This window comes from Microbacterium sp. Cr-K20 (genome assembly GCF_000708325.1).
GTDB lineage: Bacteria > Actinomycetota > Actinomycetes > Actinomycetales > Microbacteriaceae > Microbacterium.
Genome location: NZ_JARE01000020.1, coordinates 1 through 55,749 on the forward strand (window position 1 = coordinate 1; position 55,749 = coordinate 55,749).

Genomic DNA, 55,749 nt, shown 5'->3' on the forward strand with positions numbered 1-55,749 from the left:
GCCCGCACCGTCGGGTCAGCCGGAGGAGTGACGGTGGCGCGGGACGGGCGTCTCGGCGTCGGCATCATCGGCGCGGGACGTGTCGGTCCGGTGATCGGTGCGGCGCTCGGCGGAGCGGGGCACGCGGTGATCGGGATCACGAGCGGCTCCGATGACGAGCGCGCCTCTGCCGTGCTGCCGGATGTGCCCGTGCTCGACGCGCTGGAGGTCGTGCGTCGAGCCGAGCTCGTGGTCATCGCGGTTCCCTCCGAGCAGCTGCCGTCACTGGTCGCCGGCATCGCCGAGGTCGGGGGCTGGCAGATCGGGCAGCTCGTGCTGCACACGGATCCCGCGTACGGCATCGACGTGCTGCGGCCGGCCGCCGAGCGCGGCGCGATCCCGCTCGCCGTGCACCCCGCCATCACGTTCACCGGGACCTCGATCGACCTGCGCCAGCTGCAGGCGGGGTTCGCCGCGGTGACGGCTCCTGCCGCGGTGCTGCCGATCGCCCAGGCGCTCGCCGTGGAGATCGGCTGCGAGCCGGTCGTGATCGCCGAAGCGGATCGCCCGGCCTATGCGGACGCGATCGCGACGGCCACCGAGTTCTCGCGGTCGATCATCGGCCAGTCGACGGCCCGGTTGCGCGAGCTCGGCGTGGAGAACCCGGGCGGCTACCTGTCGGCGTTGGTGCAGTCGACGGTCGAGCGTGCGCTGCGCGAAGCATCCGACGCCCCGCCACTGATCTGACCGTGCCGGCGGCTCATCGTCCGCCCGAGAACCCTCCGCCTCCGCCACCACCGGAGAACCCGCCGCCGAACGATCCGCCGGCACTCGACGAGGCGCCGGTTGATGGTGCGGAGTACGTCGCCGCAGATTGCGACGACGCCATGAACGACGCCAGCTGCATGCGAAGGGCGAACGAGGTCGGGTCGCCGATCCAGGACGCTCCTCGCTGCTCGTGCGCGTAGGCACGTTCGAGCACGTCGCCCCACTCGTCCTCCATGCCGAAGAGGATCGCGTAGGGGAGGAGCCGTTCGTACACGTGGATGACATCGGCCGTGCCGTCTTGACGGCGCTCGGCGCCGCTGTAGGACTGCAACATCTGCAGACGGTCGGCGTCTGCGACCCGGATGAACTCCTTCACCCCTTGCAGGTACTCGGAGGTGCGCGCTCCTTCTGCCGTGAGGACCGTGTGCTTCGAGAACGCGTACACGCTCGACAGGAACACGAGGAACGCGACGAACGACATGACGACGAGGGCGGGGATCGCCGAGAGGCGGCCGCTGGTGGCTGCCCAGATTCCCAGGCCCAGTCCGATCAGCGCGACACCGATCGCGCACCACTGCACGATCACGGCGCCACGACTTCGCACCCTCTCGGTGAAGCCACGGGATGCCGCTGCGGTCGTCCCACTCTGCTGCAGCGCGGTCATGCGGGCGGCGAATGCCTCATCGGCGGCGGGCAGATCGACCACCCCGTCGGCGTCGGCGTCGAGGAACAGCGCGTGCAGTGCCTCCGCATCCAGCTCGTCCGGTGCCGCCACCCCCGGGAGGCGGCGCAAGCGTGGCTCTTCGGCCTCCACGCCTTCTTCGATGCGCAGGCTTCCGCGCACGGCGAGGTGCACGATCTCGGCGGGGATCACGTCCTTCGCGCCGGTGATGACCGTCGCCGCGATGAGCGGGGGCAGGGAGTCCGGCACGTCGTACTGCGCCACGACGATGCCGGTGGCCACTCGGCGTCGGCGGCGGAACGCCCAGACGGCGAACCAGCTGCCGACCGTCAGGCCTGCAGCTCCCGCGGCCGCGACGAACGGAGCGACGTCGCCGACCGGGTCGGGTGTGCGCGCGAGGGGCTGTGTCACTGTGCCCGGCTCGAAACCGATGGCCACGGTGACCCCGTCGCCGGCTGGTCGCTCTCCGGATTCGACATGGAACGTCGCTGCATCACGGTCGGTGGTCGGCCCCTGCAGATCGCACTCGTCGGTCGATCCCGGTGGCCCCGTGTAGCAGCGCGTGGATCCCGTGAGCGCGGCCGCCAGCTCGGGATCGAGCACGATGTCGGTGCGGAACCGCTCGATGGGCTGCGTGCTGTCGAGCGGCAGGAGGTTCCAGTAGAACTCGTCCACTGCCGGCGTCGAAGACCCTGCGGCCGGCTTCGTCGCAAGAACCGTGTCGCGCATCTCGTACTCGATCACGTATGTGGTGAGGCCGTGCACGTAGGTGTCGTCGTCGCCGGTGAGCACGTACAGCAGCCCGTCCTCCTCGTCGGTCTCGTACGGCAACTCCTGACCGTCGTCATCGGTCACGGAAAGCACCCGCGTCTCGGTGCTCGCCCCCTCGTACGAGGTCGCGAGCCCGCGGACGATGCCGAGATTCTGGTCCGTCTCGGGGAAGCGGGCGACCAAGGTCTCGGTCACGTGCATCCGCGCGCGGCCCTCCTCGTCGAGCCCCACCTCGTACACGGCATCCCACGATGCATACGAGAAGTCGCCCACGTCGCCTGGCTCCGCGGCGCGTACCTGCGGTGCGAGTCCAGGTCCGTCGGCGGCAGCGGCTGCGGCGGGAGCGGCGGGAGCGGCGATCGCAGCGACCGCGAGCGAGAGGACGGCGAACGCGCGGAGGATCCGTGGAAGGGCCATTCTTCGAGGCTACCCAGCATGCGCCCTGAGCCGGCACGCCGCCTCGGTAAACTGGGAGGGACTTCCAAGGAGCCCCCACATGACTGACGCGTCTGCCGCGCCCGAATCGGCCTCGACCGACCCTTCTCTCGAAGAGGACGTTCATGAGCAGAAGGCCGTGCGCCTCGCCAAGCGTGAGCGCCTGATCGAGAAGCGCACGGATGCCGGTGGGGGAGCGTTCCCGGTCGGCGTGCCGGTCACGCACACGATTCCCGCGCTGCGCGCCGAGTACGGCGAGCTCGAGGCGGGCGCCGAGACGGGTGTCGTCGTCGGTGTCGCAGGTCGCGTCGTGTTCAGCCGCAACACGGGCAAGCTCTGCTTCGCCACCCTGCAGGCCGGTGACGGCTCGCGCATCCAGGCGATGATCTCGCTCGCGAACGTCGGCGAGGAGTCGCTCGCGGACTGGAAGGAATACGTCGACCTGGGTGACCACGTCTTCGTGCATGGCGAAGTCATCTCCAGCCGCCGTGGAGAGCTGTCGGTCATGGCCGATGGCTGGGCGATCGCTTCCAAGGCGATCCTCCCGCTCCCCAATGCGTACTCCGAGCTCAGCGAGGAAGGGCGTGTGCGCAGCCGCTACCTCGACCTCATCGTCCGCGAGCAGGCACGGACGACCGTGCGTGCCCGTGCCGCGGTGAATGCGAGCCTGCGCGCGACGTTCACGAGCCACGACTACCTCGAGGTCGAGACCCCCATGCTGCAGGTGCAGCACGGCGGCGCCTCCGCACGTCCCTTCATCACGCACTCGAACGCGTTCGACACCGAGCTGTACCTGCGCATCGCGCCCGAGCTCTACCTGAAGCGTGCGGTCGTCGGCGGTATCGAGCGTGTGTACGAGATCAACCGGAACTTCCGCAACGAGGGAGCCGACTCCACGCACAGCCCCGAGTTCGCGATGCTCGAGGCCTACCAGGCGTACGGCGACTACAGCCAGATGGCCGCGCTCACGCAGGAGCTCGTGCAGAAGGCGGCGATCGCGGTTGCCGGTTCGACGACCGTGACCTGGGCCGACGGCACCGAGTACGACCTCGGCGGGGACTGGGACCGCATCTCGATGTACGAGTCGCTCTCGGCGGCATCCGGTCGCACGGTCACACCGCAGGACTCGGTCGAGGACCTCATCGCCTTCGCCGAGGCGAACGACGTCGATCTTCCTCCGCAGGCCACCCACGGCAAGCTCGTCGAAGAGCTGTGGGAGCACTTCGTGAAGGGCGACCTGGTCCGCCCGACCTTCGTGATGGACTTCCCGGTCGACACGTCGCCTCTCGTGCGCGAGCACCGCTCGATCGCCGGCGTCGTGGAGAAATGGGACCTGTACATCCGGGGGTTCGAGCTGGCGACCGGATACTCCGAGCTCGTCGACCCGGTGATCCAGCGCGAACGGTTCGAGGCGCAGGCCAAGCTCGCCGCGCGCGGCGACGTGGAGGCGATGCCGGTCGACGAAGAGTTCCTGCGGGCACTCGAGCACGGCATGCCGCCGTCCGGCGGTATGGGCATGGGGATCGATCGTCTGCTGATGGCGATTACCGGCCTCGGCATCCGCGAGACGATTCTCTTCCCGCTCGTCAAGTAGTCCCCGAAGCTGGCGGTCATGCCGCCGAGCGTCGACGGAACGCCCATTCCGGAAGCATCGCGCCGGCGATCATGGTCTCCAGCAGGGCGGCCAGCGAGTATCGCGGGTCGATCTCGCGGACCAGTTCCAGATAGCGGGCGGCGTGGGTGGCTCGCCCCAGCGCCCACGACAGCCAGGCCGCCGCGGTGAGAGGTGCAGGTCGGGCCTCTCGGGGTGCCCGCGCTGCTGCCTCGCGAACGACGGACAGCGCGAGGCGGAGCCGATCGAGGTCCGGGGCGGGCCCCTGCCCCAGGAACAACCGTCCGAGCTCGTCGGGGACCATCTCGCCGGACTTCGCGAACGCGGTCTGCGCGTCGAGCGCGCGGACGCCTCCCGCGAGGTCGCTCGCCCACTGCGCGATCGCGACATCTCGGAGCAGCGGACGTTCCAGGCACCACAGCAGCGTCGCGGTCGCGTACGACGGAAGAGCATCGGGGGCCGCGAGCACCGATTCGAAGAACGCCGGCACGTCTTCGAGCAGCACGAGCGCGGCGATCAGCTGCGGATTCTCCCGTCCGGTCAGCCGGCCCTTTCCGTTGCCCTCTCCATCGAGCAGTGCCGCGAGTTCGAGTGCCGCTCTCCCCACTCGTTCTTTCTCGGCAAGATCCACCTCGGGCAGTCGAGCCCCCGCAGCCTGGTCCTCCGAGACGCCAGGCGCGGTCGGTCCCTCGGTGGGACTGCAGATCTCTGCCAGCGAGTGGAGGTCGGGGTCGCTCTCCACATAGCTCGACCACCCGGAGGGGGTCACGCAGAGCGCATCGACGACGCGGAGTCCCGCGTCCTCCGCGCAGCCGAGAAGTTCGTCGACGGCCACGGCATGGGGGAGGACGAGGCCGTCGCGGGTGGCGTGCGAAGGCTCGTCCGTGTACACGACCACGGCGACGGCATCGGTCCCTTGGACGCGGGCGACGAGGCCGACCGCGGCGTCGGCGTACAACGCGAGGTCGGTCCCGTCAGAGGGCAGATCGAGTCGCATGGCCCCGTCGGTGCGTGTGCCGCGGAAGGGCAGCAGCACGATGCTTCGACGAGGGGTGAAGCCCGCGAGAGCGGGGACGATGCCGAGGAAGGCGGCGGAATCGGTGGCGCGCAGCAGTGTTGTCATGCCGAGAGTGTTTCGGAGCAGCGATCTCACGGGGGCGGAAAAGCCGAGTTGTGGACGCGGAACCTGAATGCGCGGCGGTGTGCACGAGGAGTGGCTCGCGTACCATGGGGTGATGGACAACTTCTGGCTCGCCGCGGCATGGTCGCTTCTGCCGACCATCGGAGTGAGCATCGTGTTCGTCTTCGTGCTCCGCGGCATCCTCCGCTTCGACCGCACGGAGCGCAAGGTCCACGCGCAGATCGAGGCGGAGGAGCGCGCGGCACGGGGCCTTCCGCCGCGCGTCTGAGTCCCACCCATCCGCTACTGTGAAGCCAGCGTGCCGACCTCGGCGCGCACCCGAGGTGATCGTCACCGCGGTGGGGAAGGTGCACGATGACCGCGGAGACCTGGGGCTGGTGGATCGCCGCCTTCCTGCTGGTGCTCGACATCGCGATCCGTGTCACGGCGATCATCGTCATCCCGCGCAATCGGCGTCCGACCGCCGCGATGGCCTGGCTCCTCGCGGTGTTCTTCATCCCGTTCGTCGGAGTGTTCCTCTTCCTGCTGATCGGAAACCCGCGCCTACCGCGCGCACGTCGGCGCAAGCAGGACCAGATCAACGAGTACATCGCCGAGACGAGCGAGCACCTGCACTTCGGAACGCTGCGCCCGAACGCTCCCGCGTGGTTCGGTCCGATCGTCCAGATGAATCAGAAGCTCGGAGCGCTGCCGCTCTCCGGTGACAACGGCGCGCACCTGATCTCCGATTACCAGGAGTCGCTCGACGAGATGGCCGAGGCCATCCGCACCGCACAGGAATACGTGCATGTCGAGTTCTACATCCTCCAGTCGGACACGGCGACGGACAACTTCTTCCGCGCACTCGAAGAGGTGTGCGCCCGTGGCGTCGAGGTGCGGGTGCTTCTCGATCACTGGGCCAACCAGGGCAAGCCCCGGTATCGGCAGACGATCGCCCGACTCAACGCGATGGGGGCGGACTGGCACCTGATGCTGCCGGTGCAGCCGCTCAAGGGCAAGATGCAGCGCCCTGATCTGCGCAATCACCGCAAGCTCCTCGTCGTCGACGGCAACATCGCGTTCCTCGGATCGCAGAACATCACGGATTCGACATACAACCTGCCGAAGAACATCAAGCGCGGGCTGCACTGGGTCGATCTCATGGTCCGCCTCGACGGCCCGGTCGTGCTGAGCGTGAACGCGATCTTCGTCGCCGACTGGTACAGCGAGACCGACACGGTGCTCGAGGGCATCGACATCGCCCACGCGAACATCGGCTCCGGCGACCTCGACTGCCAGGTCGTGCCGTCGGGCCCCGGGTTCGAGGTCGAGAACAACCTGCGCCTCTTCCTCGGGCTGCTGTATGCCGCGAAGAAGAAGATCATGATCGTCAGCCCCTACTTCGTCCCCGACGAGGCGCTGCTGCTCGCCGTGACCGCGGCCGTCGATCGTGGCGTCAACGTCGAGCTCTTCGTCTCGGAAGAGGGCGATCAGGCGATGGTCTACCACGCCCAGCGGAGTTACTACGAGGTGCTGCTCAAGGCCGGTGTCCGCATCTGGATGTACCGCAAGCCGTACATCCTGCACACCAAGACGCTCACCATCGACGACGAGGTCGCCGTCATCGGCTCCAGCAACATGGACATGCGCTCGTTCGGTCTGAACCTCGAGGTCTCGATGCTGGTGCGCGGCGAGGAGTTCGTCACGGAGATGCGCGAGGTCGAGGACAAGTACCGCTCCCTCAGCCGTGAGCTGACACTCGAGGAGTGGATGCAGCAGCCGCTGCGCTCGACCGTGCTCGACAACCTCGCCCGCCTGACCTCCGCCCTGCAGTAGTCGTCGCAGGCCATCCGGGCTTTCCGGGGGATCTGCCCGCGGGCTACCCTGTGAGCATGACCTCTGCGCTTCGTCCCCTCGCTTCTGTCGTCGGCCTCGTCGCCGCAGCACTTCTCGTCGCGGGATGCACCGCCGGCCCCGGTTCCGACGCCCCGTCGAGTTCGCCGGCTCCGGACACGGGAGACGTGGATGACCAGAACGACTTCGAGGGCGCCCTGCTCGACGATGGACGCATGTTCGCCGTGATCACGGTGGGCTCGTCGACATGCGTGCCGCAGGTCGATCAGGTCACGGCCGAGGGGCAGACCGTCACCGTGACGCTCGTCGACCCCGAGGGCGAATCGCCGAAGCCGTGCACGAAGGATCTCGCTCCGCGGGCGAGCCTCGGCGCGCTGCCGGAGGGCGTCGACCCGAAGTCGGACATCACCCTGAACGTGACCTACGGCGACCTCACCGACGACGTCGACATCGACGGTGACCCGGCCGCCACCGGCACACCGGGAAGCACGACCGAGTTCCAGCCGTCCGCCGCTTGGCTCGACGACGACGGCCTCGTGCTGCTCACCTGGGGATCTTCGAGCTGCCTGCCGCAGATCGAGTCTCTCGAGGGCGCGGGAAACACCGGAACCGCGTACTTCGTGACCGACGAGAACCAGGTCTGCACCATGGACATGGCACCCCGAGCGACCTTGCTCGCGTTCGGGGAGGACACGGTTGACGACGACGGCACCTTCACGCTGACGCTGGTCGGCGGGGGACTCGACGGCACGGTCGAGGTCCGCTGACTCCTACGGGTAACCGTGGAGATCTTCTGGGCCACGCTCGTCTTCTTGGCCGGGATCAGCGTGATCATCGTGAACAAGCGACGCAAGCGCTGACGGGCGCCGCTCCGCCTCAGAGCATGTGAACCGGGTGGCCGGGCGGCAGCGCGAGCAGCAGCGCACCGGGGTCGGCCCAGCACGTGATGCGCACGGCGGCGCCGAACTCGTCGCCGTCGAGCTCGATCGGAATCGGAGTCGGAGCGGCGGCTTCGGCCGCGGCCCCGTGGAAGAAGTGCACCGACGCGTTCTTGCCGCGACGTTCGAGCACACGGCGCCCCGCGCGGAAGCGCCGCAGTACGGAGTTGTCCCACCAGATCTTGCGCCACACCGCGAACCAGCCGAGCATTCCGGTGGGCTGGATGACGGCGATGTCGAGGGCGGCATCCGTGATCGACGCGTCCGGGATGAGGGCGATACCGGCCGGAAGCGTGCCGCAGTTGGCGAAGAGCAGACTGTACGCACGGTGCGAATGCAGCCGCCCCTCATCGACCTGGTACACGGCGCGGAAGGGCTTCGCGCGGGGGAGGGAGCGGGCTGCTCCGTCGACGTAGGCGATCCACCCCACGGACTTCTTCAGATCCGAGCGGGTGTTGGCGATCATGTCGGCGTCCAGCCCCATGCCGGCCAGCACCACGAACGCGTGCTCCTCCTCCTCGCCGTTCTCACGGGTCAGTCGCGCCCGGCCGATGTCGATCGGATGGCGGAAGTCGCCGAGCGCCGCACGGATCATCTCCGCCGGATCGGCGAGCGGCAGGCCGAGATTGCGCGCGAGCAGGTTGCCCGTGCCGCTCGGCAGGATCGCCAGGGCGACTCCTGAGTTCGCGATCGCCTCCGAGACCGCGCGCACGGTGCCGTCGCCGCCGGCGACCAGCACGACATCCACGTTGCGTGCGAGCGCATGAGCCGTCGCACCCTGCCCGGCATCCTCGATGGTCGTCGGGTAGAAGGCGGGGTGATCCCATCCGGCCTCGCGGGACATATCACGCAGCGTCGCACGCAGATGCTTGCCGTCGACCTTGATCGGATTGTAGATGAGCGCCGCCTGTCGTTGAACGGGGGCGCTGGTGGTCATGGCGCTACTCTAAACCGGGACGCGCCCGGGTCGGTCACAAACGGACCGCGCCATTCCGGTCGCGAGGACGAGGAGCATCCGGATGCACGATGGTTCCGACGACGCGACCCGCGCGGTGCTCTCCGGACTGATCACGGCGGAACCCGACCGACTCCGTCGCCGCAGCATTTCGTTGGGGGTACCCGCTGCGGATGCCGAAGACGCTGCGCAGACATCCCTGCTGCGCGCCTGGCGCTCGGTCGCGCATCTCGAGACACCGGAACCCGGCCGCGTATGTTCCTGGCTCGACGCCATCGCGCGGAACGTCGCCATCGACCTGGCCCGGCAGCGTGCGCGCCGGCCGGAGGCCGTTCTCGACGACGACACCGCCGGCGAGCAGACGGGCGTGGATGCCGCGGTGGAGATCCGCGTGTTCCTCGACGGCGCGCTCGAGGCTCTGCATTCGCTGCCGGAGGCCATCCGTGAGCCCCTGCTGCTGGCCGTCGTCGACGGTCTCTCCGCGGACGAGGTGGCAGCACGCCTCGGGATCGAGCCCGCAGCCGCGCGGCAACGGATCTCGCGGGCACGCAAGGCGCTGCGGGCCTGCCGCACGACAGGCATGGGTGACGGCTGAGGGAGGCCCGATCGTCGGACCTGCCCCGAGAGGTTCAGGCCGTGCCGAAGGGGTTGTCGACGGCGTACCGCCAGCCGTGCACCTCGTCGTGCACCGCGACATCGGCCGTGGTGCCCGCGAGGGCGATCTCGGAACCGTCGGGACCCGTGCCGGTGATGGTCCAGTCCGCGATCGCGAGTCCGGTACCGGCACTCTCGAAGACGTGACGGACACGCATCGAGATGGGCAGGTTCAGCCCGAGGAACTGCTCGAGCGCGCCGCGCACGGCGGCCGTGCCCGTGACGGCCGTTCCCGGCGCAGGGACGAAGACGACGTCCGACGTGTTCAAGGCCATCAGGCCGTCGAGGTCGCGGGCGTTGAACCGGTCGGCGAACGCCAGGTTCAGCTGGTCGAGGGAGGTCACGGGGATGGTCATGGGGTTCCTTTCCTGGGTCGACCGAATGCCGACCTCTGCAGAGGAAGACGACGCAGCGGCGAGGGTGTGACATCCGGATTCGCCGTCGGTACGGCACCGTAGACTTGGGAGATGATCGACCTCGCACTCCTCCGCGAAAACCCGGAGATCGTCCGCCGTTCACAGGCTGCCCGTGGAAACGACCAGAGCACCGTCGACGTCGCACTCGAGGCCGATCGATCGCGCCGGGCCGCACTCTCCGCCTTCGAGGAACTGCGCGCCGAGCAGAACGCGTTCGGCAAGCAGGTCGCGAAGGCCCCCAAAGAGGAGAAGGCCGCGCTCGTCGCGCAGGCCAAGGACCTCGCCGACCGTGTGAAGCAGGCGCAGCATGCGGCGAACGAGGCTGCGGATGCCGCCGCCGCCGCACTCGCCCGGATCGAGAACGTCGTCATCGACGGCGTCCCCGCCGGCGGCGAGGCCGACTTCGTCGAACTGCGTCGGGTGGGCGAGGTGCCCGCATTCGACTTCGAGCCGCGCGACCACCTCGAGCTCGGTGAGCTCCTCGGCGCGATCGACATGGAGCGCGGAGCGAAGGTCTCCGGCGCGCGCTTCTACTTCCTGCGCGGCATCGGGGCTCGCCTCGAGATCGCCCTCATGAACCTCGCTCTCGACAAGGCTCTGCAGAACGGGTTCGTGCCGCTGATCACGCCCACCCTCGTGCGCCCCGAGATCATGCAGGGCACCGGGTTCCTCGGCGAGCACGCCGACGAGGTCTACCACCTCGACAAGGACGACGACCTGTACCTCGTCGGCACCAGCGAGGTCGCGCTCGCCGGGTACCACAAGGATGAGATCGTCGACCTCGCCGACGGCGCCCTCCGCTATGCGGGCTGGTCGACCTGCTACCGCCGCGAAGCGGGTTCGCACGGCAAGGACACCCGCGGCATCATCCGGGTGCATCAGTTCAACAAGCTCGAGATGTTCGTCTACACGACCGCAGAGGAGTCCGAGGCGGAGCACCTGCGCCTCGTCGCGCTGCAGGAGGAGATGCTCACCTCCCTCGGACTCTCCTACCGTGTGATCGATGTCGCCGCGGGCGATCTCGGCTCGAGCGCAGCACGCAAGTACGACATCGAGGCGTGGGTGCCGACGCAGGGAGCGTTCCGCGAGCTCACGTCGACGTCGAACTGCACGACCTTCCAGGCACGCCGACTCGACGTCCGGCACCGTCCGGTCGTCGATGCGACGGATACTGCCGCTCCAGGTGCGGCGAAGACGCAGCACGTGGCCACCCTCAACGGCACGCTCGCCACCACGCGCTGGATCGTCGCCCTGCTCGAGACGCATCAGCAGGCCGACGGATCGGTGCGTGTGCCCGAGGTGCTGCGCCCCTACCTCGGCGGGCTCGAAGTGATCCTGCCGCTCGGTGACGGGCGGGCTGCTCGATGACGGGGCACTGGCTGGTCGGACTCGACGTCGACGGCACCATCCTGCTGCAGGACGAGACCATGAGCCCCGGTGTGCCCGAGGCGGTCGCGCGCGTGCGCGATGCCGGACACGTGGTGACCATCGCGACCGGACGCAGCTGGATGGCCACGCGCCGCTATGTCGAGGAGCTCGGTCTCACCGCCGACTACGTCGTGTGCTCCAACGGTGCCGTGACGATGCGCCGCGACGGTGACGACTGGGAGCGTTGGAATGTCGAGACCTTCGACCCGACTCCCGTGCTCGGACTGCTGCGCGACCGTCTTCCGGACGCTCGGTACATGGTCGAACTCGCCTCGGGGCAGAGGTTGTTCACCGAGCAGCTCGACGACTGGACGCTCGACGGCGGCCGACAGGTCGACTTCGACGAACTCGGCGCGCTGCCGGTCTCCCGCATCGTGGTCGTCTCTCCCGGGCATGACGAAGACGATTTCCATCGCCTGGTGGCGGATGCCGGCCTCAACGAGGTCTCCTACGCGATCGGGTGGACCGCGTGGTTGGACATCGCCCCGCAGGGCGTGGACAAGGGCACCGCGCTGGAGCAGGTGCGCACCGAGCTCGGTCTCGACGGCGGACGCATCCTGGTGGCCGGCGACGGGCGCAACGACATCGGCATGTTCGGCTGGGCACGCTCCCTCGAGGGACGGGCCGTGGCGATGGGGCAGGCTCCGGACGAGGTGAAGGAAGCCGCGAGCGAGGTCACCGCCGACGTCGAGGACGGCGGGCTGGCGCAGGCGCTCGACACGCTTCCAGCGCCCGCCCAGGTCAGCGCGGGAGAATAGAACTCGGCTAGACTCACGCCTTGTCGACAGATGCGTCTGTCGAGGAGGGTTGTCCGAGCGGCCGATGGAGCTGGTCTTGAAAACCAGTGGGCAGAGATGTCTCGTGGGTTCGAATCCCACACCCTCCGCATAGTGAGCACGGTGACCCCGCACCGGCGCTGAATCCGAAAGGGTCCGAGTGAGCGACAACACCCGACGCCGCCGTACCATCGCGCGACACGGTCAACTCGAGACCCCGAGCCCGCTCGGCCAGCTGCTGAGGTTCATCGCGATCGGCCTGGCCGTGGTGCTCGTCAGCGGTCTCGGCGTCGGCTTCTACATTGCGTACGACTTCTCGAGCACCGTCGCGGCGAACGCCGTCGACCTGGACGGCCAGGAAGTCATCCCGCCGGACATCGGCGAGTACGAGAGCGGCTTCAATCTCGTCCTCACCGGTGTCGACACCTGTGAAGAGAAGTACAAAGATCTTTTCGGTGACCGGTGCACCGGGGGAGACGCCGAGGGCACACTCAACGACGTGAACCTTCTGGTGCACGTGTCGCAGGAGCCCCGCCGGATCACCGTCGTCAGCTTCCCGCGCGATCTGATGCTCCCCATCCCGGAGTGCACGGACGAAGACGGCAACGTGCACTCGGCGATGAGCAAGCAGCCTCTCAACACGGCCTACACGGACGGCGGCCTGAACTGTGTCGTCCAGACGATCTCCCAACTCACCGACCAAGAGGTCCAGTTCGCGGCATCCGTGACCTTCGGCGGCGTGATCGAGATCACCAACGCCATCGGCGGCGTCGACGTGTGCCTGGCGAACCCGATCAAGGACCGCTACACCGGTCTGGACATGGCCGCGGGAACGCACACCGTGGAGGGCCTTCAGGCGCTGCAGTTCCTTCGCACCCGTCACGGTGTCGGTGATGGCAGCGACCTCGGCCGCATCGGCAACCAGCAGCAGTACATGTCGAGCCTCGCCCGCAAGATGATCAGCGGCGAGGTGCTGGGCAACGTGCCCGTCATGCTCAAGCTGGCGAACACGGCGCTGAGCAACCTCGAGGCCAGCACGTCGTTGGCGAACAACCCGATGACGCTCGTCCAGATCGCGCTCGCCGTGAAGTCGGTTCCGTTCGAGGACATCGTCTTCGTGCAGTACCCGACCGGTGCCGACTATGCCGACCCGAACAAGGTCGTGCCCAACGAGGAAGCGGCCGCGGCGCTCTGGGATGCGATCGAGGCGAACGCGCAGCTGCAGATCACCCACCAGAACAACAGCAACGACGGTGTGGTCGTGCAGGAGCCGACGGCGCCGGTCGAAGAAGCGACGCCGGATCCCTCGGCGACGCCGGACAACGTCGTGGCGCTGCCGGACTCGATCAAGGGCAATTCTGCGGCTCAGGAGACCTGCTCCAACGGCAACGTCCGCTGAGTCGCGACTGCATCAGCGCAACCCGTTTGCGCGTTCTTGCAAGAACTTGCGTACACTGACCCCATGTCGAAGCGACTCGCCGAGGTGGCGCGCAAGGTCGGAGTGAGCGAGGCCACGGTCAGCCGTGTGCTCAACGACAAGCCGGGCGTCTCGGATGCCACGCGCCAAGCGGTGCTGACCGCCCTCGACGTGCTCGGCTACGAGCGCCCGACGAAGCTGCGCGGCGAGCGCGCGCGTCTGGTCGGCCTGGTGCTGCCCGAACTGCAGAACCCGATCTTCCCCGCCTTCGCCGAGATCGTCGGCGGCGCACTCACGCAGAACGGGTACACCCCGCTGCTGTGCACCCAGAACGCCGGCGGGGTGACCGAATCGGACTACGTCGACCTGCTCCTCGCGCAGCAGGTGTCCGGGGTGATCTTCCTCGGTGGTAACTACACGCAGGCGGATGCCGCCCACCAGCACTACGAGCGGTTGCGACAGGTGAACCTGCCGACCGTGCTCGTCAACGCCCGCGTCCCCGAGCTGCAGTTCGCGACCGTCTCCACCGACGATGCGGCTGCGGCCGAGCAGGCGGTCCTGCACGTGCACCAGCTGGGGCATCGCCGCATCGGGCTGCTGCTGGGCCCCCAGGATCACGTGCCTTCCCAGCGCAAGCTCGAGTCCGCGCGCCGCCTGCTCGAGAAGCTCGGAGCGCCGCTCTCGGACGACCTCGTCGTGCGCGGCATGTACTCGCTCGAGTCGGGGCAGGCCGGGGCGGCGCGACTCTTCGCCGCCGGCGCCACGGCCATCGTGTGCGCGAGTGATCCGATGGCACTCGGGGCCGTGCGTGCCGCACGGCGCGCGGGACTGTCGGTGCCGGGAGAGGTGAGCATCGTCGGGTTCGACGACTCGGCGCTGATGAGCTGCACGGAACCGCCGCTGACCACGGTGCGGCAGCCGATCGAGTCGATGGGGCGCGCGATCATCGCGCTGCTGCTCGCGCAGATCGCCGGCACCTCCCAGCCGAGCGACGAGTTGCTGTTCGAGCCCGAGCTGGTGCTGCGCGCCTCGACGGGGCCGCTGGTCTGACCGACACCCGGAAGGTGCGGTCTTTTGTGCGCCTGCAAGGCATTGCAAAATTCCAACAATCTGTTTAGTTCTTGCGTGGAACGTTGGAGAAAGCTACATTCGACTCATCGCCACCGACGACGAGGAGTTCCGTGGACACCGACGTTCTGCGCACGGCCGCACCCGCACGCACGCTGACCATGCCCACGGGCGAGGGATGGTGGCGCACTGCGGTGATCTACCAGGTGTACGTGCGCAGCTTCGCGGACGGCAACGGTGATGGGATCGGCGACCTCGCCGGCGTGCGCTCACGGCTGCCCTACCTGAAGAGCCTCGGCGTCGACGCCCTGTGGTTCACGCCGTGGTACCGGAGCCCGCTCGCCGACGGCGGCTACGACGTGCAGGACTACCGGCTCATCGATCCGCGCTTCGGCACGCTCGAGGAGGCGGAGCAGCTGATCGCCGCAGCGCTCGAGTACGGCATCCGCACCATCGTCGACATCGTGCCGAACCACGTCTCCGACCGGCATGAGTGGTTCCAGCAGGCGCTGGCGGCGGAACCGGGGAGCCCGGAGCGCGAGCGTTTCTGGTTCCATCCCGGTCGAGGCGCGGCCGGCGCGGAGATGCCGACGAACTGGGTGTCGAGCTTTCAGGGCGAGACGTGGACGCGCACGCGGAACCCGGACGGCACCCCGGGGGAGTGGTACCTGCACCTGTTCACACCGCAGCAGCCCGATCTCAACTGGAACCACCCCGATGTGCGGCGCGAGCACGAAGACGTCCTGCGCTTCTGGTTCGACCGTGGTGTCGCCGGGGTGCGCATCGACTCGGCGGCCCTCCCGGTCAAGGACCCGGCGCTGCCGGACCTCCCCGCCGGCACGGCACCGGCCTCGGGGCATCCGCACATCGACCGCGACGAACTGCACGACATCTACCGCGACTGGCGTGCCGTCGCCGACGAATACGACGGCGAGCGCGTGCTCGTCGGAGAGGTCTGGCTCGACGACGGGGAGCGCTTCGCCCGTTACCTGCGCCCTGGCGAGATGCACACCGCCTTCAACTTCGGGTTCATGACGCAGCCGTGGAGCGCTCAGGCGATGCGTGACTCCATCACGCGCACCCTCGCCGAGCACGCGCCCGTCGGTGCCCCCGCGACCTGGGTGCTCTCGAATCACGACGTCACGCGGCCGGTCACCCGTTACGGGCAGGCCGATTCGTCGTTCGCGTTCGAGCGCAAGAGGTTCGGCACCCCGACGGACGCGGTTCGAGGCGCGCGTCGGGCCCGCGCGGCATCGCTGCTCGTCGCCGCGCTCCCCGGCAGTCTCTACATCTACCAGGGCGACGAGCTCGGTCTGCCCGAGGTGGAGCTGCCGCTCGACGCGATCGAGGACCCCATGCACTTCCGTTCCGGGGGTGTCGATCCGGGACGCGATGGATGCCGGGTTCCGCTGCCCTGGGCGGGCACGGCGACCCCCTACGGCTTCGGCGGCACCCCGTGGCTTCCGCAGCCGGACGACTGGGCGACACTCACCGTCGAAGCGCAGGATGCCGACCCCTCCTCGACTCTGAACCTGTACCGCGCGGCCATCGCCCTGCGCGCGCAGATCGCCGACTTCACCGGCAGCGACCTGGAGTGGTTGGAGCTCGGAGCAGACATCCTCGCGTTCCGCCGCGGCGACGGCACCGTCAGCATCACGAACCTGGGTGCCGTGCCGGTGCCTCTCCCCGCGCATCACGAGGTGCTTCTCGCCAGCGCCCCGCTCGACGGTGAGCTGCCCCCGGATTCCACCGCCTGGCTCGCGCTCCGAGCCGTCCCCGGGCGCTCGTCGCGAGCGACCGACTAGCCCTGCACCACCCGATCAGCACCACATGGAAGGACACAGACAATGAAGTCACCGATGAAAGCCCTCGTCGCCGGCGTCGCCGTGCTCACGACGGTCGGCGCGCTCGCCGGCTGCACGTCGAGCGGGGGCGACGACAGTGCCGACGGCAAGACCGAGCTGCGGGTCGCGACGTTCCCCCCGGGAGCGGATGCTGCCGCCTATGAGGCGTTCGCCGAACAGGAGAAGCAGTTCGAGAAGGAGCATCCCGACATCGACATCGTGGGTGTCGAGTACGAGTGGGAGGGGCCGACCTTCGCCGTGCAGCTCGCCGGCGGAAGCCTGCCCGACGTCTTCACCGTGCCGTTCACCGACTCCAAGACGCTGCTCGAGAACGGCCAGCTGATGGACGTCACCGACGCCATCGACGAGCTCGGCTACACCGACAAGTTCAACCCGATCATCCTCGACGGCGTCACGGGCGACGACGGCAAGATCTACGGCTTCCCGCGCCAGGCCTATGCGGCAGCCCTGCACTACAACCGCGACCTGTTCACGCAGGCCGGGCTCGACCCCGACAACCCGCCGGAGACGTGGGACGAGATCCGCGAGGCCGCCAAGGCCATCACGGATGCCACGGGCAAGGCCGGCTACGCGCAGATGGCGATCAACAACACCGGCGGCTGGCAGCTCACCTCGCAGACGGTGGCGCGCGGCGGCCGCACGCAGACCGACAACGGTGACGGCACGGCGGAGTCGACGATCGACAATGACGCCACCAAGGCCGCGCTGCAGTTCCTGCACGACGTGAAGTGGGAGGACAACGCCTTCGGTTCCAAGGTCGACCTCGACTGGGGAACCATCAACCAGGAGTTCGCGGCCGGCAACATCGGCATGTACACCTCGGGCTCGGACATCTACACCGCGCTCGTGCGGGACTTCGGCATGGACTCGGCGATCTACGGCATGACGGTCGTGCCGATGGAGGGCGATGACCCCGGCACTCTCGGCGGCGGCGACATCGCCGTGATCAGCCCTACGGTCGACGACACGACGAAGGCCGCAGCGGTGGCCTGGATCGACTGGTACTACATGCAGAAGCTCATGGACGAGGACGCGGCTGTCCTCGACGCGAAGACCCTGAACGAGTCCGGTCAGGCCGTCGGCACCCCGCTGCTGCCGGTGCTGAGCCGCGAGCTGTACGACGAATCGCAGGAGTGGATCGCCGACTACATCAACGTGCCGGTCGACCAGATGGCACCGTTCAGCGACCGCATCTGGGACCAGACGCCGGTCGGTGAGCCGAAGGTGAAGACGCAGGAGGTCTACGCACTCCTCGACACCGCGGTGCAGACCGTCCTGACCGATCAGAACGCCGACATCGACGTGCTGCTCGCCCAGGTGCAGGCCGATGCGCAGGCGAAGCTCGACGAGTAACGCTCCATGACGATGACGCTCTCCGAGCAGCGGGCGGCGGTGGAGGACTCTCCGCCGCCCGCTGTGCGCCGTTCCCGCCGCCGCTCACCGCTCACGTGGTTCCGCGGCGGCGGGCTCGCGAACCTCCTGTTCGTGCTCCCCATGCTGTTCGTGTTCATCTTCTTCTCGTGGTCGCCGATCGTGCAGTCGGTGATCATGAGCCTGCAGAAGACGAACCTGATCGTCTCCGAGTGGGTCGGATTCGACAACTACCTCGCCGTGATCGGCGACCCCGAACTCGGCCGGGCCGTGATCAACACCCTGTGGTTCGCCGTGCTCGCTCTGCTCTTCGGCTTCCCTCTGCCGCTGCTCATGGCCGTGCTGATGAGCGAGGTACGCCGCGGCAAGGGCATCTACTCGGCGCTCGCGTATCTCCCCGTCGTGATCCCGCCCGTGGTGGCGGTGCTGCTGTGGAAGTTCTTCTACAGCGCCGACCCGTCCGGTGTTTTCAACACGGTGCTCGGGTTCGTCGGCATCCCTCCGCAGCCGTGGATCCAGGACGCCGTGCAGGCCATGCCCTCGCTCGTGCTCGAGGCGACATGGGCGGGAGCCGGAGGATCGATCATCATCTACCTGGCCGCGCTCCTGGGCGTGCCGCCCGAGCTGTACGACGCAGCCGAGGTCGACGGCGCCGGCATCTGGAAGAAGATCTGGCACGTCACGCTGCCGCAGCTGCGCGGCATCCTCTTCATCATGCTGATCCTGCAGGTGATCGCGACCGCCCAGGTCTTCCTCGAACCGTTCCTGTTCACCGGCGGTGGCCCCGCCGGAGCGACCAAGACCGTGCTGCTGTACATCTACGACAAGGCCTTCCGCAACAGCCTGGGCGGCGACTACGGAGAGGCGACGGCCGTCTCGGTCCTGCTCGCCATCGTCCTCGCCCTCCTCTCCTGGCTGTACTTCACGCTGACCGACCGTTGGAGCACGACGTGAGCCTCACCACCCGCCTGTCGACCCGTGCCGCGGAGAAGGCGGCGGAGAAGGCCGCCGATCGCGTCGGGGACCGCACGGTCATCTCCGACTCGGAGCGCCGGCGCCCCGGCATCCGCGTGGGGATGTCCCTCACGCACGTGTTCCTCGCCGTCGGCTTGGTCGTCGCCGGCCTCGGTCCGATCCTGTGGCTCGCGAAATCGGCGATCACGCCGACGCAGGACACCCTGCAGCAGCCGTTCGCGCTGTGGCCGAACGGCATGGACTGGGAGAATCTGTCGACCGCGTGGAACGACATCCACATCGACCAGTACTTCTTCAACACGGTGATCATCGCGCTCGGCGCCTGGTTCGTGCAGCTGTTCATCGCGACGACCGCAGGCTATGCGCTCTCGGTGCTGCAGCCGAAGTACGCGCCGATCCTGAACGCGCTGGTGCTCGCGACGCTGTTCATCCCCGGGATCGTGCTGCTCGTGCCGCTGTACCTGACGATCGTGCACCCGCCGCTGCTGGGGGATGTGAGCCTGCTCAACAACTACCTCGCGGTGTGGCTGCCGATGGGGGCGAACGCCTTCAACATCCTCCTGGTCAAGCGGTTCTTCGACAGCCTGCCCCGCGAGGTGTTCGAGGCCGCGCGCACCGACGGCGCCGGTCCCTTCCGGCTGTTCTGGTCGATCGTGCTGCCGATGTCGAAGCCGATCCTCGGCGTGGTCTCGGTGTTCGCGATCATCGCCGCGTGGAAGGACTACCTCTGGCCCATGCTCGTGCTGCCCGACCCGTCGGTGCAGCCGCTGTCGGTGCGGCTGCCCGCCGTGCAGTCGCAGACCGAGCTCGACGTGTTCCTCGCGGCCCTCGCGATCGCGACCCTCATCCCGATCGCGATGTTCCTGATCTTCCAGTCGGTGTTCCTGCGCTCGGCCGGACTCGGGGGTGCAGTGAAGGGCTAGTCGGCTCAGCCGGTGGTCGAGCGCCGCACGATCAGTTCGGGCGGGAACACGGTCTGCCGGGGGATGCTCTCGGGGTCGGAGGCCTCTTCGAGCACGATGCGCAGGGCCGTGCGCCCGATCATCCGGCTGGGCTGTCGGATCGATGAGAGCGGCACCGCGGCGGCGGCGGCGAAGGGGATGTCGTCGAACCCGATCAGCGCGATCTCGTCCGGGACGAGCACCCGTCCCCCTGCGACGAGTGACTGCAGCAAACCGAGCGCCAGCAGGTCGTTCGCGGCGAACAGGGCGTCGGGCCACTCTCGGCGCGGCCGGGTGAGCAGCTTCGCGCCCGCGGTGGCTCCCTCCTCCACCGTCATGGCCGAGGTGGGGACGACCTCGAGGTCGACGTGCACCGAGGCGTTCTCGGCGGCGGCGCGCGCACCGGCGAGCCGATCGGTGACCTGGCGCATGTCGAACGGGCCGCCGACGAAGGCGATGCGTCGTCGCCCCGCCTCGATGAGGTGCTCGACCGCGAGACGTCCGCCCGCGACGCTGTCGACGGAGACCGATGAGAATCCGCTGTCGGCGCTGAACCTGTCGACGAGCACGGTGGCGATCCCGCTGGCCCGGAATCGGCGCAGCTGCGTCATGACATCGCCGTACGGGGCGATCAGGAGGCCACGCACCTGCTGCTCGCGGAAGAGGTCGAGGTACACCTTCTCGCGGGAGGGGTCGTCGTCGGTGTTGCCGTAGAGGATCGCGATGCCATGGCTGGACGCCTCGTCTTCGGCGCCGCGCACCACATCGCTGTAGAACGGGTTCTGCCCGTCGAGGACCACGAAGCCGACCGTCGTGCTGATGCCGGCGCGCAGTTTGCGGGCGGCGTCGTTGCGCACGTACCCGAGTTCCTCGATGGCCCGGCTCACGCGCGCCACCGAATCGCTGGAGACCTCTTCCGGACGGTTGAGGACGTTCGAGACGGTCCCGACCGACACCCCGGCGCGGAGGGCGACATCACGGATGCTGACCGGCACGGCTCTCCTCTCGACGTCGGGCGGATCACGGTTCGGGCATCAGGGGTTGACCTGCGGCCCGCATCACATACACTAGCCTGAAACCCACCTGAATCGATTCAGGTAGATTCATTCCGCACAAACATCCCCCTCAACGGAGAGGAAAGCCCGTGGTCGACGAAGCACCCGCCCGCAGTGCTCCCCCCACCGCGCTCGAGCTGCACCGTGTCGTGAAGTCCTTCGGGCCCGTCATCGCGCTGCGCTCCGGAAGCCTCACGCTGCAGTCGCGGTCCATCCACGCCCTCATCGGCGAGAACGGCGCCGGCAAGTCGACGCTCGTGAAGATCATGGCCGGGCTCTACCGGCGTGACTCGGGCGACTTCCGTCTGCACGGCGAAGACGTCGACTTCACGAGCACCGCCCAGTCGAAGGCCGCGGGCATCGCGGTGATCTACCAGGAGCCGACGCTCTTCCCCGACCTCTCGGTCACGGAGAACATCTTCATGGGTCGGCAGCCCACGGGTGCTCTCGGCCGCATCGACCGCAAGGCCATGCGCACCGAGGTCGATCAGATCTTCCGTCGCCTCGGGGTCGCACTCGATCCCGACCGCATCACCGAGGGCCTCTCGATCGCCGACCAGCAGATCATCGAGATCGCCAAGGCCATCTCGCTCGACGCCAGTGTGCTGATCATGGATGAGCCCACCGCGGCGCTCAGCGGCGTCGAGGTCGATCGGCTTTTCGCGGTCGCACGGAGCCTGCGTGATGAGGGTCGCGCGATCCTGTTCATCTCGCACCGCTTCGACGAGGTGTTCGACCTGTGCGACACGGTCACCGTGATGCGCGACGGTGCCTACATCGACACGACGCCCATCGCCGAGACCACGGTCGACGACCTCGTGCGGCAGATGGTCGGCCGTGACGTCACCGAGCTCTTCCCGAAGCAGGCGGCCGAGATCGGCGACCCGCTCCTCGAGGTGCGCGGACTCACCAGCCCCGGTGTCTTCCACGACATCTCCTTCACCGTCCGCGCGGGCGAGATCGTCGCACTCGCCGGACTCGTCGGCGCCGGCCGCAGCGAGGTCGCGCGCGCCGTGTTCGGTGTGGACGGCTACCGCGAGGGCGAAGTGCGGATGCTCGGCGCCGGTGTGCCGCGCCGCAACCCCACCGCCGCCATGCGCCACGGCCTCGCCCTCGTGCCGGAGGACCGTCGCAAGCAGGGCCTCGTGATCGATGCGAGCGTCGGCGGCAACATCACCCTCGCCATCCGTCGCACCCTCGCCAAGTGGGGCCTGATCACCACCGGCATGGAGAACCGTGCGGCAAAGATCTGGGCGTCTCGCCTCGAGGTCAAGACGCACGCGCTCGACACCGTGGCGGCCACCCTCTCCGGCGGCAACCAGCAGAAGGTCGTGCTGGCCAAGTGGCTGGCTACCGACCCGCGAGTGCTCATCATCGACGAGCCGACCCGAGGGATCGACGTCGGCACGAAGTCCGAGGTGCACCGCCTGCTCTCGCAGCTGGCGGGCGAGGGGATGGGGATCCTGATGATCTCGTCCGAGCTCCCCGAGGTGCTCGGAATGGCCGACCGCGTGCTCGTCATGCGTGAGGGCCGGATCACCGCCGAGCTCGACCGTGAGGACGCCACCAGCGAGAACGTCATGTTCGCCGCCACGCACGCATCGGAGCAGCACGCATGAGCACCACGGCACTGGCGACACCTGCCCCCGCCTTCGCGAAGAAGCCCGGCGGCATCGGCCGTGCACGCGAACTCGGCATCTTCGCCGCCCTCGTCCTGGTGGTCGTCGCGGCCACCGTGAAGAACCCGAACTTCCTGTTCAGCGCCGACGGGTGGCGCGACCTGCTGCTGACCCCGTCGATCCTCGTGCTCGTGGCCGTCGGCCAGGCGATCGTCATCATCACCCGCAACGTCGACCTCTCGGTCGGCTCGGTCATGGGGCTCACCGCCTTCCTGACGGGGCGGCTCTTCATCGATGTCCCCGGTATCCCGATCCCGATCGTGGTGATCGCCGCCGTGATCTTCGGCGCTCTCCTGGGGTTGGTGAACGGCGCACTGGTGGCCTTCGCCAAGGTGCCGGCGATGGTGATCACGCTGGGCACGCTGTATGCCTACCGCGGCATCAACGTGCTCTGGACCGGCAGCGACCAGGTGCACCCCTCCGATCTCCCGAAGGACTTCCTGCGCCTGGGAACCCAGCAGATCCTCACGATCCCGGTGCTCTCCATCGTCGCGATCATCGTGCTGGCGCTCGCTGCCTGGTACATGCGCAACACCCGCGGTGGCCGCGAGTACTACGCGATCGGATCCGACCCGGGAGCCGCCGAGCTCTACGGCCTCAAGACCACCCGCCGGGTGCTCAGCGCGTTCGTGCTCTCCGGCGCTCTGGCAGGCCTCGCCGGTGTGTTCTACGTGACGCGGTACGGATCGGTGAGCTCGCAGGTCGGCTCGGGCTGGGAGCTGGATGCCGTGGGCGCGGCCGTCATCGGCGGCATCGCGATCACCGGCGGCGTCGGCTCCGTGTGGGGGGCGGCCATCGGCGCGATGCTGCTGATGACCATCAACCGGGCCCTGCCCATCCTCGGCATCCCGGACTTCTGGCAGCGCGCCGTGGTCGGTGTGCTCATCATCGGCGCGATCGTGCTCGACCGGCTGCTCGCCGTACGACAGAGACGGCAGCTCATCGAGGCAAGGGACGAATCATGACCACGACCACCACCTCCGGGGTCCGAGTGATCCGGGACTACGACCAGCCGCTGTGGCGGCGCATCCTCATCAACCGCGAGTTCGCGATCATCGGCCTGCTCGTGCTGGTCGTGATCGTGTCCGCCGTGTCGATCCGCGGGTTCGCGCAGCCCATCACCGTCAACTACCTGCTGCTCGACGTCGCCCCGATCCTGCTGATCGCCCTGCCGATGACCCTCGTCATGATCACCGGCGAGATCGACCTCTCGGTCGGTTCGATGGTCGGCCTCGCGAGCGTCGTCACGGGGGTGCTCACCGAGTCGGGTGCGCCGTTCGAGGTCGCCGCCCTGGCCGCCCTCGCGGTCGGTGTCATCGGCGGAGCGTTCAACGGCTTCCTCGTCACGGTCGTCGGGCTGCCGTCACTCGCCGTCACGATCGGAACGCTGGCGCTGTTCCGCGGACTCGCGGTCGGCCTGCTCGGGACCACTGCGGTGACCGATTTCCCGGAGATGTGGACGGCACTGGCGAAGGCGAAGATCGCCGGCACCACCATCCCCTACATCGTGATCCCGTTCCTGATCCTGCTCGCGATCTTCGTCGTGGTGCTGCATTTCACCCCGTTCGGTCGCGGCATCTACGCGATCGGGCTCTCGAAGGACGCCGCCCGTTTCTCGGGCGTGAACGTCGAGCGGACGAAGTTCATCCTCTTCATGCTGTCGGGGGTGGTCGCCGCGTTCGCCGGCATCTTCTACACGCTCCGCTTCGGCAGTGCCCGCGGCGACAACGCCACCGGGCTCGAGCTCCAGGTCATCGCGGCCGTGGTCCTCGGCGGGGTGTCGGTGTTCGGCGGGCGCGGGCACCTGCACGGCGTCGTCGCCGCCGTGCTCCTGATCGGGGTGCTCGGCAGCGGGCTCCGTCTCGCCGGCGTCACCTCTGACGTCATCAACATCATCACCGGTGGCCTGCTGATCTTCTCGGTCGTCGCAGCCAGCATCCTCGCCTGGGCGCAGCGCGTCCGTGCCAAGGCCGGGCCACCGCTCCGCGTCGCAGCCTCTCCCGCACCATGAGGCAGCCTCTCGCCGTCGGCATCCGCCTGCGGTGATCATCACGAAAGGAAGAACAATGACGTTTGCACGCAAGAGGGTCTCGGCGTTCGCCGCCGTGGCCGTCGCCGCAGCGCTCGTGCTGACCGGCTGCGCCGACACCGGCAGCGGGTCGGGCGACGCAGGCTCCGGCGAGGGCGGCGGATCCGACAACCTGTCGATCACGTTCCTGCCCAAGAACCTCGGAAACCCGTACTTCGACACCTCCAGCGAGGGCGGCAAGAAGGCCGTCGAAGAGTTCGGCGGCACGTTCGCCGAGGTCGGCCCGGCCGAGGCCACGCCCGACGCCCAGGTGAGCTACATCAACACCGCCACGCAGCAGGCGGTCGGCGCGCTCGTCGTCTCGGCGAACGACCCGAAGGCCATCTGCGACGCACTCAACGAGGCGCGGGACGCCGGCGTGAAGGTCGTCACCTTCGACTCCGACACCAACCCCGAGTGCCGCGACCTGTTCATCAACCAGGCCGACTCCGAGGGAATCGCCAAGGTGCAGATCGATCAGATCGCCGAGCAGATCGGCGGAGCGGGCGAGATCGCCGTGCTGTCGGCATCGGCCAACGCCACGAACCAGAACGCCTGGATCGAACTGATGAAGGAGTACGTCGCGAGCGACTACCCCGACATCACGATCGTCGAGACCGTCTACGGCGACGACGAAGACCAGACCTCGTTCGACAAGACGGCGGCCCTGCTGCAGAGCCACCCGCAGCTGAAGGGCATCGTCTCACCGACCACGGTCGGCATCGCGGCCGCGGCGCGCTACCTCTCCACGTCGGACTACAAGGGCAAGGTCGCGCTGACCGGACTCGGCACGCCGAACCAGATGCGTGAATACGTGGAGGACGGCACCGTCACCTCGTTCGCGCTGTGGAACCCGGCCGACCTCGGCTACCTCTCGGCCTTCGCAGCCAAGGCGCTCGTCGAGGGCGACATCACCGGCAAGGAGGGTGACACCTTCGAGGCGGGTGACCTCGGCGAGTACGAGGTCGGCGCCGACGGCGTGGTCCTGCTGGGAGACCCGTTCGTGTTCAACGCGGACAACATCGGCGACTTCGACTTCTGAGTCGCCTCGCACGAGGGCGTCGGGGCTTCGGCTCCGGCGCCCTCTCGCGTACGCCTCGGGGCCTCTTCGCATGAGCCCCGGCGTCGGGAGGGTTTCTCGGCGATGGGCGGATGCCTGTCCCGCGATCGTCCGCCCGACGGCGAGAACTCCGCCTGAGGCGTGGACCCCGCGACGCGCGAGCGCGGGTCGGCGCGGATCAGCGCGGGTCGAAGCGCGTTGGAGCGTGCGTCGCGGCGACCACGGCGCGCAGCTCCTCGAGCGACGCGGGCGCGGCGCCGAGGGCTCGGGCCTGGACGAGCACGTTGCCGAGAGCCGTCGCCTCGACCGGACCCGCGAGCACCGGCAACCCTGTGCGGTCGGCTGTGGCCTGGCACAGGAGCCGGTTGAGCGATCCGCCGCCCACGAGATGGATGCTGTCGAGCTCGCGGCCGGAGAGATCCGCGGCCGTTTGCACGGCGTCCGCGAAGGCCGCGGCGATCGACTCCACGATCGAACGGGCGAATGCCGGTCGGGAGCTCGGGGCACGGTCGCCGAGGAGCGCCGCGATCCGTCCCGGCATGTCGCCGGGCGCACTCAACGACGAGTCGTTCGCATCGAACACCGGCACCTCGTCGGCGACTGCGGATGCCGCGGCGAGCAGCTCCGGCAGATCGATGCGTGAACCGTCTTCGGCCTCCCAGGCGCGCACGGTCTCGCTGAGGAGCCAGAGCCCCGTGACGTTGTGCAGGAACCGATACCGACCGTCCACGCCGAGTTCGTGGGTGAAGTTCGCGGTGCGAGCGGCATCCGTCAGCACCGGCTCCGTGAGCTCCACGCCGACCAGGCCCCACGTTCCGCAGGAGATGTACGCGGATCGCGGCGAGGAGAGGGGAGCGGCGACGACGGCCGATGCGGTGTCGTGCGAGCCGACCGCGATCACGGGCAGGTCGATGCCGATGGTCGCCACGAGCTCGGGCCGAAGGCGGCCGATGGTCGTGCCGGGGTCGACGAGCGGCGGGAGGATGCGCGACGGGATGCTGAGGCGATCGGCCAGCTCGTCGTCCCAGTCGCCGGATTCGATGCCCAGCAGGCCGGTGGTCGAGGCGTTCGTGCGCTCGGCGGCCGCGACACCGGTGAGCAGGAAGGCGATGAGGTCGGGGATCAGGAGCGCGGTGTCCGCCTCGGTGAGTCGCTCGTCGACGCGGTACTGGTACAGCGTGTTGAAGGGCAGGAATTGCAGGCCGTTGCGCTGATACAGCTCGGTGATCGGCGCGATCGCGTGCACTTCGTCGACGCCACGCGCAGAGCGCTCATCGCGGTAGTGGAACGGCTCGGCGAGCAGCTCGCCGTCTTTCAGCAGGCCGTAGTCGACGGCCCACGAGTCGATGCCGATGCTCTCGATGCGCGGTTCACGGCGGACGGCCTCGGCGAGTCCTGCCACGACGTGCTCGTACAGGGCGGCGAAGTCCCAGTGCAGTCCGTCTGCGCGCTCGACCGGTCCGTTCGGGAACCGCGACACGAGCTCGAGGTCGAGTTTCCCGTCGCCGATCCGCCCGATCATCACGCGCCCGCTGGTTGCGCCGAGGTCGACCGCCGCGACGGCCCGGACGCTCATCGGGGCTCTCCGTTCGTCGAGTGCACGGCATCCGCCCGAGTGCACGGCCGGTCGACGTGAACAACGCGTGCACTCGGCGCGAAGCCGTGCACTCGACGGACGGGAGTCATCGCAGGAACGCCGCGGCGACGCCGGAGTCGACGGGGATGTGCAGGCCCGTGGTGCGGCTGAGCTCGGGGCCCGTGAGCACGTAGACCGCGTCTGCGACGTTCTCGGGGACGACCTCGCGCTTGAGGATCGTGCGGTTGGCGTAATACTGGCCGAGGTCCTCCTCCGCGACACCGTAGGTCGCTGCGCGGTTGGCGCCCCAGCCCGAGGCGAAGATGCCGGAGCCGCGCACGACGCCGTCGGGGTTGATGCCGTTCACGCGGATGCCGAACTCGCCGAGCTCGACCGCGAGCAGGCGCACCTGGTGGGCCTGGTCGGCCTTGGTCGCGGAGTAGGCGATGTTGTTCGGACCGGCGAAGACCGAGTTCTTCGACGAGATGTAGATGATGTCGCCGCCGAGCTTCTGATCGATGAGCACGCGCGCGGCGGCCTTCGACACGAGGAACGAGCCCTTGGCCATGACGTCGTGCTGCAGATCCCAGTCCTTCTCGGTGGTCTCCAGCAGCGGCTTCGAGAGCGAGAGCCCGGCGTTGTTCACGACGAGGTCGACGCCGCCGAATGCGAGCACCGCCTCGTTCAGCGCGGCCCGCACGGCATCGGCATCCGCGACGTTCGCGGCGACGCCGATCGCGACATCCGTGGTCCCGAGTTCCGCGGCGGCGGCCTGGGCCTTCTCGAGGTCGAGGTCGGCGATCACGACGCAGGCGCCTTCGGCGGCGAGACGGGTGGCGATGGCCTTGCCGATGCCGGAGGCGGCGCCGGTGACGAACGCGATGCGGCCCTGGTGCGTCTTCGGCTTCGGCAGGCGCTGCAGCTTGGCCTCTTCCAGTGCCCAGTACTCGATGCGGAACTTCTCGGCATCCGAGATCGGCGCGTAGGTCGACAGCGCCTCGGCGCCGCGCATCACGTTGATCGCGTTGACGTAGAACTCGCCGGCGACCCGGGCGGTCTGCTTGATCGCGCCGTACGAGAACATGCCCACGCCGGGGATCAGAACGATGAGCGGATCGGCTCCGCGGATCGCGGGCGACTCGGCGGTGGCGTGCGCGTCGTAGTAGGCCTGGTAGTCGGCGCGATACTGCTCGTGCAGCTCATGCAGTCGGGCGATCTGCTCCTCGGCGGAAGCCGTGGCCGGCAGATCGAGGATCAGCGGCTTGACCTTGGTGCGCAGGAAGTGATCGGGGCAGCTGGTGCCGAGGGCGGCCAGCTCGGGCGCCTTCTCGGATGCCAGGAAGTCGAGGACCACATCGGCGTCGGTGAAGTGTCCGACCATCGGCTTGTCAGTCGATGCGATGCCGCGGACGGTGCCGGCGAGGGCCGCTGCGCGCTCGCGGCGCTCGGTCGCGGCCAGAGCCTCGAAACCGGAGCGGACGCCGCCGAACGGCTGAGCCTTGCCGTGCTCGGCGATGTATGCGGCCGCGGTGTCGATGATCCACAGCGAGTTGGCCTCGGCCTCTTCCGAGGTGTCGCCCCAGGCCGTGATGCCGTGGCCGCCGAGGATGGTGCCGATCGCCTGCGGGTTCTGCTTCTTGATCGCGGCGATGTCGAGTCCGAGCTGGAAGCCGGGGCGACGCCACGGAACCCACACGACCTTGTCGCCGAAGATGGTCGCGGTCAGCGCCTCTCCGTCGGCGGCCGTCGCGATCGCGATGCCGGAGTCGGGGTGCAGGTGGTCGACGTGCGCGGCGTCGACGAGCCCGTGCATCGCGGTGTCGATCGAGGGGGCGGCGCCGCCCTTGCCGTGCAGGCAGTAGTCGAACGCGGCGACCATCTCGTCTTCCCGGTCGATGCCGGGGTACACGTCGACCAGAGCGCGCATGCGGTCGAGGCGCAGCACAGCGAGGCCGCTCTCCTTCAGGGTGCCGAGGTCGCCACCCGAGCCCTTCACCCACATGAGCTCGATGGGCTGCCCCGTCACGGGGTCGGTCTCGGTGCCCTTGGCGGAGGTGTTCCCGCCGGCGTAGTTCGTGTTCTTGGGGTCGGCACCGAGGCGGTTCGACCGAGCGATCAGGGCGGCGGCAGTGGGGTTCGTCATGACTCTCCAAGACAGGGGCGATGCACACGACCATGTGCACTCATGCTGTTACTTCTTGTGAAAGATAACACGAAACCACGTCAGTGCGAAGTGGTCAGAGGATGTCGGCGGTCTGCCGGAAGGCGTTGAGGCGCTCGTCTCCCGGGTCGAGTTCCGTGATGAGCACCGAGATCTCCTCGCGTTCCAGTGCGCGGGCGACGGAACGGCGCTCGAGCTTGCTGGAGTCGATGCACACCACCGTGGTGCCGGCGTTCGCGGCCATCGCCTGCTTCAACTCCGCCTCGTCGACCGACACCTCCGAGGTGCCGTCGGTGCTGTCGAGTGCATCTGCCGACGAGAAGAAGATGTCGAAGTACACCGATCGCATGCTCCGGCGCGCGATCGGTCCCACGAGGCTGCCGGTGGTCGGCTCGGCCGTCCCGCCGGAGATCACCGCTGTCACGCCGTCGAGTGGTTGCAGCAGTTGGAACGACTCGAACGAGTTCGTGTACACGGTGAGTCCGGTTCTCGGGCCGATGATCGAGGCCAGCATGTTGACCGTCGAGGAGGCGTCGAGCGCGATGCTGCCTTGAGCGGGAACGAGCCGGAGCGCCTTCTCGGCGATCGCCCGCTTGGCGCTTGCGCGGATGGCCCGCCGCGCATCGAACGGGCGAGCTCGCGGAGCCGCGGTCGCCCCGCCGCGCACGCGCCGCACGCGCCCCTCGGCCTCCAGCTCGACGAGGTCGCGCCGGATCGTCATCGACGACACGGAGAAGAGCTCGGCAGCGGCCTCGATCATGACGCCCTGGGGGCTGTTCGCGAGGTCGACGAGTTCGTCTCTGCGGCGCTGCGCCTCGAGATTGCCGGAAAGAGCCATGGGAGGAATCTATCCGGTGTGCGAGGGGCCGACGCTATCGGGTGCGACGTCGACGGGCCGCGCTCGACAGGTGGATCAGTGCAGCTCCGAGCGTAGCCGCGAGTACGCCGGCCAGCAGTGCCGGGAGCGGTTCGGACCCGCTGTCCGCCAGGACGGGGCCGCCCGTCGGCGACGGATCGGGCGTGGCCGGTGCGGCGGCGAAGCCCACCGATGTCGCTGCGGGCGCGAGCAGCCCGGTGAGTTCGTAGGCGGTCGGATCGAGGACGTATTCGCCCCCGGACGAGACGAGGTCCAGCGCGAGCGAGCACGAGACGTCCGTCGGTCCGAGGCTGCCGCGACCGACGATGCTCGCCGACGTCACGTCGAGCGCGCCGTTCGGGCAATCCGTCTCGATGGCCGGGCTCTCGGCGGGAACGAGACCGGCGGGCAGGGCGAGGTCGAAGCTCCATTCCGGTTTCGCCCCGCTGGGCACGATGGGCGATCCTGCGAGATGCGTATTGGTGACGGTGAGCAGCAGGCGGGCCGGCTGGTCGGCGGCGTAGTGATCGCCGCTCGGGGGCGCCGCGATCACCGCATCGAGCTGCGGAGTCGTGTCGATGAGGGCGAGATTGTCGAAGGCGTTGTCATCGCCACCGCCGCCACCCAGAGTGTTGAGCAGCGCCACCTCCATGCTCGTCGACCGCGCCAGCAACGAGGTGAGTCCGCTGAAGGTCCCCACGTTGTTCCCGTTGATCTGATGGACGGGCAGATCGCACGCGGCGATCGGGCCGGGAAAGGCGTCGACCGGAGCGGACGCGCCGTCGTCCAGGCGCAGTGCCAGGTTGACGGGGTTCGTGGTCCAGCAGTTCGCCTGGGCCACATCGATGGTCGCCGTGTAGTAGTGCCCGACGGTCACCGGCACCACGGTCGCGGCCATCACTCCGGCCGGCGAGTCGCCCTGCGTGTAGGAACTCACCGCGTGGTTCGCTCCGGGTTCGGGGCGGGGCACTGCGGGATACGGGTACTCCGGATCGGATGCCCACGCACCCAGCGTCTCGGCGAGACCGCGCGACTGGTTCCACCCGCTCTGCTGGCAGTCCGCCGCCTGGGAGGCCGTGGGGAGGGTCGAGACGTCATCACCGGCGACGATGAGCCCGTTGCAGAATTGGCCGTTCCAGGCCGGGTCGGCCCGGTACAGCTTCCCGTTGCGGCCGACGTATCCCGGCACCGGCGGGGCGATGCCGTCGTCGTAGTCCGCGATCGTCTGCACGAACTCCGGTGTCGCCGGAGGCACGGGGCCCTCGAAGCCCTCATACAGCACCACGGTCGGCGCTCCCATGACTCCCGGCGACCCCGGTGCGGCAGTGGCAGTCGAGGCGCCCGACGCGATGATCACGCCGAGCGCCGCGGTCGCTCCCAGGAAGGGGAGCGACCGACGGGCGCGTGACCTGCGAAGGGCCGGCATGCTCCGAAGATACGCCGTGCATTCCCCGCTGTCGACGGGTGTGGTCAGGCGCCCCAGCCGGCCTGCACGCCGCCGACGCGGTCGGCGGCGATCTTCTGCTGGTAGCCGGACGCAGCGTAGGCGGCCATCGGGTCGGCGGCCAGACCGCGCGACTCGCGCCACTCGGCCAGGGCCGGGCGCACGTCGGTGTAGAACGCATCCATGAAGACGGCGTTCGCGGCGAGCACGTCGCCCGACTTCTGCGCGGCGGTGAGCGCATCGTGGTCGACGAGCAGCGCGCGGGCGGTCATCTCCTGCACGTTGAGCACCGAGCGGATCTGGCCGGGGATCTTGTCCTCGACGTTGTGGCACTGGTCGAGCATGAATGCCACATCGGGGTTGTTGAGGCCGCCACCGCGGATGACCTCGAACAGGATGCGGAACAGCTGGAACGGATCGGCCGCGCCGACGATCAGGTCGTCGTCGGCGTAGAAACGCGAGTTGAAGTCGAACGAGCCGAGCTTGCCGAGGCGCAGCAGCTGCATCACGATGAACTCGATGTTCGTTCCGGGGGCGTGGTGACCGGTGTCGAGGCAGACCATGGCCTTGTCGCCGAGGGCGCTGACCTGCGCGTAGGAGGTGCCCCAGTCGGGAACATCGGTGTGGTAGAAAGCCGGCTCGAAGAACTTGTACTCGAGCACGAGGCGCTGGTCGTCGCCGAGGCGTGCGTAGATCTTCTGCAGCGACTCCTGCAGGCGGTCCTGCCGGCCGCGGAGGTCGGCCTGGCCCGGGTAGTTCGAGCCCTCGGCCAGCCAGATCTTGAGGTCGCGGCTGCCGGTGGCGTCCATCACGTCGATGCAGGCGAGGTGGTGGTCGATGGCCTTCTGGCGGACGCCTGCGTCTTCGTGGGTGAGGGCGCCGAACTTGTACTCGTCGTCCTGGAAGGTGTTGGAGTTGATGGTGCCGAGCGTGACGCCCAGGTCTTCGGCGTGCTTACGCAGATCGTCGTACGAGTCGACGAGGTCCCACGGGATGTGCAGCGCGACCGAGGGGGCGAGGGCGGTGTACTTCTGTACCTGCGCCGCATCGGCGATCTTCTCGAACGGATCCCGCGGGGTGCCGGGGGTGCCGAACACCTTGAACCGGGTGCCCGAGTTGCCGAACGCCCAGCTGGGCAGTTCGATGCCCTGCTTCTCGAGGGTTGCGAGGTGGTCGGGGGAGAGGATGCTCACGATGCACTGCTTTCTGAGTCGTTGCCGGATGTTGAGTCGTCGTCGGATGCTGCGTGCCCGCCGGCAGTGGCGAGCTGGTCTTCGAGGTGGAACACCTCGGTGAGTGCGGTGGCGGCCTGGTCGGGCCGACCGTCGAGGCCCTGGAAGAACCGGTTCATCTCGGCCTCCCAGCGCGCGGCGACCGGAGAGGCGGCGAGGTACGCCTGAGCGGCCGCATCGTCATCGGTCTCGTAGTAGCCGATGAGGGTGCCGTGACCGCCGAGGAACAGTGTGTAGTTGCGGCGCCCGGCGGCGGCGATCTCGGCCAGCATCTCCGGCCACACCGGAGAATGCCGAGCGAGGTACTCGTCGAGCAGCTCGGCACGGATCTGCAGCTGGAAGGCGACGCGCGTCATGGGGCTCCTCTGCCGTGGTGACGGGAAGATCTGAATCGTTTCAATACTCATGCTACGCAGGGCTCCGGCTACCCGTCAAGCCGGAGCCTCGACGATCGATTGCCGTACACTGCGGACAGCATCCGAAGCGACGAGGAGCAGCAGTGGCAGTGAGTGTGCGCGACGTCGCAGCGGCGGCAGGTGTGTCCGTCGGAACGGTGTCGAACGTCCTGAACCAGCCGGACAAAGTCGCGGCGACGACGGTCGAGCGGGTGCAGGCGGTGATCGCCGAGCTCGGTTTCGTGCGCAACGATGCAGCCCGCCAGCTGCGCGCCGGTCGCAGCCGCAGCATCGGGCTGATCGTGCCGGACGCGGGCAACCCGTTCTTCGCCGACGTCGCCCGTGGTGCCGAAGCGCGCGCAGACGACGACGCGCTCGCCGTGCTGCTCGGCAACAGCGACGAGAACCCCTCGCGGGAGGACAGCTACCTCGATCTCTTCCGCGAGCAGCGGGTGAACGGAGTGCTGATCACCCCCGCATCCGAAGACAGCGACAAGCTGCTGCGCGTGCAGGCGTCGGGCATCCCGGTGGTCCTGGTCGACCGCGAGGTGCCGGGGTCGGCGTTCTGCTCGGTGTCGGTCGACGACGTCGAGGGGGGATTCCTCGCCGCCCGGCATCTCCTGCAGATCGGACGGCGTCGTCTCGCCTTCGTGGGCGGCCCCGAGGGGATCACCCAGGTCGCCCAGCGCCTCGAAGGCGCTCGCAGAGCGGTCGCCGAAGTTCCCGATGCGACACTCGAGGTGATCCGGATGCCGGCACTCACGGTGCTGCACGGGCGCGCTGCCGGCGAGGAGATCGCCGCGCGTGCGGGGGCAGAACGTCCGGATGCCGTCTTCGCAGCGAACGACCTGCTCGCGGTGGGGATGCTGCAGGCGCTGACCCTCTTGCGCACGATCCGGGTGCCGGAGGACATCGCGCTGGTCGGCTACGACGACATCGACTTCGCGACGGCCGCCGTCGTTCCGCTGACGTCGGTACGCCAGCCCGCCCAGCTCATCGGGCGCACAGCGGTCGAGCTGCTGCTGCGTTCGATCAGCGATCCCGACGGCGAGTATGAGCGCCGGGTGCGGTTCCGCCCCGAGCTGATCGTGCGGCAGTCGACCGCAGGCTGATCAGCTCGGCTCACGGCCGGCAGTCACCCCGACAACGGCACCGAGCGCGTGTGTGAGCCGTGCCCGAGTTCCTCGACGTCCGAGCCCAGAAGGTCGAGCTCGGCGGTCGTGCCGACGGGAACCACCACGTCGACCTGCAGCTCGTCCTGCTCGATGCCCCATGAGATCGACGCCTCGCCGTACGGGGTGAGCTGTGTCGCCGACGCGTGAGTCAGCCCGCCCCCAGGCCGGGGCGCGAACCGGATGCGTCGGTAGCCGGGCTCGGCGGGGGCGAGCCCGGCGACACTCCGGTGCAGCCAGTCGGCGACCGCTCCCAGCGCGTAGTGGTTGAACGAGGTCATGGTCCCGGGGTTGACCGAACCGTCCGGAAGCAGTGCATCCCACCGCTCCCAGATCGTCGTCGCGCCCTGCACGACCTGATACAGCCACGACGGGCTGCCCTTCTCGAGCAGCAGGTCGTACGCGGTGTCGACGTGACCGGTCAGGGTGAGGGCGTCGCAGACGAGGGGGGTGCCGACGAAGCCCGTCGCGATGCGGTTGCCGTCGGCATGGACGAGTGCCGCGAGGCGAGCACCCGCTTTCGCGCGCTGTGCAGGGTCAGGGAGCAGATCGAACGCGATGGCGAGGGCGTAGGCGGTCTGCGCATCCGAGGTCATGGTGCCGTCGGGCTTCACGTATGCGGCGCGGAAGGCTGCCGCCACCTCGCCGGCGAGTGCGGCGTAGTGGTCCGCATCCGCCGAACGGTCGAGCACGCGAGCCATGTCGGAGACGGCGCGCGCCGATCGCGCGAAGTAGGTGGTCGCGACCAAGTAGCGGTCGGTTCGCCCATTGCCCGGGTCCTGCGGAGGAGCTGCGGGGTCGAGCCAATCGCCCAGCTGGAAGCCCTCGTTCCACAGCCGGTCGGGGCCGGCGACCGAGTCGATCTTGTCGACCCATCGCCGGGCGCTCTCGAACTGGGCAGCCAGAACACCGACGTCGCCGAAGCGCTGGAAGAGAGTCCAGGGCAGCAGGGTCGCGACGTCACCCCACGCGGCGCCGGGCCGGATCGGATCCCACACCTTGTGGGTCGGGATGACGGGGACGAACCAGGGGACCGTCCCGTCGGGCAGCTGGTCCGCCTCCACATCGCGGAGCCATCCCGAGAGCATCCCCGACACATCGAACAGGGTCGACGCGGTCGGGCCGAACACCTGGATATCGCCCGTCCACCCCACGCGCTCGTCGCGCTGCGGACAGTCGGTCGGGATGTCGACGAAGTTGCCCCGCATGCCCCAGACGACGTTGCGGTGCAGCTGCTCGACCAGCGGGTCCGAGCAGGCGAACCAGCCGGTGCGCTCGAGGTCGGTGTGCAGCACGCGCGCGGTGAGCGCGCCGGCGGCGGCATCCGCATCGAGGTCGCCCGGCCAGCCGTCGATCTCGACGTAGCGGAAGCCGTGGAACGTGAAGCGCGGCTCCCACTCCTCACCGTCGGGGCGCCCGGCCAGCGTGTAGTGGTCGGTGGAGCGGGCGCTGCGCAGAGGACGCGTGTAGATCTCGCCCTCCTGCAGCACCTCGGATGTGCGGAGCGTGACGGTCGAACCCCGCGGCCCCGTGACGCGGATACGCACCCGTCCGACCAGGTTCTGACCGAAGTCGAGGATGCGTGCCCCGCTCGGTGAGGTGAGCACGGCGAGGGGCGCGACGTCTTCGGTCACTCGGACGGGCGGTCCGGTCGGCGCCACGAGCGTGCGCGGGTCGCGATCGCGCACGGTGACCGGCATCCAGCCACCGTCGTCGAAGGCGGCGGTCGACCAGGCCGGCACCTCCTGTCGCGCGTCGTGGTCCTCCCCGTCGTAGATGCCGGAACGGAGGATGGGGGAGGGCGCGCCCTTCCAGGCGTCGTCCGTCGAGAGGGTCTGACGTGTTCCGTCGGTGTAGGTGATCTCCAGCTGGCCGAGGAACGACAGGTCCCGCCCGAAGACGTTGCGGTGACCGCCGCGCCAGCCGAGCCGACCTCGATACCAACCGTCGCCGAGCCAGGCGCCGAGAGCGTTCTCGCCGTTGCGCAGCAGGTCCGTCACGTCGTACGTGTAGTAGCGGAGTCGCTCGCGATAGACCGTCCAGCCCGGGGAGAGGGTGTCGGAGCCGACGCGGATGCCGTTGATCTCGGCGTCGTAGAGGCCGTGCGCGGTGGCGTACAGCCGCGCGCGGGCGATCTCGCCGTCGACACGGAATCCCCGCCGCACCAGCGTCGCCCGGCGGGCATCGCTCTCCGGGTTCTCGTCGAGCTCCAGCCCGACCGGCCGCGCGGACCAGTCCTCCGGGTGCAGCAGACCCGTCTCCAACCACGTCTCCGGGCTCGGATCGGACCAGCCGCCGTCATCGCCCTGCACCGAAACGCGTACGGCGACGCGTTCGCGGGACTCCAGCGCGCGGCCCGGCCAGGGGACCAGCACCTGCTCGGAGGAGGCGACCTCGACGGTCTCGTCGCCCTCGGCGTGGACAACGGTCACCGCATAGGACTGCTGTTTCCAGTCGGCGGGAGCGTCGCTGAGCGTCCAGCTCAGTCGCGGGCGCGATTCGCCGATGCCGAGTGACTCCCGGTGGTGTTCGATGCGCGGCGCGGAGACGGTCGTCATGGTGTTCATCCTTGCGGATGGCCCCGCCTCGCGCCCGCTCTGGCCTCAGGCCGTCGTCTCCCGGCGGGGCCGATGCACGTCCTTCGCGCTCGGTATCCCCTTCGAGAAGAGGAGCGAGAGGAGGCTGATCAGGATCAGCCCGAAGAACGCGATGCGCAGCGACGACAGCTGCGAGTCGCGATAGACCGTTGCGAGGGTGTCGGCATCCGCGTCGCTCAGACCCGCGTCCTCGGCGATGGCGGCGACGTCCGCGGCGGGGACGATCGTGACGCCGTGCTCTGTCGCGGTCGCCACGGTCGTCTTCGTGGCGTCGGGCAGATCGCTCGCCGCGACCCCCGACGCGAACGACGTCGACAGTGCGCCGATGAGGATCGAGCCGATGAGCGCTGTTCCCAGCGATGAGCCGAGGTTCTGGAACACGCCCTGGAGGCCTCCGACCTCGCTCGTCTCCTTCTCGGTCACACTCGACATGTTCACGTTGCCGAGCTGCGAGGCGAGCAACCCGAGCGCGACGCCGGCGAGGAACATCCCGGTGGCGAAGAATCCGCTGCGCAGATCGCTGGTGGCGGAACCGAGCAGGATGAGCGCGCTGACGACGAGCACCAGTTGACCGATCCGCACGATCGTCCGCGGCGACAGCATGCGCGAGAGCCGGGTGCCGACGATGGAGAACAGCACGAGGGCGATCGACAGCGGGAAGATCCGGATGCCGGTCTCCAGGGCGTCGAGACCGAGCGTCATCTGCAGGTACACCGGCACCATGAAGAACAGGCCGGCGGTGACCGTGTACTGCGCACCGAGCACCGACAGCCCGCTGCGGAGGGCGGTGATCGAGAACATCCCCACGTGCACGAGGGGCGCCCGTCCCGCGCGCTCGAGGCTCCGCTGCCGGGAGAGGAACAGCGCGAGCAGCACGAGCCCGAGCACGATGAGCCAGGCGGCGGGGGAGATGCCCAGCGGCGCGATGACGACACCGCCGACGACGGGCGGATTCAGCGGAAGGACCCATCCCCACGTCTTGCACTGCAGCATGCCGAACACCACGGCCACGAGTCCGAGCGAAGAGAGCGCGACGCTGAGGATGTCGATGCGCACACTCTGCCTCGGGGTCGGATCCGTGACGATCCGCGCGCACAGCACGACGCCGATCATGATGAAGACCTCGGCGACGAAGACATAGCGCCAGTCGAGGTACGTCGTCACGAATCCACCGATCAGGGGCCCGGCAGCGACGGCCGCCCCGGACACGGCGCCGATGATCGCGAACGCGGTGATCCGTTCGCGACCGACATAGTTGTCCGCGACGAGCGCTGCGATCGCCGGGATGACGAGCACGGCGCCGAGCCCTTCGACGATCGACCAGCCGAGGAACAGGAACTGCACGTTCGGACTCAGAGCCGTGATCAGCGATCCCACTCCATACACGCACGACCCGATCACGAACGCCCTGCGGCGCCCCCACACGTCGCCGAGCTTCGCACCCAGCAGCATGAACGCGGCCATCGTGAGCGTGTAGAAGGTGATGGCCCCCTGCATCGCGGCGACGGTGGTGTCGAGGTCGGTGACCACGGTCGAGATCGAGACGTTCATCACGGTGCCGTCGAGGACCATCACGAACTGGGCGGATCCGAGGACGGCGATGACGCCCCATCTCTTCATGACGACTCCTTCGACGGTGCAGCAGGGGTGGCGGCGATCGCGCCGGCGCGCATGATGCGCGCGACCGCCGTGATGAGGAACAACTGACCGGTGATCGCCTCCGCGACCGCGACCGCCTGCGACGTCGCATTCGCGGGGACGAGGTTGCCGTAGCCGGTGGTCGTGAGCGTCGTGAACGAGAAGAAGAGCTGGTTGGCGAGGGAGTCGTCGTCGGGGCCGCCGAACATCGGCTCGGAGGAGACGAGGGAGAGCAGATTGAAGACGAAGGTGAAGAACAGGCCGACCAGCACGTAGGCCGTGACGGCCGCCAGCAGTGCCTCGGCATTGAGCCCGCGGCGCTTCACCTGGTCCCCGATGATAGCGACGGGGGATGCGAGCAGCGCGATCATCGTCGCCGCGGAGAACGCGATGTCGAGGATGTGCCCGCTCGCGCCGAAGAGCGTCGCCACGATCGTGGCCACCCCGGCGGCCGACAGGATCACCCACGCCACGTGCTGCACAATGCGGGGCGCGGCGGTGACCCGGAAGACCACGGCGACCGTCATGAGGGTCACCAGAAAGGCCCACTGGTTCGGGTTGGGGCCACGCTGCGCGGCGCACAGCGCATACGAGACGACGACCAGCGCGGCGACGACCGCATACCCGGATGCTCCGCTGAAGAGCAGATCGGGGCGCCGTTCCTCGATGCGGGACCTCGCTGTCCGTGCGGAGGCGCTCACCGTCCCGGCTCCCCGGAACCCATCGTCGGCAGTCGCCCGGAGGCGCGGGCAGCGAGGAAGGTCGCGTAGTCCTCCTCGTTCTGATCGGCGTAGGCGTCGGCGAAGGCGCAGATCGCCTCTTCGAACGCCCGGCCCCGGCCGAGGTAGCCGGCGACCTCGAGGCGGTCTCCGCTCCTCGCGTGCCCGCGTGCGAGGGTCTCGCCGCAGATGCGCGCGTAGAGCGCAGCCCCTCTCGGGGTCATCGTCTCCGGATCGATCCCGCCCTTCCAGTCGTGGAGCTGGCGCACATAGAAGTCGCGCGTGACGCCGTCGGTGCCGGTCACCCGCTGCCAGCCGAGGAAGAGGTCGCTGGCTGCCTGCATGAGCCGTTGCCCGCGCACGACCCGTTCTCCCTCGCTGTCGTGGGTGCCCGGGCCGAGGAACCGTCCGAGCACCGACGGCTGCGCGGTCTTCGCCTGCAGCAACAGGGGATCTCTGTCGTCTCTGCCGCTGAGGAGGATGATCCAGGCGCGCGTGCCGACGCTGCCGATCCCGCCGACCGTCCTGGCCATGTGTCGGTAGCGGTACTCGGAGATCGGATGCCGGTCGCCCGGCAGCGTGTCCTGATACGCCGCGAGGAGATCGCGCATGATGCCGACCTCGTCGAGATCCTGAACGGCTCCGGGAAGGAGATCTTCGACCGGCGTCACCAGCGGCGGGTTCGGGATGATCCTCAGCCGGCCGTCCACGACGTGCACCAGTTTCGCGAACGCGCGCATCCGGTGGCGCTTGCGCGCCTTCTTCACGGCCGCGTCAAGCCGCGCGACCGTCTCGTCGTCTGCGCGTCGCCGGTCTCGTTCGGCACGGATGCGTCTGCGTGCGCTGTCGGCATCGAACCGTTCGTACCAGGCGTCGAGCACCGGGGCGTCGGCCGCTCGCCGCATGGTCTTCCGATACCCGATGACCGAGGCGCGGACGCACGCCTCGATCTCGGCCGCCGTGAACCCGCGATGGCGTCCGGCCACCGCGAAGCTCGTCGCCAGCCGCTTCAGGTCCCACTCGAACGGCCCGGGGAACGTCTCGTCGAAGTCGTTCATGTCGAAGAGCAGCCGACGCTCCGGCGTGCCGAACAGGCCGAAGTTCGACAGGTGGGCGTCGCCGCACAGCTGCACGGTGATGCCGGTGTGCGCGGCGGTGGCGAGATCCGACGCCATGAGCAACGCGGACCCCCGGAAGAAGGCGAACGGCGAGGCGGACATCCGCTCGTATCGCAGCGGCACGATGTCGAGATCCCGGGTCGTGGCCTGCCCCTCGAGAAGCGCGACCGGGTCGGGGCGATCCGCGCCCGGAAGCCACGGCCCCTGCTGCGAGCGGGGTGCGCGGGTGCGCGCGTCGCGTCCCCGGTTGCGTCTGAGGACGAACTCCGGCGCGACCGCATCCGGCGCCGCGAAGTCGTCGCGCCCGTCGGCGTTTCGGTCACCGGCCATGTCGCACCTCGTACCCGTCTGATGACGGCGCGGGATCCGGGTGACCGGGGCGGATCCCCGGGGTCGGGTGCGGGCGGCGTCGCATCGCTCATCGTGGCAGCGCACGACGGGCTCGACGTGGTTCACGTCACCCTTTTCGGGCGAGGGGCGCGGGGACGGAGCGGCTCGCCCTCAGACGTCGCTGGTCGTGGCGCGCTTCGCGCTCGCGCCCCGCATGATCCGCGCGACCGCCGTGATCAGGAACAGCTGACCGGTGATGCCCTCGGCGATGGCGACCGCCTGACCGCCGGTGCCGACCGGCACCAGATTTCCGTAACCGGTCGTGGTGAGCGCGGTGAAGGAGAAGAACAGTTGGTTGCCGAGCGAGTCGAGACACTTCTCGCCGAACAGCGGATCCGCCGAGATCTGCGACATCAGGTTGTACACGAAGGCGAAGAACATGCCGACGAGGATGTAGGCGGTGATCGCCGCCAGCAGCGCCTCCAGGTTGAGGCCGTGCCGGGTCACCTGGTGGGCGATGATGGCCCAGGGGGCGACGAGCAGCGCGATCATCGACGCGGCCGAGAGCGGGATGGCCAGCAGCGGCCCGTTGAGCCCGAAGAGATCGGCGACGACGGCGGTGATCCCGGCGACGGAGAGCACGACCCAGGAGACCCGCTGCACCAGGCGTCGGGCCCTGGTCACGTGGAAGACCATGGCGACCGTGGCGAGCATGGGGAGGAATGCCCAAGGGCTCGGGTCGGTGCTGGGCTGTATCGCGCACAGGCCGTACGACACGATGAGCAGGACGAGCACGATCCCGTACCCGAGAGCGCGGTCATCCCACCGGCGGCCGAGCCGACCGCGCAGGTGCTGTTCGTCCACCGCTTCTGTCCGGGGCATGTCGACTCCACTTCGGTGCGGTGGACGCGTCGTCCACGATGTGCGGCCAGTATCCCAGCGCCGGAGTGCATCCCCTCTCAATGGCGTGCGCGTCGGCCGGGAGGGGAACCGCGGCCCCGGTTCGAGACTGTCCGCCGAACCCGTTATGATGGCTGAGTGCATCCGATCTTCGGGTCGGATCCACGGAGACGTCGCATAGTCCGGCCGAGTGCACCACCCTGCTAAGGTGGAGTCCCCTCACGGGGACCAGGGGTTCAAATCCCCTCGTCTCCGCACTGTTCTTCTTCGTTCGCGGCCCCGGTCGTCTGTGGTTCACGGCAGACTCGAGAGCATGTTGCGCGACATCACGACCGTCGTCTTCGACGTGCTCGGCACCCTCGTCGACGAGCCCCGCGGTCTCCGCACCGCCATCGCCGAAGCGGGAGGCCCGGGCTGCGACTCCGAAGAGCTGCTCGGCATCTGGCAGGGTCACATCGAACGTGAGCAGGCGCGCATCGCGCGGGGCGCACGCGACTACGCCGACACCGAGAGCCTCGATCGCGAGGCAGCGCTGCGGGTGGCTGAAGCGGCGGGGCTCGACGACCAGGCCCGCATCGATCGACTGGCCTCCGCGGCCGAGCGGCTTCCACCCTGGGATGACTCCGCCGACGGTGTCGCGCGACTCGCGCAGAGGTTCCGCGTGTTCGGGCTGTCGAATGCGACGACGAAGACGCTGCATCGGCTGGGAGCGCACGCGGGTCTGGAATGGGATCTGGCGCTCTCGGCGGACGCCGTCCGTGCCTACAAGCCGGTCCCCGAGGTCTACGCTCTGGCCGTGCAGGCGGCGGGCGGCGATCCGTCGCGAGTGCTGATGGTCGCGGCCCATGCCTGGGATCTGCGGGGTGCGCAAGCGGTGGGAATGCGCACCGCCTATGTGCGACGCCCGGTGGGAGACCCGCCGACTCCGTCAGACACGTTCGACGGTCGATTCGACGGACTTCAGCAGCTCGCCGACGCGCTCATCTAGAGCGCGGCGGATCGATCCTCTTCTCTCAGCAGCAGCTGCCCGCCGAGCGCGCACTGCCGATGGGCTCGACCTCCGTCGACTCGTCCGCGATGCCGAAGCGGATCAGCGCGCGCGGGTCGAAATGGTCATCGGGTGGTACGACATCGGGCGCCACTGCGTGGAGAAGGGTGAAGTCGGCCGCAGCGCCCACCACCAGCAGGGCTCCGACCGGGAAGCAGTCGATCACGACGTGGAACTCGTCATCGCGCTGCTGCACGGTCAGCCCGGAGATTGACCAGGCGGTGAACTCGTTCGCCGTCGGCGTGCTGCGCCAGTTCTGCTGCACCACGCCGGTCACCCGCAGCAGCGCGGTGGTGCCGCGCAGACGTGTCGACTGCCCCAGTTCCAGGAGCACGCCGACAGTCCCGCCGAGCACATCGACGAGGATCCGTGTGATCTGGGAGCCCACCAGCGCATCATCCGTCAGGAACGGATTCTCCCCGTCCGGGAGTGGCGGAAGCGCGCCGGGTACGCCGATGAGCAGGTCGTTCACGTTCATGGCTATTCGCTCTCCCCAGAGATCCCCCGACCGTTCGAGAGTATGTGATCGCGGTTCACAAATTCTGAACGCCGAATGTGAAGGGGCACCAGGGTGCGGGGCGACGCCGACGAGGTGTGCTGCGTTCGTCGTGGCCCTCCGGTAGTCTCACCGGCATGGCCACCGCATCGACGCAGACCCATAAACGCGAGGCTTTCGGATCGCGGAACGTGTTCATCCTGTCGGCGATCGGATCTGCGGTCGGCCTCGGGAACATCTGGCGGTTCCCCTATGTCGCCTATGAGGGCGGCGGTGGGGCCTTCCTCATCCCCTATCTGTGCGCGCTGCTGACCGCCGGCATCCCGCTGCTGTTCTTCGACTACGCGATCGGGCACCGGTTCCGCGGGTCGGCGCCACTCGCCTTCCGACGCATGCACCGGGCGGCCGAGCCCCTCGGCTGGTGGCAGGTGCTGATCTGCGTCGTGATCGCGGTCTACTACGCGGTGATCATCGCGTGGGCGGCCATGTACACCTGGTTCTCGGCCCAGCTCACCTGGGGGCCGGGGAACGAGAACGACTTCTTCTTCATCGACTTCCTGCGGTCGGCGGACGTCGCGAAGGTCGGCGTCTCCACCGAGTTCGTGCCGCAGGTCGGCATCCCCCTGGTCGTGGTCTGGCTGATCGTGATCGTGATCATGGCGCTCGGCGTGAAGCGCGGCATCGGCCGCGCGAACATGATCCTGATGCCGTTGCTCACCGTGATGTTCGCGATCCTCGTGGTGCAGTCGCTCTTCCTCCCCGGTGCGATGGAAGGTCTGAACGCGTTCTTCACCCCGAACTGGGAGGCGCTCGCCGACCCGGGCGTCTGGGCCTCCGCCTATGGGCACATCTTCTTCTCGCTGTCGGTCGCCTTCGGCATCATGGTGACCTACTCCTCTTATCTCAAGCGCAAGACCGACCTCACCGGATCCGGGCTGGTCGTGGCGTTCGCGAACTCCGGCTTCGAGATCCTCGCCGGTATCGGCGTCTTCGCCGCACTCGGGTTCATGGCGCAGGCACAGGGGACCGAGGTCGCCGGCGTCGCGTCCTCCGGCATCGGGTTGGCGTTCATCGCCTTCCCGACGATCGTCTCGCAGGCCACCGGGGGCTCGATCATCGGCGTGCTGTTCTTCGGCGCGCTCGTGTTCGCGGGGGTCACCTCACTCATCTCGATCCTCGAAGTGATCGTCGCCGCGCTGCAGGACAAGCTGGGCTGGGCGCGCGTGCGCACGACGCTCACGGTGGCCATCCCGCTTGCGATCGTCTCGATGGCGCTCTTCTCGACGACCACGGCTTTGTCGGTGCTCGATACGGCGGATGCCTTCGTCAATGCGTTCGGCATCATGGCCGTCGCGCTGGTGGCGGTGATCATCGTGGCCTGGCTGCTGCACAAGCTCCCGGTGTTCGTCGAGCACCTCAACCGCCGCTCCAGCTTCCGGGTCGGACTGCTCTGGAAGCTGCTCGTCGGCGTGCTCGCGCCGCTCGTGCTCGGTTATCTGCTCGTCAGCGAGCTCATGACGAAGATCAATGAGCCGTACAGCGGGTATCCGGGGTGGTTCCTCGCGATCTTCGGCTGGGGCATGGTGATCGCCCTCGTCGTGCTGGCGCTGCTGCTGTCGGCGCTGCCGTGGAGCGGACGCTCGCACGCGAAGGACGACCCGGAGTACGACGAGTTCCTGGCCGAGGAGCAGTACGAGCCGGATGCGGAGACGTCGGCTGTTCCGATCGTCGCGACGCCGGAGAAGGGAGAACGCGCATGACCACGACAGCGATCGTCATGATGATCATCGCCATGGTCACGATCTGGGGCGGCCTCGTCGCCGCGATCGTGAATCTCGCCCGTCATCCCGAGGCCGCCGAGAACGAGCCGGCACCGCCCGTCGAGCTGTGACCGCGCGCTGACGGCGAGCCGATCGCATCCGACCGGAGAAGTCGGGTGTCGGTGTCCCTGGCGCGGCGACGATGGTGGGGAAAGGAGGACCTCATGATCGGAACGCTCAACGCCCTGGTCGATCTCGTCGAAGCCACTCGCTCCGACGAGATCGACGTCGCCGGGTTCGCACGCGAGCACGGCACGACCGAATACCACCTGCGGCGGATGTTCTCGGCGCTGGCCGGCATGCCGCTCTCGGAGTACGTGCGGCGCCGTCGCATGACGCTCGCCGGCGCGGAACTCGCCGCCGGCGCCTCGAGCCTGCTCGATGTGGCGGTGCGCCACGGCTACGGCTCGGTCGAGGCTTTCGGTCGCGCCTTCCGTGCCGTGCACGGTATCGGACCGGCCGACGCGCGCCGAGACGGGGGTCCTCTCCGTACACAACCCACGCTCCGGTTCCGCCTGAGCGTCGAAGGGAGCACCCCGATGGACGTCACCATCACCCACCGTCCCGCGTTCGTCCTCGCCGGTCACGCCGCCGAGGTCCCGCTCATCCACGAGGGCGTCAACCCGCACATCCAGGCGCACATCGCCGCGATCCCGCTTGAGGAGCACGCGCGCCTCAAGGCGCTCGCCGACGCCGAACCGGCCGGGATCCTCGCGATCACCGCCGACATCGAGCCGGATGCTGCGGAGGGCACGCCGCTCACATACCTGCACGGCGTCGCGCTGCAGGACACCACCGCGGTGCCCGACGACCTCGATTCCCTACGCCTCGACGAAGGGTCCTGGGCGGTCTTCGCCGCGCGGGGTCCGTTCCCGGCGACCCTGCAGAACCTGTGGGCGGCCACGGCGACCGAGTGGTTCCCCTCGAACCCGTGGCGGCTGCGGCCCGGCCCCTCGATCGTGCGCTACCTCGAGTTCACCGGCGACTCCGCGTCGTGCGAGCTCTGGCTGCCCGTCGAGCAGGGCTGAACACCCGATGCCCCGCGTCGACGTCGATCAGCGCGGGGCATCGCCCTTCCTCGGCGGGCGATAGGTACCGATGATCGCGGCGATGAGATCGGAGTAGGCGGCGTCCTGGCTGGAGAAGCTGCCGTTGTTGCGGCCGTGCCGCAGCACCTCGACACGGTCGGACACCGCCTGCACGTCGGCGATGTTGTGACTGATGAACACGACGCCCAGCCCGAGCTCACGGAGCTGCTCGATGTGGGTGAGCACGTCGGCGGTCTGCGCGACGCTGAGCGAAGCGGTCGGCTCATCGAGCACGACCAACCGGGGCTGGCTGATGAGGGTGCGCGCGATCGCCACGGCCTGTCGTTGGCCACCGGACAGGGAGTTGAGCGGCGTGCGGGTCGACGGGATGTTGGCCGCCAGATCGGTCAACGCCTGCCGGGTCGCATTCTCCATCTCGCCCTCGCGCAGCATGCCCTTGGAGGTGCGCAGCTCGCGTCCGAGGAAGACGTTCGCCGTGACGTCGAGGTTCTCGCAGACGGCGAGGTCCTGGAAGACCGTCGCGATGCCGAGTCGGTTCGCCTCGGCGGGGGAGGAGATGTCGACGCGCTCGCCGTTGATGCGGATCTCGCCGGATGTCGGGGTGAGAGCACCCGCGATGACCTTCGCCAGCGTCGACTTGCCGGCGGCGTTGTCGCCGACGAGACCGACCACCTCGCGCGCGTTCACCGTGAAATCGACGTCGGTGAGCGCCTCGACGGCACCGAAGCGCTTCGTGATGCCGCGCAGGGTGAGCAGCGGCTCCGCCTGCGACGCCGAGAGAGTCATGAGCGGCCCTCGAGAAGCTGGGACGGATCGGTCGACTGCAGGATGTGGATGGTCGCGCCCACGAGCACCGTGTCCTTACCGAACGACGCGGGGATCGGCTCGCGGCGAGGAGCGCGGCGCTGCGGCGCGTGCTCGCGCAGGGCGGCGCCGAACGGCAGCAGGAAGACCGGGCCGGCGTCGGTGAGCTCGCCGCCGATCGTGATGATCTCGGGGTCGAGCGTCTGACAGACACCCGCGACCACACGGCCGAGCGTCGCGCCCGCATCGGACACGACCCGCGCGCAGCCGGGGTCGCCGGCGGCGGCACGGGCGATGACGTCCTTGAACGTGACCTGGCCGTAGGCGGCCCGCAGCGGTGCCGTGACGGCCTCGGCTCCGACGACGGTCTCGAGGCAACCGCGCTGCCCGCAGGGGCAGATGGATCCGGCGGGGTCGACCTGCACGTGTCCGATCTCACCCGCCGTGCCCCCGCGTCCGCGGTAGAGCCGCGAATCGATGATCACGCCGGCACTCGTCGTGTACGAGGCGTTGATGAACAGGCTGTCCGCGACGTCCCGTGCCGTGCCGAGCGTCGCCTCGGCGAGCGCGGCGAGGTTGGCGTCCTTCTCGACCAGCACCGGGCATCCGAGGCGCTGTTCGACGACCGCGGCGATGGGCTGCGATTCCCACCGCCTCATGACGCCCGGATAGGCGACCAGACCGGTGTCGGGGTCGATCGGCGCCGGAATCGCGATGCAGAGGCCGATCAGCTCGTCGGCCTGCGCCGCGATCATGTCCAGCATCTCGATGATGAGGAGCGTGATGCGATCGAGCACCGTGTCCTCGGCGTGGTCGGCCGGCAGCGGCATCGACCGGTCGGCGAGCACGGACTGCCCGACGTCGTTGAGACGCACCCGCATGCTGCGACTTCCGATGTGGACGGCGGCCACCAGCCCGGCACGCCGGGCGATGGTGACGAGCTGTGCGCGACGGCCACTCCGCGAGGTCGGATGGGTCTCCACCAGACCCGAGAGCGACAGCTCCTTCACGATCGCCGACACCGTCGCCGTCGACAGGGTGGTCGCTTCGGCGAGCTCGACCTGGGTGAGCCCGCCGAAGCGCTTGACCGCGTCGACGATCTTGGCCGTGTTGGCCTCGCGCAATCCCGACTGGGAACCGCTCGACCATCTGCTCATAGCGGGAGCATATCGCGTGGGATCGGCACCGCCGGGGTCAGCGGGCGGCCCCCGCCCGACGCTTGTTCCAGACGTCGAAGGCCACGGCGATCAGGAGCACCAGGCCCTTCACGACCTGCTGTGTCGCCTGATCGAGGCCCATGAGCTGCATGCCGTTGCTCATCACCGCCATGATCAGACCGCCGACGATCGCCCCGCCGACGCGCCCCACGCCACCGGTGACCGCGGCGCCCCCGATGAAGCAGGCAGCGATCGCGTCGAGCTCGAACATGTTCCCCGCTCCCGGCTGCGCGCCGTTCGTGCGCGAGGAGAAGACGACGCCGGCGACACCGGCGAGCAGTCCCATGTTCACGAAGATCCAGAAGTTGACCCGCCGCACGTTCACGCCGCTCAGCAGTGCGGCGTGCAGGTTGCCGCCGATCGCGTAGACGTGACGCCCGAACACGCTCTTCTGCGTGATGACCGAGTAGGCGATGATCAGCACCGCGAGGAGGATCAGCACGAAGGGGAGACCGCGGCTGGTGGACAACTGGTAGCCGAACCACATCACGACGGCCGCGATCAGGGCGATCTTCAGGATGAACCAGCCCAGCGCCTCGACCGACTGCTGGTGCGCGACCTTCGAGCGTCGGCTGCGCACCTGCCACACCGCATAGCCGCCCACGCCGATGGCGAAGATCACGAGCGTGAACACGTCGACCCCGTAGCCGCCGAAGAGTCCGTTGAAGAATCCGTTGGCTATCGAGTAATAGGTGCCGCCGAAGGGCGAGAGCGAGACGTTGCCCAGCACGATGAAGGTTAGGCCGCGGAAGAGCAGCATGCCGGCGAGCGTCACGATGAACGCCGGGATGCCGACGAACGCCACCCAGAAGCCCTGCCATGCCCCGACCAGGAGGCCGACCACGAGTGCGGCGATGACGCCGACCCACCAGGGCAGCTGCATCCGGATCACGAGGACCGCGGCGGTGGCACCCGTGAGGGCGACGACCGAGCCGACCGAGAGGTCGATGTGACCGGCGATGATGACGATCACCATGCCGATCGCGAGGATCAGGATGTAGGAGTACTGCAGCACGATGTTCGTGAGGTTCCCCGGGGAGAGGAACGTCGGGTTCAGGATGGCGAAGAAGGCCACGATCGCGATGAAGGCGACGAGGATGCCGCTCTGGCGCAGGTTGCGCGTGGCGAGGCTCAACAGGTTGGTGACGCCGGTCATCGTTCGGCCGTCCTTTCGACAGTCATGAGTTGCATGAGGTTCTCCTGGGTGGCCTCGGCGGCCGGCAGCTCGCCGGTGATCCTGCCGAAGGCCAGGGTGTAGATGCGGTCGCAGATGCCCAGCAGCTCGGGCAGCTCGGACGAGATGACGAGCACGCCCTTCCCCGCCGCGACCAGGCGGTTGATGATCGTGTAGATCTCGTACTTGGCACCGATGTCGATGCCGCGCGTGGGCTCATCGAGGATCAGCACGTCGGGCTCCGTCTGGATCCACTTGCTCAGCACGACCTTCTGCTGGTTGCCGCCGGAGAGGTTGCCCACGAGCTGGAGCACACTGGGCGTCTTGATGTTCATCTCGGCGCGGTACTGCTCCGCGATCCGGAGTTCCCGGTTCGCGTCGATCCAGCCGCCGGGGCTGATCATCCGCAGTGACGCGAGGGTGATGTTGTGGCGGATGTCGTCGATGAGGTTCAGCCCGAACTTCTTGCGATCCTCGGTCGCGTAGGCGATCCCGGCGCGGATGGCGGCGCTCGTGGTCGACGTGTCGACCTCTTTGCCGCGGACGAGCACGCGTCCCTTCGCGTTCCGCCCGTAGGTGCGGCCGAAGACGCTCATGGCGAGTTCCGTGCGTCCGGCACCCATCAACCCGGCGATGCCCACGACCTCTCCGGCACGCACGGTGAGGGAGGCATCGTCGACCATGATCCGTCCCGGCTGGGTCGGGTGATGCACGGTCCAGTTCTCGATCCGCAGCACCTCCTCGCCGAGTTCCGGCACTCGCTCCGGGAAGCGGTGGGCGAGGTCGCGCCCGACCATGCCGCGGATGATCCGGTCCTGCGTCGAGGCCGGATCGCTCATGTCGAGTGTCTCGATGGACCGGCCGTCGCGGAGGATCGTGGTGCGGTCGGCGATCGCGTCGATCTCGTTGAGTTTGTGCGAGATGATGATCGACGTCATCCCGCCGTCGCGCAGGCGCCGGAGCAGGTCGAGCAGGTGCGCCGAGTCGGTGTCGTTGAGCGCGGCGGTCGGCTCGTCGAGGATGAGCAGGCGCACGTTCTTCGACAGTGCCTTCGCGATCTCGACGAGCTGCTGCTTGCCCACGCCGAGCTGGCCGACCGGCGTGGCGGGGTTCTCGTCGAGACCGACCTGGGCGAGCAGCTGCGAGGCCTCGGAGTTCGCGCGGTCCCAGTCGATGAGTCCGCCCGCCCCCCGACGCTCGTTGCCGAGGAAGATGTTCTCCGCGACGCTGAGGTAGGGGATCAGCGCGAGCTCCTGATGGATGATCACGATGCCGACGTGCTCGGAGTCGCTGATGGATCCGAACTTCGCCTCCTCGCCCTCGTAGACGATCTCGCCCTCGTACGCACCGTGCGGGTAGACACCCGACAGCACTTTCATGAGGGTGGACTTCCCCGCCCCGTTCTCGCCGCAGATCGCGTGGATCTCGCCGCGGCGGACATCGAGGTCGACGCCCTGGAGCGCCTTGACGCCGGGAAAGCTCTTCTCGATCTCCCGCATCTGCAGTACCGGTGTCGTCATGAACCGGCTCCTTTCCGTCGAGAGGGGCGTGACGTCGTGTCGACGTCACGCCCCGGAGCGATGATTACTCGGCGACGCCGGAGTCGACTTCGGCCTGGGTCCAGTAACCCGAGTCGACCAGCAGCGGGGTGATGTTGTCCTTGTAGACGATGTCCGACTGCAGGAGGTACGACGGCACGACCTTCACGCCGTTGTCGTAGGTCTCCGTGTCGTTCGCCTCGGGCTCCTCGCCCTCGAGCATGTCCTCCGCGACGACGACCGACTGCTCGGCGAGCTTGCGCGTGTCCTTGAAGATCGACGCGAACTGCACGCCCTGATCGATCAGGCTGATGGAGCCGATCTCGGCATCCTGTCCGGTGACGATCGGGAGACCGTCGGCGATGGTCGCGCCGAAACCGCCGGTGCCCTGGAGTGCCGTGATGATGCCGCGCGAGATCCCGTCGTAGGGGGAGAGCACTCCATCGAGCTTGGTGCCGCCGCCGTACGTCGAGGTGAGCAGATCCTCCATGCGCTTCTGCGCGGTCTCCTGTTGCCAGCGCAGGATCGCCGCCTGCTCGATGTCGGTCTGACCCGACGGCACCGAGAGCACGCCCTCGTCGATGTAGGGCTGCAGCGTGTCCATCGCCCCCTGCCAGAAGAAGTGCGCGTTGTTGTCGTCGAGCGAGCCCGCGAAGAGCTCGATGTTGAACGGGCCCTTCTCTCCGGTGTCCTTGCCGTCCTCGTCGAGCACGCCGAGGCCGACCAGCAGCGAGGTGGCCTGCTGCACGCCGACCTTGTAGTTGTCGAACGTCACGTAGAAGTCGACGTTCTCGCTGTCGCGGATGAGGCGGTCGTAGGAGATGACCGGGATCTTCGCTGCCGCAGCGGCGTCGAGCTGCGACGACAGCGCGGTGCCGTCGATCGCGGCGATGACCAGGAGGTCTGCGCCCTTGGTGATCATCTGGTCGATCTGCTGGCCCTGCGTCGGGATGTCGTCGCCGGCATACTGCAGTTCGACCTGGTAGCCGGCCTTCTCCAGCCCCTCCTGCACGGCGGTGCCGTCGGCGATCCAGCGCTCGGAGGTCTGCGTCGGCATGGACACGCCGATCAGCAGGTCGCCCTTGTCGCCGGAAGCCTTCTCGCCGCCGCCCGCGGAGCCGGCTCCTCCTCCGCCGCAACCGGCGAGGGCGAGAACTCCCGCGAGACCGAGGGCCGCGAGTGCGTACTTCTTCTTCATTCCGAGCTCCTTTGCTGTGCAATGCGTCCTCCGGCCGAAGTCCGGAGGGTGGGCGTCCCGGCCATTCGGGATCCGCCTCGGATCACTTTCTTGAGTTCGAGACTCGAAGTCAAGCGAACGTGATCGTTTCGTGATCATTCGAGCACCGGGGTGCACGGCCCGGTTTTCGTCGCCAGCGACCGGAGTTTTGCCGTCCGAGACCGACAGAAGCCCGAATTACCTTCGAGACTCGAAGCTAACTCGGGCGGGCGGTAGCCGGTGTCTGTGCCCCGTGTCACACTGGGCACACGAACCAGGAAGGCCCGTCATGGCGGCGATCGATCCCAAGAAGACGCTCGACGCGTATCGCGCGAAGCGCGGTCAGGTCCGCATCCTCGAGGTCCCGCCGATGCAGTACCTGATGATCGACGGCGCCGGAGACCCGAACACCTCCTCGGCCTATGCGGAGGCCGTCTCGGCTCTGTTCCCCCTGGCCTACACGCTCAAGTTCGCGAGCCGCGACGAGCTCGGTATCGACACGGTCGTGATGCCTCTCGAAGGGCTCTGGCACGCATCGGACATGGAGTCGTTCACCACTCATCGCGACAAGTCCGCCTGGCAGTGGACGCTGATGATCATGGTCGGCGACCACATCACGTCTTCGATGTTCGCCGACGCGGTGGAGTCCGTGGCGCAGAGAGCGGCGAAGAAGAAGGAGCCGGTGCCCGCACTCGGCTCCGTGCGGCTGGAGACCCTCGACGAGGGGATGAGCGTGCAGACTCTGCACGTCGGTCCGTTCGACGATGAGGGGCCGGTCCTCGACGACCTGCATCACCGCTTCATCCCCGAGCACGGCCTGACGATGACCGGGCTGCATCACGAGATCTACCTGAGCGACCTGCGTCGCACCGATCCGGCGAAGCTGCGCACCATCCTCCGGCAGCCCGTATCGTCGAGCGCCTGATGCCGAGAGGCGCCGGGAAAGCAAGCCCCTCCGCCGGGTGGGTCCTCGGCGATACCCTTCAATGATGAGCACGGTCAAGCACGCTGCGCGCGTCGCCAAGGGGTCCACCGCCTTCCGCCGCATCGCCCGTGTCGGGTTCGTCGTCCTCGGCCTGATCCACGTCATCATCGGTGCGATCGCCATCACCATCGCCGCGGGGGCCTCGGGCGACGCCGACCAGGACGGGGCGATGGAGCAGATCCGGAACAACCCGGTCGGCGGATTGCTGCTCGTGCTCGTCGCCACGGGGCTGATCGCTCTGGCCGTGTGGCAGATCGCGAGTGCGTTCCTCGCCGCCGACCCCGCCGAGACGAAGAAGTGGGGGCAGCGCGTCAAGCTCTTCGGCATCGCCCTCGCCTACCTCGTGGTCGCGGGCATGGCCCTCATCTACGCGCTGGGCGGCAATGCCGACTCGGAGACGGCATCGAAGACTCTCAGTTCCGTGGTGCTGGCGGCCCCCGGCGGGGTGGCGCTCCTCGTCGTCATCGGGCTGTCCGTGGTCGGAGTCGGGATCGGGTTCGTCGTGGGCGGCTTCACCCGGGGCTTCGAGAAGCTGCTCGACCTGCCATCGGGCGTCGCACGCGGCGGCATCGTGACACTGGGGGTCATCGGCTACTTCGGCAAGGGCATCGCGGTGGCCGTGACCGGCGTGCTGTTCGTGGTCGCCGCCGTCACGCAGGATCCGGAGAAGGGCGCGGGGCTCGACGCCGCGCTGCACAGTCTGCTGGAGCTGCCGCTCGGCGGACTCATCCTGGGGGCGGTCGGCGCGGGCTTCGCGATCTACGGGGTCTTCTGCATCGCCCGGGCGCGCTTCGCCCGCATGTGAGCAGGACCGGGCCGGGCCGGGCGGTCACGCGGTCGCGGGCTTCTCGCTCCACACCAGCAGGAAAGCCCCGAGCGCGATCATTAGTCCGCCGCCGGTCGCACCCATCGCCTCGATGCGGCGAGGTGAGCGGCCGAACCAGTCGCGGGCGGCGCTGGCGAGGAGCACCCAGACGGCATCGCACGTCACGCCGATGACGACGACGATCACTCCGAGCAGGAAGAGCTGCGCGGGGACGGAACCCGCGTGCAGATCGACGAACTGCGGCAGGATCGCGAGGAAGAACGCGATGGACTTCGGATTGGTGACTCCCACGACGAAGCCCTCGGTGAGCAGCCGCCATCCCGAGCGCCGCGCCGGAGCGGCGATCATCGCGCGCGCCGCATCCTTCCGGTGCCGGATGGCCTGGATGCCGAGGAAGATCAGGTAGCCGGCGCCGAGCACCTTGACGACGGTGAACAGCACGGCCGACTGGGCGATGATCGTGCCGACGCCGAGCGCGACCGCGACGACCAGCACGATCGAGCCGATCGCCGTGCCGAGGATGCTGAGGAACCCGCCCATCCGCCCGAGAGCCATGGCCCGGCCGATCGTGAACAGCACGGTCGGACCGGGGATCACGACCATGACGAACGCCGCGACGACGAAGGCGAGCAGCGTGTCCGGGGCGATCATGGGTCGAGCCTAGGGGCGCGGGCGTCGAGCGGTCGAGAGTGCGACCGCCCGACGCCGGTCGGTCAGCCCTGACCCCAGAAGCGGTCCTCCGCCTCCTGGTCCTCGCTGATGAGCCAGACTTCGGCGATGCGGTCGCCCGCGATGCGGAAGACGTCGACGCCGTGCTGGTCGAGGTCATCGTGTCCGGCGCGCTGCGCACGGAAGCGCACGGTGGCGGAGACGAGGTCGCCGGCCTCCGTCGCCGAGTCGGTCTCGAGCACGAACGTGCCGCCGCTGAGTTCCATGAAGCGGCCGAGGTGGGCGAGGATCGCGTCGGGGCCGACGTGGTCGCCGGATGCCTGGTTGGCGCCGGGCTGGTGCCACACGGCATCCGGATGGAAGGTGGCCGCCAGTGCCCCCATGTCTCCCGCGGCCAGGGCCGCACCGTACTGTCCTACAACGTCGATCGCCGACATGATGCTCCTTCTCGTGTGGTCGGTACTCTGGAGCATCCAGCGTCTCGCCGAGGGCGCGGTTACTTCAACGTCACCGGGAGGAGCAGCGCATGTCGCGCACGTGGACGGTGTTCTCCGCCAGCTGTCCGTCTCGGGCGTCGCTCGCCCGCATCGCGAACAAGTGGACCGCGATGATCGTGGTCCTCCTGCACGAGCAGCCGCTGCGCTTCGGCGAGCTGCACCACCGGATGGATGGGATCACGAAGAAGGTGCTCGTCGACACGCTCCGTGCCCTCGAACGCGACGGCATGCTGGAGCGAGCGGTCGGCGACGACGGTCATTCGCGCTACCTGCTCACCCCGCTCGGCCGAAGCCTGCATGAACCGCTCCAGGCGCTGCAGGTCTGGGCGGAGTCCCACGTGGAGGACGTGCTCGACGCGCAGGACCGCTACGACGAGGTCGCCGA

At 68.5% G+C, this 55,749-nt stretch carries 50 protein-coding genes and 2 tRNA genes (1 of these 52 only partly in view); 28 read left to right on the plus strand and 24 right to left on the minus strand.

The window, feature by feature from the left end:
• Positions 1 to 33 precede the first annotated feature (33 nt).
• Entirely contained in the window at positions 34 to 726 is a 693-nt protein-coding gene (locus GZ67_RS0103310; protein ID WP_029263726.1) for a DUF2520 domain-containing protein, read from the plus strand.
• Positions 727 to 739: 13 nt separating this feature from the next.
• Here the strand turns inward: GZ67_RS0103310 and GZ67_RS0103315 are convergent, their stop codons facing one another.
• Positions 740 to 2,617 carry a DUF2207 domain-containing protein gene (locus tag GZ67_RS0103315; RefSeq protein ID WP_029263727.1) on the minus strand — a complete coding sequence of 626 codons (1,878 nt, stop codon included), beginning with the start codon at positions 2,615 to 2,617 and terminating at the stop codon, positions 740 to 742.
• A 79-nt stretch (positions 2,618 to 2,696) separates the two neighbouring features.
• Between GZ67_RS0103315 and lysS the strand changes: the two genes are divergently transcribed.
• Positions 2,697 to 4,229, plus strand: coding sequence for a lysine--tRNA ligase (lysS, locus tag GZ67_RS0103320; RefSeq protein ID WP_029263728.1), 1,533 nt, complete (start codon positions 2,697 to 2,699; stop codon positions 4,227 to 4,229).
• Positions 4,230 to 4,245: 16 nt separating this feature from the next.
• Here lysS and GZ67_RS0103325 read toward each other — a convergent pair whose 3' ends face one another.
• Positions 4,246 to 5,370: a DUF4192 family protein gene (locus tag GZ67_RS0103325; protein WP_029263729.1), complete on the minus strand. Its 1,125-nt coding sequence runs from the start codon at positions 5,368 to 5,370 to the stop codon at positions 4,246 to 4,248.
• A gap of 112 nt (positions 5,371 to 5,482) precedes the next feature.
• Between GZ67_RS0103325 and GZ67_RS20725 the strand changes: the two genes are divergently transcribed.
• The 3 genes from GZ67_RS20725 to GZ67_RS0103340 all read left to right on the plus strand — a co-directional run bounded on the left by GZ67_RS20725 (position 5,483) and on the right by GZ67_RS0103340 (position 7,988).
• On the plus strand, positions 5,483 to 5,656 hold the full coding sequence (locus tag GZ67_RS20725) for a hypothetical protein (protein ID WP_168380830.1): 174 nt from the start codon (positions 5,483 to 5,485) through the stop codon (positions 5,654 to 5,656).
• A gap of 86 nt (positions 5,657 to 5,742) precedes the next feature.
• On the plus strand, positions 5,743 to 7,203 hold the full coding sequence (gene cls, locus GZ67_RS0103335) for a cardiolipin synthase (protein WP_029263730.1): 1,461 nt from the start codon (positions 5,743 to 5,745) through the stop codon (positions 7,201 to 7,203).
• Between the two features lie 56 nt (positions 7,204 to 7,259).
• Positions 7,260 to 7,988, plus strand: coding sequence for a hypothetical protein (locus tag GZ67_RS0103340; protein ID WP_029263731.1), 729 nt, complete (start codon positions 7,260 to 7,262; stop codon positions 7,986 to 7,988).
• A 109-nt stretch (positions 7,989 to 8,097) separates the two neighbouring features.
• On the opposite strand, the gene GZ67_RS0103345 is transcribed toward GZ67_RS0103340, so the two are convergent.
• Entirely contained in the window at positions 8,098 to 9,096 is a 999-nt protein-coding gene (locus GZ67_RS0103345) for a diacylglycerol/lipid kinase family protein (protein ID WP_029263732.1), read from the minus strand.
• An 82-nt stretch (positions 9,097 to 9,178) separates the two neighbouring features.
• Between GZ67_RS0103345 and GZ67_RS0103350 the strand changes: the two genes are divergently transcribed.
• On the plus strand, positions 9,179 to 9,709 hold the full coding sequence (locus GZ67_RS0103350; protein WP_029263733.1) for an RNA polymerase sigma factor: 531 nt from the start codon (positions 9,179 to 9,181) through the stop codon (positions 9,707 to 9,709).
• Positions 9,710 to 9,743: 34 nt separating this feature from the next.
• Here GZ67_RS0103350 and GZ67_RS0103355 read toward each other — a convergent pair whose 3' ends face one another.
• Positions 9,744 to 10,124: a YybH family protein gene (locus tag GZ67_RS0103355; RefSeq protein ID WP_029263734.1), complete on the minus strand. Its 381-nt coding sequence runs from the start codon at positions 10,122 to 10,124 to the stop codon at positions 9,744 to 9,746.
• 111 nt (positions 10,125 to 10,235) lie between these two features.
• Between GZ67_RS0103355 and serS the strand changes: the two genes are divergently transcribed.
• From serS to GZ67_RS0103400, 9 genes are all read left to right on the plus strand, one after another.
• Positions 10,236 to 11,552 carry a serine--tRNA ligase gene (gene serS / locus GZ67_RS0103360; RefSeq protein ID WP_029263735.1) on the plus strand — a complete coding sequence of 439 codons (1,317 nt, stop codon included), beginning with the start codon at positions 10,236 to 10,238 and terminating at the stop codon, positions 11,550 to 11,552.
• The gene (locus tag GZ67_RS0103365; protein ID WP_029263736.1) at positions 11,549 to 12,370 is read left to right on the plus strand and encodes an HAD family hydrolase; all 822 of its coding nucleotides are present in this window, start codon (positions 11,549 to 11,551) and stop codon (positions 12,368 to 12,370) included. Before serS ends, GZ67_RS0103365 begins: the two co-directional genes overlap by 4 nt.
• 43 nt (positions 12,371 to 12,413) lie before the next feature.
• Positions 12,414 to 12,498: transfer RNA gene (locus GZ67_RS0103370), tRNA-Ser, on the plus strand.
• Positions 12,499 to 12,548: 50 nt separating this feature from the next.
• The gene (locus GZ67_RS0103375; RefSeq protein WP_029263737.1) at positions 12,549 to 13,787 is read left to right on the plus strand and encodes an LCP family protein; all 1,239 of its coding nucleotides are present in this window, start codon (positions 12,549 to 12,551) and stop codon (positions 13,785 to 13,787) included.
• Between the two features lie 63 nt (positions 13,788 to 13,850).
• A complete protein-coding gene (locus GZ67_RS0103380) occupies positions 13,851 to 14,855 on the plus strand; it encodes a LacI family DNA-binding transcriptional regulator (protein ID WP_029263738.1) in 1,005 nt (334 codons plus the stop codon).
• Between the two features lie 179 nt (positions 14,856 to 15,034).
• Entirely contained in the window at positions 15,035 to 16,678 is a 1,644-nt protein-coding gene (locus GZ67_RS0103385) for a glycoside hydrolase family 13 protein (RefSeq protein WP_051662314.1), read from the plus strand.
• Between the two features lie 42 nt (positions 16,679 to 16,720).
• Entirely contained in the window at positions 16,721 to 18,091 is a 1,371-nt protein-coding gene (locus GZ67_RS0103390; protein WP_029263740.1) for an ABC transporter substrate-binding protein, read from the plus strand.
• A 6-nt stretch (positions 18,092 to 18,097) separates the two neighbouring features.
• Entirely contained in the window at positions 18,098 to 19,063 is a 966-nt protein-coding gene (locus GZ67_RS0103395; RefSeq protein ID WP_029263741.1) for a carbohydrate ABC transporter permease, read from the plus strand.
• On the plus strand, positions 19,060 to 20,007 hold the full coding sequence (locus GZ67_RS0103400) for a carbohydrate ABC transporter permease (protein WP_029263742.1): 948 nt from the start codon (positions 19,060 to 19,062) through the stop codon (positions 20,005 to 20,007). Before GZ67_RS0103395 ends, GZ67_RS0103400 begins: the two co-directional genes overlap by 4 nt.
• 5 nt (positions 20,008 to 20,012) lie before the next feature.
• Here the strand turns inward: GZ67_RS0103400 and GZ67_RS0103405 are convergent, their stop codons facing one another.
• Positions 20,013 to 21,020, minus strand: a complete 1,008-nt coding sequence (locus GZ67_RS0103405; protein ID WP_029263743.1) for a LacI family DNA-binding transcriptional regulator — start codon at positions 21,018 to 21,020, stop codon at positions 20,013 to 20,015.
• 149 nt (positions 21,021 to 21,169) lie between these two features.
• Between GZ67_RS0103405 and GZ67_RS0103410 the strand changes: the two genes are divergently transcribed.
• Genes GZ67_RS0103410 through rhaS form a run of 4 tightly spaced genes read left to right on the plus strand, consistent with a single transcriptional unit; the run spans position 21,170 to position 25,869 of the window.
• Entirely contained in the window at positions 21,170 to 22,699 is a 1,530-nt protein-coding gene (locus tag GZ67_RS0103410; RefSeq protein WP_029263744.1) for a sugar ABC transporter ATP-binding protein, read from the plus strand.
• The gene (locus GZ67_RS0103415) at positions 22,696 to 23,724 is read left to right on the plus strand and encodes an ABC transporter permease (protein WP_029263745.1); all 1,029 of its coding nucleotides are present in this window, start codon (positions 22,696 to 22,698) and stop codon (positions 23,722 to 23,724) included. Before GZ67_RS0103410 ends, GZ67_RS0103415 begins: the two co-directional genes overlap by 4 nt.
• The gene (locus tag GZ67_RS0103420) at positions 23,721 to 24,770 is read left to right on the plus strand and encodes an ABC transporter permease (RefSeq protein ID WP_029263746.1); all 1,050 of its coding nucleotides are present in this window, start codon (positions 23,721 to 23,723) and stop codon (positions 24,768 to 24,770) included. Before GZ67_RS0103415 ends, GZ67_RS0103420 begins: the two co-directional genes overlap by 4 nt.
• Positions 24,771 to 24,825: 55 nt before the next feature.
• Positions 24,826 to 25,869: a rhamnose ABC transporter substrate-binding protein gene (gene rhaS, locus GZ67_RS0103425; protein WP_029263747.1), complete on the plus strand. Its 1,044-nt coding sequence runs from the start codon at positions 24,826 to 24,828 to the stop codon at positions 25,867 to 25,869.
• Positions 25,870 to 26,065: 196 nt separating this feature from the next.
• On the opposite strand, the gene GZ67_RS0103430 is transcribed toward rhaS, so the two are convergent.
• From GZ67_RS0103430 to GZ67_RS0103455, 6 genes are all read right to left on the minus strand, one after another.
• Positions 26,066 to 27,463 carry a rhamnulokinase gene (locus GZ67_RS0103430; RefSeq protein WP_029263748.1) on the minus strand — a complete coding sequence of 466 codons (1,398 nt, stop codon included), beginning with the start codon at positions 27,461 to 27,463 and terminating at the stop codon, positions 26,066 to 26,068.
• A gap of 106 nt (positions 27,464 to 27,569) precedes the next feature.
• The gene (locus GZ67_RS0103435) at positions 27,570 to 29,606 is read right to left on the minus strand and encodes a bifunctional rhamnulose-1-phosphate aldolase/short-chain dehydrogenase (protein ID WP_029263749.1); all 2,037 of its coding nucleotides are present in this window, start codon (positions 29,604 to 29,606) and stop codon (positions 27,570 to 27,572) included.
• Between the two features lie 94 nt (positions 29,607 to 29,700).
• Entirely contained in the window at positions 29,701 to 30,462 is a 762-nt protein-coding gene (locus tag GZ67_RS0103440; protein WP_029263750.1) for a DeoR/GlpR family DNA-binding transcription regulator, read from the minus strand.
• A gap of 34 nt (positions 30,463 to 30,496) precedes the next feature.
• Positions 30,497 to 31,906, minus strand: a complete 1,410-nt coding sequence (locus tag GZ67_RS19575) for a hypothetical protein (RefSeq protein WP_036304173.1) — start codon at positions 31,904 to 31,906, stop codon at positions 30,497 to 30,499.
• A gap of 44 nt (positions 31,907 to 31,950) precedes the next feature.
• On the minus strand, positions 31,951 to 33,117 hold the full coding sequence (gene rhaI, locus GZ67_RS0103450; protein ID WP_029263751.1) for an L-rhamnose isomerase: 1,167 nt from the start codon (positions 33,115 to 33,117) through the stop codon (positions 31,951 to 31,953).
• Positions 33,114 to 33,512 (minus strand): L-rhamnose mutarotase, encoded by a 399-nt coding sequence (locus GZ67_RS0103455; RefSeq protein ID WP_029263752.1) that lies wholly within the window; start codon positions 33,510 to 33,512, stop codon positions 33,114 to 33,116. The genes rhaI and GZ67_RS0103455 overlap by 4 nt, the downstream gene beginning before the upstream one ends.
• A gap of 143 nt (positions 33,513 to 33,655) precedes the next feature.
• On the opposite strand from GZ67_RS0103455, the gene GZ67_RS0103460 reads away from it, so the two are divergent.
• Positions 33,656 to 34,663 (plus strand): LacI family DNA-binding transcriptional regulator, encoded by a 1,008-nt coding sequence (locus GZ67_RS0103460; protein WP_029263753.1) that lies wholly within the window; start codon positions 33,656 to 33,658, stop codon positions 34,661 to 34,663.
• Positions 34,664 to 34,686: 23 nt separating this feature from the next.
• On the opposite strand, the gene GZ67_RS0103465 is transcribed toward GZ67_RS0103460, so the two are convergent.
• The 5 genes from GZ67_RS0103465 to GZ67_RS0103485 all read right to left on the minus strand — a co-directional run bounded on the left by GZ67_RS0103465 (position 34,687) and on the right by GZ67_RS0103485 (position 42,007).
• The gene (locus tag GZ67_RS0103465; RefSeq protein WP_029263754.1) at positions 34,687 to 37,281 is read right to left on the minus strand and encodes an alpha-L-rhamnosidase; all 2,595 of its coding nucleotides are present in this window, start codon (positions 37,279 to 37,281) and stop codon (positions 34,687 to 34,689) included.
• Between the two features lie 45 nt (positions 37,282 to 37,326).
• Positions 37,327 to 38,940, minus strand: a complete 1,614-nt coding sequence (locus GZ67_RS0103470; protein WP_051662311.1) for an MFS transporter — start codon at positions 38,938 to 38,940, stop codon at positions 37,327 to 37,329.
• Positions 38,937 to 39,659 (minus strand): ion channel, encoded by a 723-nt coding sequence (locus GZ67_RS0103475; RefSeq protein WP_051662312.1) that lies wholly within the window; start codon positions 39,657 to 39,659, stop codon positions 38,937 to 38,939. Before GZ67_RS0103475 ends, GZ67_RS0103470 begins: the two co-directional genes overlap by 4 nt.
• Positions 39,656 to 41,125, minus strand: coding sequence for a DUF2252 domain-containing protein (locus GZ67_RS0103480; protein WP_029263757.1), 1,470 nt, complete (start codon positions 41,123 to 41,125; stop codon positions 39,656 to 39,658). The genes GZ67_RS0103475 and GZ67_RS0103480 overlap by 4 nt, the downstream gene beginning before the upstream one ends.
• 171 nt (positions 41,126 to 41,296) lie before the next feature.
• Entirely contained in the window at positions 41,297 to 42,007 is a 711-nt protein-coding gene (locus tag GZ67_RS0103485; protein WP_081859864.1) for a potassium channel family protein, read from the minus strand.
• 184 nt (positions 42,008 to 42,191) lie between these two features.
• Between GZ67_RS0103485 and GZ67_RS0103490 the strand changes: the two genes are divergently transcribed.
• Positions 42,192 to 42,280, plus strand: a tRNA-Ser gene (locus GZ67_RS0103490).
• 58 nt (positions 42,281 to 42,338) lie between these two features.
• Positions 42,339 to 43,013: a haloacid dehalogenase type II gene (locus GZ67_RS0103495; RefSeq protein WP_029263759.1), complete on the plus strand. Its 675-nt coding sequence runs from the start codon at positions 42,339 to 42,341 to the stop codon at positions 43,011 to 43,013.
• 25 nt (positions 43,014 to 43,038) lie between these two features.
• Here the strand turns inward: GZ67_RS0103495 and GZ67_RS0103500 are convergent, their stop codons facing one another.
• Entirely contained in the window at positions 43,039 to 43,551 is a 513-nt protein-coding gene (locus GZ67_RS0103500) for a hypothetical protein (protein WP_029263760.1), read from the minus strand.
• 155 nt (positions 43,552 to 43,706) lie between these two features.
• Between GZ67_RS0103500 and GZ67_RS0103505 the strand changes: the two genes are divergently transcribed.
• The 3 genes from GZ67_RS0103505 to GZ67_RS0103515 all read left to right on the plus strand — a co-directional run bounded on the left by GZ67_RS0103505 (position 43,707) and on the right by GZ67_RS0103515 (position 46,417).
• Entirely contained in the window at positions 43,707 to 45,329 is a 1,623-nt protein-coding gene (locus GZ67_RS0103505) for a sodium-dependent transporter (protein ID WP_029263761.1), read from the plus strand.
• Positions 45,326 to 45,460, plus strand: coding sequence for a methionine/alanine import family NSS transporter small subunit (locus GZ67_RS20340; protein ID WP_081859865.1), 135 nt, complete (start codon positions 45,326 to 45,328; stop codon positions 45,458 to 45,460). Before GZ67_RS0103505 ends, GZ67_RS20340 begins: the two co-directional genes overlap by 4 nt.
• A 93-nt stretch (positions 45,461 to 45,553) precedes the next feature.
• Complete coding sequence (locus GZ67_RS0103515) at positions 45,554 to 46,417, plus strand: AraC family transcriptional regulator (protein ID WP_029263762.1); 864 nt, start codon at positions 45,554 to 45,556, stop codon at positions 46,415 to 46,417.
• A gap of 27 nt (positions 46,418 to 46,444) precedes the next feature.
• Here GZ67_RS0103515 and GZ67_RS0103520 read toward each other — a convergent pair whose 3' ends face one another.
• The 5 genes from GZ67_RS0103520 to chvE form a co-directional block, all read right to left on the minus strand.
• Positions 46,445 to 47,224 carry an ATP-binding cassette domain-containing protein gene (locus GZ67_RS0103520; RefSeq protein WP_029263763.1) on the minus strand — a complete coding sequence of 260 codons (780 nt, stop codon included), beginning with the start codon at positions 47,222 to 47,224 and terminating at the stop codon, positions 46,445 to 46,447.
• Positions 47,221 to 48,399: an ROK family transcriptional regulator gene (locus tag GZ67_RS0103525; protein ID WP_036304176.1), complete on the minus strand. Its 1,179-nt coding sequence runs from the start codon at positions 48,397 to 48,399 to the stop codon at positions 47,221 to 47,223. Before GZ67_RS0103525 ends, GZ67_RS0103520 begins: the two co-directional genes overlap by 4 nt.
• A gap of 37 nt (positions 48,400 to 48,436) precedes the next feature.
• Positions 48,437 to 49,615 (minus strand): multiple monosaccharide ABC transporter permease, encoded by a 1,179-nt coding sequence (gene mmsB, locus GZ67_RS0103530; protein ID WP_029263765.1) that lies wholly within the window; start codon positions 49,613 to 49,615, stop codon positions 48,437 to 48,439.
• Positions 49,612 to 51,153 (minus strand): multiple monosaccharide ABC transporter ATP-binding protein, encoded by a 1,542-nt coding sequence (mmsA, locus tag GZ67_RS0103535; RefSeq protein ID WP_029263766.1) that lies wholly within the window; start codon positions 51,151 to 51,153, stop codon positions 49,612 to 49,614. Before mmsA ends, mmsB begins: the two co-directional genes overlap by 4 nt.
• Before the next feature lie 64 nt (positions 51,154 to 51,217).
• Entirely contained in the window at positions 51,218 to 52,369 is a 1,152-nt protein-coding gene (gene chvE, locus GZ67_RS0103540) for a multiple monosaccharide ABC transporter substrate-binding protein (protein ID WP_029263767.1), read from the minus strand.
• 307 nt (positions 52,370 to 52,676) lie between these two features.
• Here chvE and GZ67_RS0103545 point away from each other — a divergent pair, with 307 nt between their 5' ends.
• A complete protein-coding gene (locus tag GZ67_RS0103545; RefSeq protein ID WP_029263768.1) occupies positions 52,677 to 53,312 on the plus strand; it encodes a GyrI-like domain-containing protein in 636 nt (211 codons plus the stop codon).
• 64 nt (positions 53,313 to 53,376) lie between these two features.
• Positions 53,377 to 54,177, plus strand: coding sequence for a DUF1206 domain-containing protein (locus GZ67_RS0103550; protein WP_029263769.1), 801 nt, complete (start codon positions 53,377 to 53,379; stop codon positions 54,175 to 54,177).
• Between the two features lie 24 nt (positions 54,178 to 54,201).
• On the opposite strand, the gene GZ67_RS0103555 is transcribed toward GZ67_RS0103550, so the two are convergent.
• Complete coding sequence (locus GZ67_RS0103555) at positions 54,202 to 54,849, minus strand: LysE family translocator (protein WP_029263770.1); 648 nt, start codon at positions 54,847 to 54,849, stop codon at positions 54,202 to 54,204.
• A 62-nt stretch (positions 54,850 to 54,911) separates the two neighbouring features.
• Positions 54,912 to 55,304: a nuclear transport factor 2 family protein gene (locus GZ67_RS0103560; protein ID WP_029263771.1), complete on the minus strand. Its 393-nt coding sequence runs from the start codon at positions 55,302 to 55,304 to the stop codon at positions 54,912 to 54,914.
• Between the two features lie 89 nt (positions 55,305 to 55,393).
• On the opposite strand from GZ67_RS0103560, the gene GZ67_RS0103565 reads away from it, so the two are divergent.
• On the plus strand, positions 55,394 to 55,749 hold the 5' portion of the coding sequence (locus GZ67_RS0103565) for a winged helix-turn-helix transcriptional regulator (protein ID WP_029263772.1). 25 nt of this gene lie beyond the right edge of the window; the window shows 356 of its 381 coding nt (coding positions 1–356); the start codon lies at positions 55,394 to 55,396; its stop codon lies beyond the right edge, outside the window.

What these genes read in the sequence shown, in the direction of transcription:
- GZ67_RS0103315 (WP_029263727.1), bottom strand. Translation starts at nt 2,617, where the DNA reads ATGGCCCTTCCACGGATCCTCCGCGCGTTCGCCGTCCTCTCGCTCGCG.
- lysS (WP_029263728.1), top strand. Translation starts at nt 2,697, where the DNA reads ATGACTGACGCGTCTGCCGCGCCCGAATCGGCCTCGACCGACCCTTCT.
- GZ67_RS0103325 (WP_029263729.1), bottom strand. Translation starts at nt 5,370, where the DNA reads ATGACAACACTGCTGCGCGCCACCGATTCCGCCGCCTTCCTCGGCATC.
- GZ67_RS20725 (WP_168380830.1), top strand. Translation starts at nt 5,483, where the DNA reads ATGGACAACTTCTGGCTCGCCGCGGCATGGTCGCTTCTGCCGACCATC.
- cls (WP_029263730.1), top strand. Translation starts at nt 5,743, where the DNA reads ATGACCGCGGAGACCTGGGGCTGGTGGATCGCCGCCTTCCTGCTGGTG.
- GZ67_RS0103340 (WP_029263731.1), top strand. Translation starts at nt 7,260, where the DNA reads ATGACCTCTGCGCTTCGTCCCCTCGCTTCTGTCGTCGGCCTCGTCGCC.
- GZ67_RS0103345 (WP_029263732.1), bottom strand. Translation starts at nt 9,096, where the DNA reads ATGACCACCAGCGCCCCCGTTCAACGACAGGCGGCGCTCATCTACAAT.
- GZ67_RS0103350 (WP_029263733.1), top strand. Translation starts at nt 9,179, where the DNA reads ATGCACGATGGTTCCGACGACGCGACCCGCGCGGTGCTCTCCGGACTG.
- GZ67_RS0103355 (WP_029263734.1), bottom strand. Translation starts at nt 10,124, where the DNA reads ATGACCATCCCCGTGACCTCCCTCGACCAGCTGAACCTGGCGTTCGCC.
- serS (WP_029263735.1), top strand. Translation starts at nt 10,236, where the DNA reads ATGATCGACCTCGCACTCCTCCGCGAAAACCCGGAGATCGTCCGCCGT.
- GZ67_RS0103365 (WP_029263736.1), top strand. Translation starts at nt 11,549, where the DNA reads ATGACGGGGCACTGGCTGGTCGGACTCGACGTCGACGGCACCATCCTG.
- GZ67_RS0103380 (WP_029263738.1), top strand. Translation starts at nt 13,851, where the DNA reads ATGTCGAAGCGACTCGCCGAGGTGGCGCGCAAGGTCGGAGTGAGCGAG.
- GZ67_RS0103385 (WP_051662314.1), top strand. Translation starts at nt 15,035, where the DNA reads ATGCCCACGGGCGAGGGATGGTGGCGCACTGCGGTGATCTACCAGGTG.
- GZ67_RS0103390 (WP_029263740.1), top strand. Translation starts at nt 16,721, where the DNA reads ATGAAGTCACCGATGAAAGCCCTCGTCGCCGGCGTCGCCGTGCTCACG.
- GZ67_RS0103395 (WP_029263741.1), top strand. Translation starts at nt 18,098, where the DNA reads ATGACGATGACGCTCTCCGAGCAGCGGGCGGCGGTGGAGGACTCTCCG.
- GZ67_RS0103415 (WP_029263745.1), top strand. Translation starts at nt 22,696, where the DNA reads ATGAGCACCACGGCACTGGCGACACCTGCCCCCGCCTTCGCGAAGAAG.
- GZ67_RS0103420 (WP_029263746.1), top strand. Translation starts at nt 23,721, where the DNA reads ATGACCACGACCACCACCTCCGGGGTCCGAGTGATCCGGGACTACGAC.
- rhaS (WP_029263747.1), top strand. Translation starts at nt 24,826, where the DNA reads ATGACGTTTGCACGCAAGAGGGTCTCGGCGTTCGCCGCCGTGGCCGTC.
- GZ67_RS0103430 (WP_029263748.1), bottom strand. Translation starts at nt 27,463, where the DNA reads ATGAGCGTCCGGGCCGTCGCGGCGGTCGACCTCGGCGCAACCAGCGGG.
- GZ67_RS0103435 (WP_029263749.1), bottom strand. Translation starts at nt 29,606, where the DNA reads ATGACGAACCCCACTGCCGCCGCCCTGATCGCTCGGTCGAACCGCCTC.
- GZ67_RS0103440 (WP_029263750.1), bottom strand. Translation starts at nt 30,462, where the DNA reads ATGGCTCTTTCCGGCAATCTCGAGGCGCAGCGCCGCAGAGACGAACTC.
- GZ67_RS19575 (WP_036304173.1), bottom strand. Translation starts at nt 31,906, where the DNA reads ATGCCGGCCCTTCGCAGGTCACGCGCCCGTCGGTCGCTCCCCTTCCTG.
- GZ67_RS0103455 (WP_029263752.1), bottom strand. Translation starts at nt 33,512, where the DNA reads ATGACGCGCGTCGCCTTCCAGCTGCAGATCCGTGCCGAGCTGCTCGAC.
- GZ67_RS0103465 (WP_029263754.1), bottom strand. Translation starts at nt 37,281, where the DNA reads ATGACGACCGTCTCCGCGCCGCGCATCGAACACCACCGGGAGTCACTC.
- GZ67_RS0103470 (WP_051662311.1), bottom strand. Translation starts at nt 38,940, where the DNA reads ATGAAGAGATGGGGCGTCATCGCCGTCCTCGGATCCGCCCAGTTCGTG.
- GZ67_RS0103480 (WP_029263757.1), bottom strand. Translation starts at nt 41,125, where the DNA reads ATGGCCGGTGACCGAAACGCCGACGGGCGCGACGACTTCGCGGCGCCG.
- GZ67_RS0103485 (WP_081859864.1), bottom strand. Translation starts at nt 42,007, where the DNA reads ATGCCCCGGACAGAAGCGGTGGACGAACAGCACCTGCGCGGTCGGCTC.
- GZ67_RS0103495 (WP_029263759.1), top strand. Translation starts at nt 42,339, where the DNA reads ATGTTGCGCGACATCACGACCGTCGTCTTCGACGTGCTCGGCACCCTC.
- GZ67_RS0103500 (WP_029263760.1), bottom strand. Translation starts at nt 43,551, where the DNA reads ATGAACGTGAACGACCTGCTCATCGGCGTACCCGGCGCGCTTCCGCCA.
- GZ67_RS0103505 (WP_029263761.1), top strand. Translation starts at nt 43,707, where the DNA reads ATGGCCACCGCATCGACGCAGACCCATAAACGCGAGGCTTTCGGATCG.
- GZ67_RS20340 (WP_081859865.1), top strand. Translation starts at nt 45,326, where the DNA reads ATGACCACGACAGCGATCGTCATGATGATCATCGCCATGGTCACGATC.
- GZ67_RS0103515 (WP_029263762.1), top strand. Translation starts at nt 45,554, where the DNA reads ATGATCGGAACGCTCAACGCCCTGGTCGATCTCGTCGAAGCCACTCGC.
- GZ67_RS0103520 (WP_029263763.1), bottom strand. Translation starts at nt 47,224, where the DNA reads ATGACTCTCTCGGCGTCGCAGGCGGAGCCGCTGCTCACCCTGCGCGGC.
- GZ67_RS0103525 (WP_036304176.1), bottom strand. Translation starts at nt 48,399, where the DNA reads ATGAGCAGATGGTCGAGCGGTTCCCAGTCGGGATTGCGCGAGGCCAAC.
- mmsB (WP_029263765.1), bottom strand. Translation starts at nt 49,615, where the DNA reads ATGACCGGCGTCACCAACCTGTTGAGCCTCGCCACGCGCAACCTGCGC.
- mmsA (WP_029263766.1), bottom strand. Translation starts at nt 51,153, where the DNA reads ATGACGACACCGGTACTGCAGATGCGGGAGATCGAGAAGAGCTTTCCC.
- chvE (WP_029263767.1), bottom strand. Translation starts at nt 52,369, where the DNA reads ATGAAGAAGAAGTACGCACTCGCGGCCCTCGGTCTCGCGGGAGTTCTC.
- GZ67_RS0103545 (WP_029263768.1), top strand. Translation starts at nt 52,677, where the DNA reads ATGGCGGCGATCGATCCCAAGAAGACGCTCGACGCGTATCGCGCGAAG.
- GZ67_RS0103550 (WP_029263769.1), top strand. Translation starts at nt 53,377, where the DNA reads ATGAGCACGGTCAAGCACGCTGCGCGCGTCGCCAAGGGGTCCACCGCC.
- GZ67_RS0103555 (WP_029263770.1), bottom strand. Translation starts at nt 54,849, where the DNA reads ATGATCGCCCCGGACACGCTGCTCGCCTTCGTCGTCGCGGCGTTCGTC.
- GZ67_RS0103560 (WP_029263771.1), bottom strand. Translation starts at nt 55,304, where the DNA reads ATGTCGGCGATCGACGTTGTAGGACAGTACGGTGCGGCCCTGGCCGCG.